Consider the following 42,630-nt stretch of genomic DNA (forward strand, 5'->3'; position numbering starts at 1 on the left):
CGGGGTGTTCATTGCCGGCTGTCGGGACGGGTTGGCTTCCCAGTCGAAGTTGCCGCCATCGATGACGATGCCGCCGATCGAGGTGCCGTGGCCGCCGATATACTTGGTGGTGGAATACATCACCACCGCCGCGCCGTGATCGAACGGGCGCACCAGCAGCGGCGCCGCGGTATTGTCCATGATCAGTGGCACCCCGAACGACCGCCCGATCGCCGCCACCTCGGCGATCGGAAACGCGATCAGCTTCGGGTTCGGCAGCGTCTCCGCGTAATACGCCCGGGTTCGGTCGTCGGTGGCGCGGGCAAAGCCTTCCGGATCGTTCGGATCGACAAAGCGCGCCTCGATACCCTGATCCTTCAGGGTGTTGGCGAACAGGTTCCAGGTGCCCCCGTAAAGGTCGGTGGAGCAGACGAAATTGTCGCCCACCTTGGCCAGGTTTTGCACCGAGAATGCCGACGCAGCTTGACCCGAACCCACCGCCAGCGCCGCTGTTCCGCCTTCGATCGCAGCCAGCCGCTGCTCCAGCACGTCGTTCGTCGGGTTCATGATGCGGGTGTAGATATTACCCAGTTGCTGCAGCCCGAACAACTTGGCCGCGTGTTCGGCGCTGTCGAACTGATACGACGTCGTCTGGTAGATCGGCACCGCGACCGAATTGGTCGCGCTGTCACGCCGCCAGCCGGCGTGCAGAGCCAGGGTCTCGGGGTGTTTCGGCTGATTACTCATGGCACTGTTTCCTCTGTGGGAAGCCGTTTGCACTATAGTCCGACTCAGGATCGGGTAAACGGCGGAAGGGGAAGCTGCCCAAAAACACTTTGTCCTGGCATCGACTGCCGGTTGCCGATTACCCGGGAAAGTCGATCGCACCTGTCTGACGGCAGTGATCGCTTCAGGCAAGACCTTGTGGGATTGCTCGTCCACGCCGCTGGATCAGCGCCTTTCCCACGGCAATACCCGGCAGTTCAATGCAGCGGTAGCTAAGCCACGATGCCGCCACTACGACCGCCACAACCCCAGTCATCACCGCACCGAAAGCCACGATGGAAAACCAGCCACTGCTGTGAAGGCAGCGCCAAAGAATGGGTTGATCCGAAACAATCTTCAGTGCCGCGAAATGCAGAAGATAAGCACTAAAGCTGACGCGGCCGATCAGCGCCATTGGCGGATTGACAAAGACCCCTGTCCGAGACCGCGCCAGGGCAAGCATAAAAACCGCGAACGCGAGGCTCGCGAGAAGAAACGTCGGGGGCAACGACAGCCGCAACGTCAGCCAGTGTGGCATCGGGATGAACCCGCAACTGGCAAACATCACGGCAGAGAGTGACGCGATCAAGTCAGGGTGCAATCGCGGCATGGACCCGCGGTCACGGATCCTCTCGAGGATGAAGAACAAACACAGGCCAAGTGCAAAAACACTCATCTGGTTGGGAAACCAGAAATATAGAAAATTGTCGGCTGGCGCCATGCCGAACGTTGCCGTTAAATGCGGCCACAGCATCGAATTCAGTGTCGCCCCGGCAAGCAGTGTGCCCAGAAACAGCAAGATAGCCCGCCTGAGTGACGTGATGACGCAGGCAAGAATGGGAAAAGCGCTATAGAACGTGAACTCGATGCCAATGCTCCAACCGCCCGGCACAACCGACCAAGCCCCCTTGGTCACTCCCATCAGGACTGGGTGCCAACCGTTGACGAAGACATAACTCGCAGCCGCCTGCAGCAGGTCGAATCCCCCGGCCGGCGGCTGCAGGAAAAAATACAATATGGAAGCCAAATAGTAGGCCGGTGCAATCCGGAAGAATCGACGCAAGAAGAACGCCCTGACATCGACCGAGCCATTGCGGATTTTTTCGAACTTCCACGACATCATCAGGGTGACGGTGCTGGCCAGAAAAAATAGCTGCACACCATGCCACCCCAGCACGCTAATCCGATGAACCGGGTACGGCAGATCAGGAAACAGATACGTCCCGTGGCAGATTATCACCAGTAGGATGGCGTAACCGCGGACACATTCGATATACGCGAAATGTGGTTTCCGCAGTTCGCCCACCGAGACCTCACATGGTTGAATCCTGTCGATTGCGCAATATACCACGTCCATGTCGAAACGCATCAGCAATTTTATCGGAGTCCATCGCACCGGAGAACAGGCCATACCCATCCAGGAAAAACGACGGCACCCCCGACACTCCCGCCTCCCGCGCCGCGCGATCCGCCGCCCGCATCTCCGCCTCGGCGACGTCGCCCGCCAGGAAGGTCACCACCCCCGGCCGCGGCAATCCCGCCTGCTCGGCGCAATCCACCAGCACCCCCTGCTCGCCGATATCGCGGCCCTCGATGAAGTACGCCCTGAACACCGCCTCCATCGCCGCGTCCTGGTCCCCGTTCTGTTCGGCGAACCAGATCAACCGATGCGCATCGATCGTGTTCGGCGTGCGCGTCATCAAGTCCGTGCGGAACCCAAGGCCCACCGACGCCGCCGCCTCGGTGATCCGGTGGTCCAGCGCGGCGGCCTTCTCGGCGCTGCCGAACTTCCACGCCCGATACGCCAAGCGGTCACGCCCCTCCTTTGGCATGTCCGGATTGAGTTGAAACGGATTCCAGTGGACCTGAAACTTCAACCCCTCTGGCGCCAGCTTTGCCAGCGCCCGCTCCAACTGCCGTTTGCCGACATAGCACCATGGACAAATCGCATCCGATACGATGTCGATTCGCGCCCCGATCGCCGCGGCATCGGCCCGGCGCGAGTCCGTCTCCGCCTCACCGCCGAGTAGCGCGTTGAAAGGTCCGTCATTTGCCATCACCGATCTCCTTTCCCAATACATGGTCCGACCGCGCCGGTCTTATACCTCGGCCGCCAACGCCCACTGGCAGTCTTGGTTTTCCCAGCCGACCAGCCTAATCTCGGCTCTGGTGCCGAACCGGGCCAACATAAGGAGCTCCAGCATGGCATTTCCCCCCAAATCGATGGCCGACTTCGGCGATTTCGGCAAGCTCTTCGCCGACATGAAGCTTCCCGCGGTCCCTGACATGGAGGCTTTCGTCAACGCCAGCCGGCGAAACATGGAAACCCTCACCGCCGCCAATAAAGTTGCGCTTGAGGGCGCCCAGGCGGTCGGCCGGCGGCATATGGAAATCCTGCAACAGAGCATGGCGGAACTGACCGAAGCGGTGCGCGCGATGTCCTCGGTCGAAGCGCCACAGGCCAAAGCCGCCAAGCAGGCCGAACTGCTGAAGCAGGCCTACGAACGGACCGTAGCCAACATGAAGGAACTCGGTGACCTGATCCAGCACTCCAACGCCGAGGCGGTCAACCTGCTGAACGCCCGCTTCGCCGAGGCGATGGATGAGGTCAAGGCGCTGGCCGACAAATCCGGCCGCTGAATTGTGCTCCCGATCTCCGATCCACATCGCAGGAGCGCCTCATAGTGCTCGAAAACCCACCGCCGCTCATTATCCACCGCGGCTTTCGCCGCCCCGAAAAGGCGCTGATCGAGGCATTCCGCGGTGCCCAAACCTCGCATCTGGCTGATGCGATGGATGGGCGCGGCGCGCTCGACTACCGCATCAAGCCGCTAGACCCGGCCAACGCATCATTCGTCGGGCCGGCACTGACCGCGTTCGCCTATCCTGCCGACATCGTCGCCATGTTCGGCGCCCTGTCCGAGGCCCAGCCCGGCGATGTCATCGTGCTGGCGAACGACGCCTACACCCGGACCGCCGTGCTCGGCGACATCGCCGCCGGGATGATGAAGAACAAGGGTGTCGCGGCTTTCGTCACCGACGGTCTGGCGCGCGACAAAGCAGGGATCGTGGCGACCGGATTGCCGGTGTTCTGCCAAGGCATCCAGCCGAACTCGCCGGCCATGAACGGTCCCGGCGTGGTCGGCGCCGCGGTGACGCTGGGCGATGTCCACGTCTCCCCGGGCGACGTCATCGTCGGCGACGCCGACGGCGTCGTGGTGATACCAGCGGGGCGGCTGCGCCGGGTGCTAGATCGCCTCGCCCAGGTCCGTTCGGCCGAGGCTCGGACGATCGCGCTGGTCCAGCAGGGTATGACGATGGCTGCGGGTGCGCAGCGATTTATTGAAAGCTCGGTCATCATCGAAGGCTGATCGGTCACCGAATCACCGCATCCCATATCGGCGCGAACGGCGGATTCAAGCAGCGCAGCGTCTTTGGCAGGGCGGCGATCGCGGCACGGTCGGCATCATCCAGACACAGCTGCATCGCCTGCAGATTGGCGACTTGACTCCCCGGCCGCGCCGCTTTCGGAATCACCGCCATGTCCGGCTGATCCAGCAGTCACGCCAGCGCGACCTGTGCGGCGTCCGCGTCATAACGCCGTCCAATCGCCGCCAGCACCTCGTGCTCCGCCAACCGCCCTTCGGCCAGCGGCACGTGCGCCACTGCCACGACGCCACGCGCCCGCGTCCAGCTTAACACCGGCGTTTGGTCGATCAGAACGTCATACTCGATCTGGTTGCAGATGATCGGCGCCTGGACCTCCTCCATCGCGGCTAACAACGTCCAGCGCTGCCTCCTTCCGCCACCACCTGCTCGGCCAGGCTGTTATCGACGCAGGACTCGAACGCCACCTCCCGGTTCAGCGCGCCTCCCGAACGCATCGCCGTGGCCAGCCGGTCAAAGCCCTCCCGCCGAGTGACCGGATCGGGCCCATAAAGCTGCAGCCCGCGATACCGATCGATCGCCGCCGCGAAGACCGCCGCCGACACGTCCGGAAAATACCCCGCCAGCACACGCTGAATCTCCTCGCCCGGAGTCGCCCGCATCCAGCGCAGCGTCCGATCCAGCGCCCGCACCATCCCCAACAATTCCGGTCGCTTCCGCGCCATCACGGATCGTCGCGTCACCAGTGTGGTATAGGCCGTCAGTCCGCGATCAGCCGCGGCGTACCACAGGTGCCCATCACCCGAGGCCAGCAGGTCCTCGGCGTAAGGTTGGAACACTTGCACCGCATCAAGCCTTCCTTCGCGGAGCGCCGCTGCATTCGCCGCCATCGTGGCATCGGTGACCCGGTCGACCGATGCGGGATCCGCGCCGTCGCGGCGAATGTCGTCCTGCAGACACAACCACGGCGTCGGCACTTCCGACACCGTCCCCAGCCGCACATCGATCAGATCGGCAGGACGGAACGACGCCCGCCTCTCGCGCCCGATCACCAGGAATGGATCCCTGGCCACCACGTCGCAGAAACACACCAGGTCCGACGACGGATCGGCGGCATGCGTCAGTAGAACCCGAAGCGGGCCGCCCCACATTACCTCGACTTCGCCGGAACGCAGGGCCGCAGCCGTGCGGTCTGGATGCGAAGATAGCCGGAAGTCTACTTCCACGCCCTGTTGCGCGTAGTGACCCGTCGCATACGCCGCGTAGAATGGCGCATAGAACAGCGCTCGGAAATTCTCGGACAGAGTGATCATCCGCCGCTCCCCTTGGCTTGTGTGAACCTGGACGATGCGCCAGGGAATGCTGTCACGAAAGGGGATGCATCGGGCGGGTGGTCCTGATCGGAGTGTCTCATTGGCACACGCTGTTCTTCCTCGACCCCTCCTGCGGCTTCCCCGACGTCACCATTGTCGGCGTAAGCGACCCGACCTTGGCCCGAGCCGAAACCGCCGCCGCCCAGGCCAGGTGCAGATCGTTCACCGACTACCGCGAGATGTGCGCCACCCCGCGACCCGATTCAGCCTTCGCCCTTGCTCGCCACTGCGACATGGCGAACCTGGCACGCTTCCTGATCGATCAGCGAATTCCGGTCGCCAGGAGAAACTCTGCGCCATTAACGCCGCCGAAGCAGCCGACATCGCCGACCGGTCCGCCGTCGCGGGTGTATTCGCGGCGGTAGCCTATTTAATCCGCTACAGCCCGATGATCGACATCATCCGGTCAAACAACGAACCGATCCAGTATGCCTACGTCATGTCACCGCTGGCACACTCATCGGCGACGAAACTTTAAAACAACGAATACCCGCCATCGATGACAAATGTATCGCCGGTATGATATTTCGACGCCGAACTCATAAGATAGACCGCGATGCCGCCGAAATCAGCACCCTCGCCCCATCGCCGCATCGGCACCCTCGGCAGCACCTTGGTCTTGAACCCATCCGTCCGCACCGCGTTCGCCGTCATGTCCGTCTCGATCCAGCCGGGCAGGATCGAGTGCGCCCGCACGCCATTCCTGGCAAACTCGACCGCCAGCGCCTTGACCATAGAGATCATGCCGCCTTTCGTCGCGGCGTAATGCTCGCTGCGCGGCGCCGCCTCGATCGCAGCCAGCGAGGCGGTGCCGACCAGCACGCCGCCGCCACCCCGCTGCACCATGTGCCGTGCCGCCGCTCGGAATGTGTGGAACGCCCCGTCCAGATTGACCCGGGTGACGCGGTGCCATTCGGCACTGGTCATCTCCAGGAAGCTGTGGCCGCCCCGGCCCGACACTCCGGCATTGGCAAAACAACCGTCCACCTGCCCAAGAGCCTCCACGGTGCGGGCGAACGCGACTTCCACCGCCGCCTCGTCGCCGACGTCGCATTCCAGCCCGACCACCTTTCGCCCGGTCTCCCGCAGCGTCGCGACCGCTGCCGCGTTTTTCGCCGGGTTGGTGCCCCAGATGGCAATGTCCGCGCCGGCCTGAGCCATCGCCGCCGCCATTCCCAGCCCGATCCCGCTGTTGCCGCCGGTGACCAGGGCGACCTTGCCGGTCAGGTCGAATGGCGAATACGTCATCGGCACGGTCTCCTTGCTGGGTCAAACCCGGTGCGCAGTATTGGAAAGTTGGCACCTGACAGGATCGCGGTTACGCTACTTCGCAGAAGGAGACCATAACATGGTTCTAACCGCGGACAGCTCGGTCGCCCACCAGACCAGCCGGCGACGGACACCGAATGGGTGGAATACCACCTTCATCGGCAAGAACCGTGGCACTTTGCAGGCTGGTGATCCAGTGCCGTCGTCGGACGCTCTCTACCCGATGGCCTTCCTGGTGGAAAAGGAAGCCGGAGCAGTGGTTCATCCGCACTTCCATCAGGCCGACCAATACCAGGTGATCGTCCAGGGCACTGGCCGGCTCGGCGTACACGATGTCGCCAGCGTTGCCGTGCATTATACCGATGCATACTCCGCCTACGGCCCGATCGTCGCGGCCCAGGATGGCGTGTCCTGGTTCACCCTGCGCAATGCCTGGGATCCCGGCGCCCGCTACATGCCCGCGCATCGCCGGCAACTCCGCGAGGCCCGCGCCAGATATCAGCACCGTGAGGCCACCTGTGGCCCGCTGCCGCCGTTGACCACGCGGGCACTCGCTGCTCTGTCCGCTTCGGCCGGTGCTGCCGTCATCGCCGAGGCCGCTGACGGTCTGGGTAGCTGGCGTTATACCGTGCCCGCCAGTGGGTCGGTCAGCGGCCCCGATCCATCCACCGGCGGTGGCCAATTCTGGCTGGTGACGGCCGGATCCGCGGCGGTGGGCGGAAGCGCGCTGCTGCCCGTGCAGTCCTGTGTTTTCGTGGCGCCGGATGAAACCGCCGCCCGTCTGACCGCTGGTCCCGGCGGTGCCGATCTGATCTGCATGCAGTTTCCGAAGCGCGCACGCGACTGATCAAGGCGCTACGCGAGACCTCCAAGCTCATCGCCGAGTTCGGCGGTCTCGTCCGCTTCGGCAGCGACCTTTTCGGTTCCTTGCTGCGGCCGGGTCACGCGGTGTTCCGCATCGGTATCGTTTGCCGCCGGGGTGTCGGCATCTACCGGTTTGACGTTCGGTTGCTTGTCGTCGACCATCTGCTGTCGCTCCGGCGGGACCCCGCCTGTCATATCCCACGCTCGATCCGGCTTCAACTTCATCGTACAACCGGCCTGGACGTGCTGCCAGGATTTGTGCTTCTTGCTATATGCAGGATTTAGTGTCGTTGCCCCAAAAGTTCGCCGCCGCGAGACTAATGTTCGCCTAATCATGGCGAACTCCAGACTCGAGACACTATTTCGCCGCTGACTCAATCCACGCGAATTGCCGGCGGCGCAATGCCGCGCTCTAATCCGCCAACCGCTTCGCGACCAATGCCGAAGCGTTGCGTTTCATTTGTTGCAGGAGTGGCAATGGGGTTCCTTAAATATCTGGCCGTGTTGCCTTTCCTCGGTATCCTGGTCGGCGTGCCCCTGCTCAATCGGGTCGAGCCGCTGGTGCTGGGCATGCCGCTGATCCTGACGTGGATCGTCTACTGGATTGTCCTTACCTCCGTCATTATGGCTATCATCTATTTGTTTGACCCCGCCAACCGGGACCGCACGGAGCACCGCCAGTGAGCGCCGCGCTGATCATCATCGCGGCGACCATCGCCAGTGTGCTGTGCCTCGGTTTGCTCGCCCGCCGCGGCAAGGACATGGACCTCGAGCAGTGGTCCGTCGGTGGCCGTGGTTTCGGCACCATTCTGGTCTTCGTGTTGATGGCGGGCGAGATCTACACCACCTTCACCTTCCTCGGCGGCAGCGGCTATGCCTACGGCCACGGCGGCCCGGTGTTGTATATCCTGTGCTACGGCTGCCTGGCCTACGTGATCTCCTATTGGCTGCTGCCGGTGCTCTGGCGCTACGCCAAGCAACACCGGCTGATCACGCAGCCCGACTTCTTCGCCCACAAATATGACAGTCCGGCACTAGGCGTTCTGGTCGCCTCGGTCGGCATCGTCGCGCTCATCCCTTATCTTGTGCTGCAATTCAAGGGCCTCGGGATCATCGTCGATGCGGCCGCTTACGGGGCGATTTCCCCGACCTTGGCGATCTGGATCGGCGCCGCTGTCGTCACCGCCTATGTCATGGTCTCCGGCGTCCGCGGATCGGCCTGGACCGCGGTGGTGAAGGACACGCTGATCCTGGCGGTCGTGCTGTTCCTCGGCATCTATCTGCCGCTGCACTATTACGGCACCTACGAGGCGATGTTCGGCGCCATTCAGGCGGCCAAACCCAATTTCCTGGCATTGCCGGCAAAGGGTGAGAGCGTCGCCTGGTTCGACTCGACCGTCCTGCTCACCGCGCTGGGTTTCTACATGTGGCCGCACTCGTTCGGTGCGTTGTTCACCGCCAAAGAAGAAGGCGTGTTCCGCCGCAACGCCATCATGATGCCGTTATACCAGTTGATCCTTCTGTTCGTTTTCTTTGTCGGCTTCGCTGCGATCCTTAAAGTGCCGGGGCTGAAGGGGCCCCAGATCGACCTGTCACTGCTTCGCCTTTCGGTGCAGACCTTTGATCCCTGGTTCGTCGGTGTGATCGGCGCGGCCGGTGTGCTGACCGCGCTGGTGCCGGGCTCGATGATCCTGATCTCGGCCGCGACGCTGCTGGCAAACAACATCTTCCGGTTTGCCCGCCCGCACGCCACCGAGCAGACCGTCTCGCGTCTGGCCAAGCTAATGGTGCCGGCCGTCGCCCTGGTCTCGGTAATCTTCACCCTGCGCGGCGGCAGCACGATCGTTTCGTTGCTGCTGATGGGCTACAGCTTCGTCACTCAACTGTTTCCGACTTTGATCGCCAGCCTGCTGCCGCGCAATCCGGTTACTCGTGAGGGGGCATTCGCCGGTATCTGTACTGGAGTCGCCACCGTCGCGATCACATCACTCACTCATACCAGTGTCGCTGCGCTGTTCCCCGCGCTGCCCGAAGCGTTGCAAGACCTCAACATCGGCGTCGTCGCACTGATCCTCAACCTGATCGCGCTCGCGGTCGTCAGCGCATTGACCCGTCAGCGCACCGCTTACGCCTGACCAAGTTACGACCGCCCCTCAAAGGCTGAAACGTCATCGAAGCCACACTTGGAAAATCGTTCGGCCCGGCGTAAATCCCAGTGTACCGACAATGTCGGGGGCCGCTGCCTGATCTTTCGCACGCATGGGCAAGGGTCACGATAGGCGGAGGCCAATAATCGGCGGCCGTTCGAGGCAACCGCCGGCCGGATTCAGCGCTCTACTTAAGATCACGAATAGGGGAACGGTAATGAGCATATTCGGTTCAATCATGCAGAAAATCTTCCATTCGGCAGAGGCAGCGACGCCAGGCGGTTCGCCAGCCGCCGCTCCAGCCACATCCGCCGCCGCGCCTGCCGGGGCCTCGGCGGCTGCGGGCTCGCCGTCGCCGTCCGCGGTCGATGTCGCGGACGTGCTTACGCAGAAAGCCACCCAGGCGGGCGGCGGCGGCAACTGGCAGACCTCGATCGTCGATCTGCTGAAGCTGCTCAACCTCGATTCTAGCCTCACCGCCCGCAAGGAACTGGGCAGCGAACTGAACGTCCACGCTGGTGCCGACGGCACGGCCGAGCAGAACATCGCGCTACACAAGGCCGTCATGCAGAAACTGGCGGAAAACGGCGGAAAAGTGCCGGACAGCATGAAGGGCTGACAGCCGGGGGGCAGCATTCTGCTGCCCTTCGCCTGATTTGAAAAAGTCGCTCACCCCGGCCGAATCAGGCTCGCCGGGACGCGATTGGGTGCCATGTGAATTTTCTGAACACGACCCCCTGGCGTGGCAGATTGACTAGTTTTCTTGCCACCAAGGACGATTGTTACGCGCGCTACGCGTTCATCGAAAGTGCGGGCCGAAGCGGCAGCCGCCAAACCTGACCCATGGCCCGCACGCCCACCAACGAGATCCTGCTCAATTCAGGCGGAGAAGTTGATCCCGCTCGATCTGACGACCTCGATCTGAAGACATGGGCGAAGGTGGTTGAATTGATCGGTGAGCGGCTGGTGCAGCTAGACCTTCGAGCCGATACAGCGAGAACTATCGAAGACCCGACCCGATGATCGACCCCCGATGATCAAATCCAGTTCGGCTGGCGCCTACGTGACCCCGATCAGCGTCAAGGAGTTCGAAAAGCTGGGTCCCAATGGCAGAAACCAGTGGTTCTGGACGGCCGGCGCATCGAGCTGCGCAATAACTTCGACCTGACACGGGTGCAGAAGATGTTCGCCATCGTCGTCTCCGTCGCCGCGGTTCGCCAGCTTCATGACCGGCTTTGAACAACGCCTCGATGTTCCTCTGCTCACGCGGCATTGGCTGGCTACATTGCACGCTGCAGGGGGCTGACCGAGGCAAATGACCCAGGAGAGCTAAACGATGAAGGTCTCAATTCTGGGCGGCGGTGGCTTTCTCGGCCGCAAAATCGCGGCGAGGCTTGCCCGCGATGGCGCGCTCGCAGGCAAAACGGTCGACGCGCTGACTCTGTTCGACGTGGTGGATCCGCCAAAGCCCGACGCGCGGTTCCCGATCCACGCGGTGGCCGGCGACCTTGTCGCCTTGCCCGACAGCGCAATACCGCAAGGCACCGATGTGGTGTTCCATCTCGCCGCCGTGGTCAGCGCGCAGGCCGAGGCGGATTACGACCTTGGCCGACGGGTCAACATCCGCGGCACCGACGCAGTAATCGATCGCTGCCGCGCGCTCGGCACCCGGCCCAGGGTGGTATTCACCAGTTCAGTGGCAAGCTTCAGCGCCAACCAGAACACAACCTTGCCCGACAACACCCGCCAGATCCCCGCCAACAGCTACGGCGCGCAGAAGGCGGCGGCCGAGTTGATCCTGGCGGACGCTTCGCGCCGCGGCTTTCTCGATGTCGTCACGGTGCGGCTGCCGACCGTGATCGTGCGTCCGGGTCGGCCTAACAAAGCCGCGAGTTCGTTCTTCTCCGCCATCGTGCGGGAGCCGCTGCTGGGCCTCGATACCGAACTGCCGGTCGGCACCGACTTCGGCGTCTGGGTCTGCAGCCCACGACGAGCCGTGGACTGGCTGCTGCACGCCGCGGCGATGGACACCGGACAGATGGGGCTGGACCGCAGCATCGATCCGCCCGGCATCAGCACCACCGTTGCGCATCTGTTACAGGCGCTCGACCAGGTCGCGCCGGGCGCGTCATCGCACGTCAGGCAGGTCGGCGATCAGACCATCGCCGCCATCGTTTCCACCTGGCCGCCGGCGTTCGAGGCGCTGCGTGCCCGGACCCTCGGCTTCTCTGCGCATGAGCCCGTGCTCGACGTAATCCGCGCCTTCGTCGAGGACGACCTTGCAGCCACCAAAGCCGATCGCGAAGAATGACGATACGACTGACCGATAATTTTACCACAGTGATGCTCTAATCGGAGGATGAATTGTTGCGCCGCGGCGGGTCCGGTTCCAAAACCGTCTCCGGTTTCCTCCTCTATCCCGGCTGGGCGCTGCCAATGCCGACACTGCACGGCGATTCTACCTTAGCGGACGCGGATGGTGTCCGCCTCGCCGGAGAAACCGCGTCCACCAGCCCAGACGAGACACCCGCTCAGTCGCGCCGCCCGCGCCGTCCGATCGGGTCCGCGGTCATGCATGCGCCGCAGGTGCTCCGGGCGCTGGTTCGTGCCGATGAAATCTGGCTGGTCGTGCTGGCGGCGTTCGTCGGCTGCGCCACCGGTATCATGGTGTGGCTGATGACGGCGACGACCCAACTCGTGCACCAGGCCTTGTTTGGCATTTCCCAAACCGAACGCCTCAGCGCGATGGCTTCGCTTGACCCGCTGCGAGAAGTGCTGGTGCCCGCGATCGGCGGATTGGTGCTCGGGCTATTGACGCTTGGGATCACCCGGGTGCGACCCCGCCGCACTGTCGACCCGATCGAGGCCAACGCCCTGTTCGGCGGCCGGATGTCGATGAACGGCAGCCTGATCGTCGTACTGCAGACCATCGTATCGAACGGCGTCGGCGCCTCGGTCGGACTCGAGGCCGGCTATACCCAGATCGGCTCCGCCATCGCGTCGCGCTGGGGGCACGCGTTCCGGGTCCGGCGCAACGACCTGCGCCTGCTGGTGGGATGCGGCGCGGCGGCGGCGATCAGCGGCGCATTCAACGCGCCGCTGACCGGTTCGTTCTACGCCTTCGAGCTGGTGATCGGCACCTATACCCTGGCCTCCTTCGCCCCGGTCGCGGTCGCCGCGCTGGTCTCGCAGGCGGTGGTGCGCGCGCTCGGCGGCACGATCTTCGATCTGACGCCGCAGGTTCCGGCGCATATCGATCCGCTCGACTACATCCCGATCCTGGCGCTTGGCATGCTCTGCGCGCTGCTGGGCATCTCGATCATGCGTGGTGTCACCGTCACCGAGGAACTGTTCCGCAAGAGCCGCGTCCCGGTCTGGCTGCGGCCCGCGATCGGGGGACTGGCGCTTGGTACCTTGGCGCTGGTCACGCCGTCGGTGCTGTCATCGGGCCACGGCGCGATAGCACAGACCTTTGAGGTGCATGATCCGCTGCGCTGGGTGGTGCTGCTGGTCGTGCTGAAAGCGACCGCCTCGGCAATCTCGATCGGTTCGGGGTTTCGCGGCGGCCTGTTCTTCGCCTCGCTGTTCCTCGGCGCGTTGCTGGGCAAGGCGTTCGCTACCGCGCTGGCACTGGTCAGCGCCGCCCATGCGATCCCGCAAGAGGTCTGCGCCCTGGTCGGCATGAGCGGCCTGGCGGTGGCGATCATCGGCGGACCGCTGACCATGGGATTCCTGGCGCTGGAGGCAACCGGCAGCCTGCCGATGACCGTCGCGGTGCTGGCGGCGTGCGTGGTGTCCTCGCTGACGGTGCGGCGGACCTTCGGCTACTCCTTCGCCACCTGGCGCTTCCACCTGCGCGGCGAGGCCATTCGCAGTGCGGTCGATATCGGCTGGATGCGCAACTTGACCGTCGGTCGGATGATGCGGCGGGAAATGCGCACGGTTCGCGCCGAAACCCCGCTCGCCGCATTCAAACGCGATTTTCCGCTGGGCGTCGCGCAACGTGTGATCGTGCTGGACGACGACGACCGCTACGCCGGCATTGTCCTGCTACCGGAAGTGCATGCCGATGAGGATGACGACCACACCGTTGGCGACCTGGTGCACTACGCCGACACCGTGCTGCTGCCGCAGATGACGATCAAGGAAGCTGTTGCGATGTTCGAGAACGCCGAAAGCGACGCGCTGGTCGTCGTTGACAGCGCCCAGGATCGCCACGTTATCGGTCTGCTAACGGAACAATATGCCCTGCGCCGCTATAGCGACGAACTCGACCGCCGCCGGCGTGAGTTGTCTGGCGAGTGAGGTAGGCCAGGGCGCCCCCCTGGACCCGCGAAGGGCCGGCGGCCCTTCGATCCCATCAATGGGTTCCAAGGGGCGTCGCCCCTTGGCGGGCCGGGGCAGCGCCCCGCGCTTGCTTTGCTGCCAATCAGAACTCGATGTCCAGCTCATCGATATGTTCGGGTTCCTTCTGCGCCGCGGCGAACCACGCCTTCATTTCCGGCCAGGCGAGGACCTGCTGACAATAGCGTTCGCAGGCACCCTGCATCTTCACGTCATAGCTTCGGAACCGGGTCGCGACCGGGGCATACATAGCATCGGCGATGGTGGGATCGGCGCCGAACAGCCATGGTCCCTTCCAGGTGGCCAGGCATTCGCGCCAAATCTCGGTAATGCGGTCGATGTCCGCCTGCACCGCCGACCACACCGCAAATCCAGGCCGAAATAGCTTCAGGTTCATCGGCAACGCCTCCCGCAACGCGGCGAAGCCCGAGTGCATCTCGCCTGAGATCGACCGGCAGCGCGCTCGGGCCGCATGGTCGGGAGGCAGCATCCCAGCTTTGGGAAACATTTCGTTGAGATACTCAGCTATGGCAAGCGTGTCCCAAATCACCACATCATTGTGCATGAGCGCCGGCACCCGAATCGAGGACGACTGCCCCAATAGTTCCCGCCGATTTACCGGATCATCCGGGTCAACCAGTTTTTCCTCGAACTTCAGTCCAGCCAGGCGGCACAGCAGGTATCCTCTCAATGACCAAGAGGAATAATTCTTGCTGCTTATCAGAAGCGTGGCCCCTGCCATGGTGACAATCCCCGAGCGTGCTGGCATGCTGCGCCGCAATATAGCAACCTGTCCCTCGGTGTGGCGAGCCTTTGTGATAGCGAGATAACGATCCGATGACAGGGGCTGCGTGACTCAACAGGCGATGATCTACAAACTCTACCAGGCGCAGGCCGATCTGATGTACCCGGCCCGCCAAATGGCTCGCTTCGGTGCTGGACTGGCACGCGCGATGGATATCGGCGAATTCACCCCCGCTCCGCTGCGCCAGTTCGGTGCGGCGTGTAGCATGCTGGCCGATAGCGGCCTGACCCACCAGCGCCCGGATTACGGCTTCAGCTCGACCAGGATGGGCAACGACGTGGTCGCGGTGACCGAGGAACCCCGCCTGGATACGCCGTTCGGCACCTTGCTGCGGTTCCGTAAGGACAGCGCCATCGTGCAGCCCCGTGTGCTGGTGGCGGCGCCGATGTCGGGCCACTTCGCCACCTTGCTGCGCGGCACCGTGGCCGTGCTTCTGCCCGACCACGACGTCTACATCACCGACTGGAAGAACGCGCGCGACACCCCCTTGTCCGACGGCGTGTTCGGCTTCGATGAATATGTCGATCACCTGATCCGCTTCATGGAGGTGATCGGCAATGGCAGCCACCTGATCGCCGTCTGCCAGCCCGCGGTCGCCGCGCTCGCTGCCACCGCGGTGATGGCCCAGACCGGAAACCGCGCCCAGCCGCGCAGCCTGACCTTGATGGCCGGGCCGATCGACACCAGGCAGAACCCGACCAAAGTGAACCAACTGGCCAAGGCGCACTCGATCGAGTGGTTCGAGAACAACCTGATCGACTCGGTCCCGTGGCGCTTCAAAGGCGCGTTTCGCAGGGTCTATCCCGGCTTCCTGCAACTGTCGGCGTTCGTGTCGATGAACCTGGATCGCCATATCAACGCCCATCTGGCCCAGTTCCGCGCGCTGGCGTGCGGCGACGTGGTGGCCGCCGAGGCGCACCAAAAATTCTATCACGAGTATGGCGCGGTGATGGACCTGCCCGCCGAGTTCTACCTGGAAACGGTCAAGCGGATATTTCAGGATCACGACCTGCCGCTGGGCAGGCTGACCTGGCACGGTCAGAAAGTGCGCCCCGAGGCGATCCGGCGCACCGCTCTGCTGACGGTGGAGGGGGAACGTGACGACATCTGCGCCATCGGCCAGACGATGGCGGCGCTCGATCTGTGCAGCGGGGTCCGGCAGAAGCGCCACCACCTGCAAACTGGGGTCGGGCATTACGGGGTGTTCAGTGGATCACGCTGGGCGCGCGAGGTTTATCCCAAGGTTCGCGCGATGATCGAGGTCACGAATCAGTAGGCGGTTTCGCGGACGTTCCGCTCAGCGCAATCCCGCGCTACACCTCGCCCATGTCGCTTCTGCTGATCTCCGGTGCCGTCATCCGCATGGGCGGGCGAACCTTGCTCAACGGTGCCGACCTGACGATCGATCCAGGCCGGCGCATCGGTCTGGTCGGGCGCAATGGAGCCGGGAAGTCGACGCTGTTGCGCGCGATCGCCGGCGATCTGGCGGTCGACGGCGGTGACATCCGATTGGCGCCGCGTGCGCGGCTGGCGACGGTGCGGCAAGAGGCTCCGGACGGCCCGATGTCGTTGCTCAACACTGTATTGCAGGGCGATCCCGAACGACTGACGCTGCTGGCCGAGGCGGACACCTCGGACCCGCATCGGTTGGCCGAGGTTCACGACCGGCTGGTCGCCATCGCCGCCGACTCGGCACCGGCCCGAGCCGCCACCATCCTGGCAGGTCTGGGTTTCGATGAAGCAGGCCAACGTCGGCCGGTAGCGGAATTCTCAGGCGGCTGGCGCATGCGCGTGGCGCTGGCAACGGCGCTGTTCGCCAATCCCGATCTGTTGCTGCTGGATGAGCCGACCAACCACCTGGATCTGGAGGCGACGCTGTGGCTGGAGACCTGGCTTGCCCGGTTTCCCGGTGCCGCGCTGGTGGTCTCGCATGATCGCGGCTTGCTGGACCGAGCGGTGCAAGCGATCGCGCATCTGGACAAGGGCAAAATCTCGGTGACTCCCGGCGGATTTGATGAATTCGTTCGCATCCGCACGGAACGGGCGATGCAGCAGACCCGAGCAGCCGAACGGGTGGCGGCGGAACGGGCGCACATCCAGTCGTTCGTCGATCGTTTCCGCTACAAGGCGTCCAAGGCGCGCCAGGCGCAGGCTCGGATCAAGGCGCTGGAACGGCTGCCGCGGATCGAATCGGTGATCGAGGATGCCCCGACCCGCTTCAACTTTCCTGAACCATCGCGCATCGCCCCACCCATCTTGGCGCTGGACCGCGTCGATATCGGCTACGGCACCAGCAGAATCCTGCGTAACGTCTCGCTGACGGTCGATATGGACGACCGGATCGCGTTGCTGGGGGCGAACGGCAACGGCAAATCCACTCTTGCGAAACTGCTGGCGGAGCGTCTTGCGCCGCTGTCAGGCGAGGTGCGGCGCGGGCCGAAGCTGAAGGTCGGCTATTTCGCCCAGCACCAGACCGACGAACTGATCACCGAGGAAAACCCGATCGAGCACATGGCTCGTCTCGCCCCCAACGCCCCGCCAGCCAAGCTGCGGGCGCAGTTGGCCCGATTCGGTTTGGACGCCGACCGCGCCGAAACCGCCGTCGCCGATCTGTCCGGCGGCGAAAAGGCGCGGCTTTTGTTGGCTCTGGCGACGCGCGACGCGCCGCAGTTGTTGATCCTGGACGAACCGACCAACCATCTGGATATCGACGCGCGCGACGCACTGGTGAAGGCACTTTCGGACTTCCAGGGTGCGGTGCTGCTGATCACCCATGATCCGCACCTTGTCGAATTGGTGGCGGACCGGCTGTGGCTGGTGGCCGATGGCTCCGTGCAACCATTCGACGGCGACCTCGACGACTATCGCGGCTTGCTGGTCGAGCGCGCGCGTCCGGCCGTCCGCGCCAATGCGATTACCCGCAAGGACGACCGGCGGGAGCGCGCCGAGGCCCGCGCGGTATTGGCGCCGATCCGCAAGAAGGCGCAGGACGCCGAGAAGCGCTTGGGTGTGCTGGCCGCCGAACGCTGCCGCATCGAGGCCAAGCTGGCTGATCCGGCGCTTTATGCGCCCGGCCGGACGGCGGAGATAACCGCCTCCAACGCTCGGCTGGCCGCGATCACCAGGGAGACTGCCGCGGCGGAGACGGAATGGTTGATCGCCGAGGAAGAACTGGAGGCCGCCTCGTAACATGGCTACGCAGAAACGATCTTTGCCGATCAGCGTGGGTCAGACCCAGTTAGGTGCAACTTGCACGCTGCTGCGACGGATGGGTGCCCGCTATATACATCCGCGGTTTGCCGGTTAGGTCAGCCGACCGAGATCGAGATAAACCGCAAAAGCTCGTGATGGGACATGGGTTTTTCCAGCACCGTCATGACGCCGAGGTTGGCCGCCTTGCGCTCGACTTCGGCATCATGGATGCCGGTGATCAGCAGGGCGGGGATGTTGATGCCGCGATCGGACAAATTTTCGATCATCTCCAAGCCGGTCATTCTCGGCATATTCTGATCGACAACTAAGCAGGCCAAGCGATCGAACTTGGCTTTGGAGAGAAAATCCATACCCGAACGGTAGGTCTCAAACTGATATCCCATCGTCTCCAACAGGCCGCCGAGCACGTCACCGACGTCATCGTCGTCATCGATGACCGCAACGATGCTCGCATTGTCCCTGTCCATGAAATCTTCCCCGAAATGGTCGCCGCCGGTGCACGATATCCCAACTTAGTGCGATGCTAGTCGCCTGTAGCAACCTTAATAAGCCCTAAAGCAGCGGATCACTTGCTATTTATAGTTCCAGTCTATACATAACCTGTGTCAGACAGCGCGAATCGGGTGGATTCGTGCCGGGTTGGTTTCCGACTCGGCTTTCTACTGCCCCGCGTTTAGCCAACGACTTGAAACCTATGCCAATCCGCTTAAGCTCCAATGATAACTCGACCTAGTGGCGACGACACGCTACCAGCCTCGCGGGGTCAGGATCGAAGTGAGTCCTGATGTGAGGAGGAAGACGGTGTTGTCGACTATCTTTCCCAGGTGATGGAATTGTCTGAAAATTTGAAATTGAACCTCGATTCCGCATCCGGCGGGACATCGCCCGACCCGGACCGACGCCCGCTTGGCGCAGAGTCGCCTACCGTCTCGGAAGCTGCCGATGCGCACGCGCAGGATTCCGGCCCAAGCGACGATGCCGAATCGCAGATGCGTAAGGCGTTGGGGTTGATTGGCGAATCGCAGCGAAACCGCCTCGAACCGGAACGAATGGACCAGACCGCCCGCATGGGTGACCGTTTCAATGGCGGATTGCATCGACGTCGGTTCGTACAGGATGGCGATGTTCCGGTGACCGTCCTGCGAAGGGAACCGGGACACGAAGCACCGGCGCATCGCGGGGTGGCTCCCCCGACCGGTCCAACGAGCAGCCGGTTGCAACGAACCGAGGCCGCGCTCGGAGCTGAAACCGCGGCCCGCGACAGAGCCGAGCGATCGTTGGCTGAAACCCAGGGCATAGTCCGCGATCTGCAGACCAAGATTGGCCACGCCGAGTTGGCCAAGAACGAAGCGATCGAGGCGTTACGCCGGGAACGTGAAACGCTCGGCCTCCTGCGCGCCGAAGTCGCATCTCACCAAGGGCAGCTAAGGGAGGCTCTAGAGCAGCTACGCTCCGCGGAACGCGACGCGAACCTGCACCAGGACCATCTGGTAGAGGAACGCAATGCCCGTCGGATCGCCGAGAAGGCACTTCGGATGGCTGAAACGGCGCGCGATTCCTCGGAGCAACTTGTGCGCGCGCTTTCCGAGGAATCGCCGAGTACGGACGGGGCGGCAGAAACCGCCCAGGCAGATGCCGGATCGGAATCGTTGGTCTTCGGTACTTCCCAACGGCGCGGCCGCCAAGCCGAGACGGCCGGGATGGAGCCTGAACCAGTGAAGTGGTGGTTGAACACCAAGCCGTCCGGGAAAAAGCGCTAGGGGCAACATTAGCCTGACTAAACAGTCAGACTAATAAAGTTGCGCGCTCAAACAAAGTGCTAGAGCGCGGTGACCGTCTACGGTCACCCTTAAGGCGCTCAGTAACAGGACGGGAAGACCACGTGCGGCCGGCTCAGAGACGCCGCCATGGTCAGCCGTTTTTTTGCCAGCCGGTCTCAGTCTGTTGCCAATAGGTCTTGGGAAGGCCAGCGTCCTGGAGCGCCTGCCATCGCTTGCGCGCGGCGGCCACCGCGTCCGGGGCGTTGCCATCGAACAGGTCGAAGATCCGCTCGTAGCGCTTAATGCGATCGGTCTCGGCGCCCTCAATTAGAAACAGGTATCGCGCTCCGTTCGGCGGTTCGGCGTCGGTACTGAGCCAGATCGGTTGCAGGTCGGGATCGCCGTCCGCAACCGTGCCATGCGGAAGCCAAGCCGGCTGCGCCCAAAGAGCCGTACTCAGCGCATCAAGCGCCGCGGCGCTGGGCCCAAGCACCTGCGCGCGCCGCCCAGCGGCCAGCGTGCGGGTCAGAAGCTGCGGCAGAGCCTGCGCCAGGGTCGATCGGGTCAGGTGGTAGAACCCGATCTCGGTCAACGGGCAGCCTTGATAGCGACCCAAAGCGGATCACCCATTGTTTGATCGCATGCGCCGGACCCATCGGCGTGGACAGTCATCGCTTAACTTTCGTAGTGGTCGGCGACCAGACGATCCAGCAGCCGCACACCAAACGCCGTCGCTCCCTTTGGCGTCACGGCAGTGTCTTTCGTGCTCCAGGCCATGCCGGCGATATCCAGGTGCGCCCACGGCTTGGCGTTGACGAAACGCTGGATGAACTGCGCCGCGGTGATCGAGCCGCCAGGCCGGCCGCCGACATTCTTCATGTCGGCGATGTCAGAGCGGATCTGCTTGTCGTATGCGTCGTCGAGCGGCATCCGCCAGACCCGCTCGCCGGTTGCCTGGCCGGCCGCGGTCAGCTTCCGCGACAGGGCATCGTCATTACTGAACAGGCCGGCGTATTCGTGCCCAAGCCCAATTATGATGGCACCAGTCAAGGTAGCCAGATCGATCATGAATTTCGGGTCGTATTTCTGCTGTGCGTACCAGATGACGTCGGCCAGCACCAGACGGCCCTCAGCGTCGGTGTTAATTACCTCTATGGTCTGGCCGGAATAGCTGGTGACCACGTCGCCGGGCCGCTGGGCGGTTGCCGACGGCATGTTCTCAACCAGCCCGACCAGTCCGATGGCATCGACCTTGGCGCGGCGCCCGGCCAGCGCGGCCATCAGCCCGATGACGGTACCGGCGCCGGCCATGTCCCACTTCATGTCCTCCATGCCACCAGCCGGCTTGATGCTGATGCCGCCGGTATCGAAGGTCACTCCCTTGCCGACGAACACCACCGGCTTGTCCTTCGATTTGCGCCCATTGCCGCCGGCGCCGTTCCAGTGCAGCACGACCATTCGCGGCTCTTTCGCGCTACCCTGCGAAACCCCGAGCAGCGCGCCGAAACCCAGCTTGCCCATCTCTTTCGGGCCGAAGATCTCGACCTTCAGGCCCAGTTCGGAAAGCCTGCGACAGCGTTCGGCCATTTCCGGCGGGTCGAGCACGTTGGGCGGTTCGGTGACCAGGTCGCGGGTCAGGAACACGCCCTTTGCGGTCGCGTTCAGTGGCTCCCATTCCGCTTTCGCCTTGGCTACTTCCGCGGTCAGCACTGTGACCCTGGACAGCTTCGGCTTGTCGTCGGGCTTTTCCTTGGTGCGATAGCGGTCGAAGCGATAGCTGCGCAGGATTGCACCAAGCGCCACCTCGGCGGATTGTTGCGGGGTCAGTGCACAACTGGCGACGGCGACCGCGGCTTCATGCGACAGGTTGGCAACGATCGTGCCCCCGGCTTCCTCAAGGATGGTCTGGCTGATCTCGGCCGGTTTGCCCAGACCGATCGCCAGCACCCGGGTGATCCCGGCGCAGGGCGCCAGGATCGAACAGGTCTTGCCCTTGCCGCCCTTGAATTCGGCAACCCTGAAGGCTCGCTCGATGGCACCCCCGGCGGCCTCGTCCAGTTGCGCCCACAGGCCGGACGGCTTCTCGCCCTCATGAATCAGCAACGCGAGCGCACCGGACTTCGGCAGGGCCGGCTTGGCGAAGGCGATATCGGGCATGTTGCGGACGTCTCCGATCATTCGTCCGGTCAGGCTAGCCCGCTTCGGCGCGCTTTGCCATGCGGAGCGGGCTTTGCCTCGACCGGACAGAGTGATTATGGGCTTCCTGCATGACGCAGATTTTGCCCGCCGACAAGGCTGGCGTAACCCAGGCGGCGACCCTGCTGCGCGCTGGGGCCGTGGTCGCATTCGGCACCGAGACGGTCTACGGCCTGGGCGCGGACGCGACCAACGCCGAGGCGGTGGCGGCGATTTTTCACGCCAAGCAACGGCCGCGCTTAAACCCCCTGATCTGCCACTACGGCTCCGCACGGCAGGCGTTCGAGCAGGTGGTCGCGGATGCGCGTGCGCTGCGGGCAGCGGCGGCGTTCTGGCCAGGTCCGCTGACGTTGGTGCTGCCACGGCGGCCGCAATGTTCGGTGGCGCTGCTGACCGGGGCAGGGCTCGACACCCTTGCGGTGCGGGTGCCCCGGCACCCGGTCGCGTTGGCCCTGCTCCAGGCGGTCGACCGGCCGATCGCGGCGCCGTCCGCCAACCGGTCAGGGCAGGTCAGTCCGACCTCGGCTCGCCACGTGATGGATGGGCTGGCCGGGCGCATCGCCGCGGTGCTGGATAGCGGCCCGTGCGAGGTCGGGATCGAGTCGACGGTGCTGGACCTGAGCGGGACGACGCCCGTGCTGCTGCGTCCCGGCGGGATCACGCCCGAGGCTCTGGAGGCGTGCCTCGGCCCGATCGGACCCGCCGCCGTTTCCGGCGCTGCGCCCCGATCACCAGGCCTGATGCTGTCGCACTACGCGCCGCGACTGCCGGTCCGGCTGAATGCGGATGCAGTGGCCGACGACGAGGCGGTGCTGGCGTTCGGGCCGCCACTGCCAGGCGGATGCTGCCGATTTCAGCTCAGTGCCTCGGGCGACAGCATCGAAGCCGCCGCCCGGCTGTTCGAAGGATTGCGCCGTCTGGATGCCGACGGTGCCCGGCTGGGCGCGAGCAGGATCGCGGTGATGTCGATCCCGGAAGCCGGGCTTGGGCTGGCGATCAACGATCGGCTGCAACGGGCGGCGGCGCCAAGAACTGGATAGGCTGACCGGCGGTACGGGGTTTGCCCAGCATTCGCCAGGCCCCCAGATGAATCCCGTGACCGAAATCTCGCTGATCCTGTTCGACCTCAATGGTGTGCTTTACCTCTACGACCGCGCGGCGCGGATCGGCCAACTGTCACTGGCGACGAAACGATCGCCCGACCACGTGAAGGCCGCGATCTGGGATTCGGGGTTCGAGGACACCGGTGATACCGGCGCGCTCGATGCCGCCGGATATCTGCGTGGTTTCGGCGCATGCCTCGGCTGCGATCTGTCCGAGTCTGATTGGGTCACTGCCCAGCAGGCCGCCGTCACGCCGATCGCTCCGACCTTGGCGCTGCTTTCGCGCATTCGTCCAGGTGTGAAATGTGCCGTGCTGACCAACAACAATCTTTTGGTGCTGAAGCATTTTTCGATCCTATACCCGGAGGTTTCCGGGCTGGTCGGCGACCGCGCCTGCGTTTCCGCTGAGTTCGGCGCCCGCAAACCCGACGCTGATGTGTATCGAAAATGCCTGGTCCAGCTTGGTGTAGCACCGGCGGCGGCGCTGTTCATCGATGACAGCCCCGCCAACGTCGCCGGCGCCCGAACGGCTGGCCTGTCCGGCTACGAATATGCAGGGGCTGAGGCGCTGGCGATCAAGCTCGAAAGAGGCGGACTGCTGAACGGCTGAGCCGATTGGTGCCGCGGTCGAGCCGCTTATGTTTCCATAATGGAACAAAAGCTCGGCTTTCCCGCATCTACTTTTCAAAGGTGCCCGCATTATAAACCCGCATTATAAAGGTGACGGGCGCGAGAGACCGGCTTCGGGTTTTGGCTTTGCCGAGGCCGGCCGGAACAGCCGCTCGATCGCCACGGCGCTCAGGCGCAGGTACATCCGAGCCAACAACAGGTTGTCGCGCAAGTATTGGAAATGCGAGACGCCGCCATCGCCGCGGCTGGGATAGCGGACCGGGGTCGGTAGATGAATAAGCGGTGTGGCGTCCCAGGCGAGACGAACGACGGCCTCGGGGTCGAAGTCGAAGCGTTGCATTCCGCGGCTCGCCCGCATCACCCTGAGCAAGGCGTCGATCGGATAGACCCGGAAGCCGAACAGCGTGTCGCCAACGCGGCGTCCGGTGAGCAGCGCGGCGCTGGCGTCGCTAAGACGCCTGGACATGACACGGATCCAGGGCGCGTCGGTGCCGAACGTCGGGCGTCCCATGACCACCGCCCCAGGCGCGGCCACCGAAGTCGCCATGAAGGCGCCGATGCGATCGGGCGGATGCTGGCCGTCGGCGTCCATGATCAGCGTGTGGCTGAAACCAGCCGCTTGCGCCGCCAGCAATCCGTGCCGCACCGCGGCGCCCTTGCCCTGATTGCTAGGCAACCGCAGCACGCGCAGCGCCGGGTCGGTTCGCGCCATCGCATCGACCGCCTGAGCCGAGTCATCGCTGCTGCCGTCGATCACGACCCAGACCGGCGCCCAGCAGGCCCGGGCCGCGACCACTGTGTCCGCCAGCAACCGTCCGCTGTTGAAGCTTGGGATAACAACCAGATGGCTGTCGGAGCAGGTCGCGTGAGGCATGCGGCAGACTTCGCCGGCATCGGTCATCCCGACGTGCCGGTCTCCGGCGCCCAGCGATGCCGAATTGGTGAAAACGCAGTTGTCCGGTTGCATACAGATCGATACGATAACATCCTGCTCAGCTTGATCGCAAGCCAAGAACTGTTGCCTGGAGTTACTCGCCACAGCCAATTCAGGCGGCTTGGTCCTGGATCGCACCGAGACCACCACCGGTATAAAAAGTTATTTCAATTCAAGCAGTTTCTGCTATGAGGCATGGGTGATGAAGATGACCGACCAACCTCTATCCTCGGCGCTCACGCCGCAAATGTTGGACCTTGCGCAGTTGATCGTTGGGACATTGAATCTGGATGTGGCGGCGTCATCGATTGACCCGCACGCGCCGCTGTTCGGCGAAGGTCTGGGGCTGGATTCGATCGACATGCTCGAAATCGCGCTCGCGGTGTCGCAAACCTACGGCGTCAAGCTGCGCGCCGACGACAGCGAAAATCATCGCATCTTCGGTTCCCTGGCCAGCCTGAGCGAACACATCCAGCAACATCGCGGTTGACCGATGCCGGCGGGACGCAGCGGCTTGCCGGGCGGCCTGTTTGTGATCCTGGTCTGCATCACGCCCACCCTGATCTACCGCGCCGCGCCGGGCTGGATCATCAGCGCCGTCGTGGCGGGTCAAGTGACGGCGGTGGTCTGGTGGCTCGCCGCCAATTTAGCGGTTCGATACAGGGTGATGCTGGCTGCTTTGGCGGTGGGTGGGGTAACCGTAGTGGCGCTGGCACTTGGGTTGTCGGCGCGCTCCGTCGGGCTGGTGCTGGGCGGTGTTTGTCATGCCGTCGCCTATGCCTGCCTGCTGACCTGGTTTGCAACGTCATTGCGATCCAGCCACGACTCGGTGGTGACGGGGCTGGCCCGCCTGATGCGCCGGACCATGCCCGATAAGGTTGTGCGTTATACCCGTTTTGTGACCTTTGCCTGGTGTATCTTCTTCACCGCCCAGCTTGCCACGTCGGCGATGTTGCTGATCGCGACGCCGGTTTCGGTCTGGTCGCGTTTCGTCACCGTGTGGAACCTGCCGCTGGTGGTGGCGATGGGGCTGTCAGAATATGCCTGCCGCTGGCTGCTGTTTCGACGTGAGCCGCGCACTGGCCTGGTCGCCACGCTGATCGGCCTGCGTCACATCGGCGATTTGTCCGGCAACGGCCGATGACGCGCTCAGACCTTGCCGTGCTCAAGGATGGCGATGGCGCGGTCGCCCGGCAGGGCGCCCGGATCATCTCCCGAACCAGATTTCTCGCCGAAACGGCAGAGCTCGCCGAGTTCCTGCCGGATCGGCCATATGTGGTCAATTTCTGCTCCGATCGTTATCGCTTCGTTGTTGCCTGGACCGCCGCCATGCTGCGCGGCCAGGTCACCTTGCTGCCAAGCAGTCGGGATGCGGCGGCGGTGGCGGCACTGCGGCCGGACTACTCGGCGCTTTATGTCTTGACCGACGATGAGGTCGCCGCCGACTGGCCCGCCAGCCTGCAGTTCAGTTATCCGGCGCTGGGTGCGGCAGGCCCCCCAAGCGCCGCGCACCGCATTGCAGCGTTCCCCGCCGAACAGGTCGCCGCGATGCTGTTCACCTCCGGGTCCACCGGGCGCCCCAACCCCAGTCCACGGCTGTGGGGACGCCTGGTCGCGGGCAGCCTCGCCGCCGGCGCGGCGCTTGCGGTCGAGCGTTTCCCAGACGCGGCGGTCATCGCGACGGTACCGCACGCCCATAGTTATGGCTTGGAGTCGGCGGTCATGCTGCCCCTGCAGCACGGACTTCTGCTCACCGCCGAACGCCCGTTCTTCCCGGCTGATGTCGCCGCCGCGCTGGAGGCTGAACCAGGCATCCTGGTGACCACACCGGTGCATCTGCGCGCGCTGGTGGGTGATGCCTCGGGGCCCGGTTTTGCCGATCCGGGCGTCGCCACGTCGCTCCGCGTCGGCTTCGTGCTCTCCGCCACGGCGCCGCTTTCGGCCGAGTTGGCCGCACAAGCCGAGGCGGCGTTCCGCGCGCCGGTGCTGGAAATCTATGGTTGCTCCGAGGCCGGCCAATTGGCCACCCGCCGCACGATCGACGGACCGATCTGGCGTTGCCTCAAAGGCTTCCGGCTGTTCAACGATGCGGCCGGCTGCTGGGCCGCCGGTCCGGTCGAACCCGACATGCTGCTGGCCGACCAGATCGATCCGGTCGGACCGGACGGCTTCATCCTGCGAGGCCGCATCGCGGATCTGGTCAACGTCGCCGGCAAGCGCAGTTCGCTCAGCTACCTGACGGCCCAGTTACTGGCCATCGAGGGTGTAAAGGATGGCGTATTTGTCATGCCCGACGATGCCGGGATCGGCGCGACCCCGCGGCTGGTCGCTGTCGCCTTGGCGCCGGGCCTGACGGCGGCGTCAATCCTTGGCGAGCTCCGAGACCGCATCGACGCTGCGTTCCTGCCGCGTCCGCTGCACGTCGTCGACAGCTTGCCGCGCAACGACCTGGGTAAGCTGGCACGCGCGGATCTGCTGCGTCTGATCGGGCTGCCACCGACCCAAGCCGCACAAGCCGAATCTTCGGCGGCAAAAGTTCCGGAACCGATAGTGTTGGGCTTCGCCGCCGACCATCCGGTCGGACCCGGTCATTTTCCCGGCAACGCGATCATTCCGGGTGCGGTGCTGCTTGACGAACTCATCGCCGTCCTGTTCCCCTCGGGCTGGTCCGGCAAGCTCGAATCCGCCAAATTCCATCACCCGGTTCGCCCAGGCGACAGCGTGGCGGTCACCCGGCGAACCGAAGACGGTCTGACCCGTTTCGAATGTCGCCTGGCTGGAAACCAGCAACTGGTTCTGTCCGGTGTTCTGAGGACCCCATTTCCACCACAGTAAAACACCCGACCCGCGAAACCCACTGGAGCGACCGCCGCGAGATCGGCTCCATGGCGGTTCTGCGGATCGCGGTCTGGATCGCCCGCTTCCTTGGCCGGAGCCTGACCCGTGTGCTGCTGGGACCGGTCTGCCTGGGCTTCCTCATCCTCCACGCCGAAGCACGCATCGCCTCGAAGCGCTATCTGGCGCGCGTGCTCAGTCACCCGCCTCGAACGCGGGACGTGCTGCGGCACTTTTTCAGCTTCGCCAGTACGGTGCTGGATCGGGTCTATCTGCTGAATGACGAAGCGCATCGGTTCGACATCGCCATCCATGGCGGGGAGATCGTCGAAGAAATCCTGGCGCAGGGCGGCGGCTGCCTATTACTTGGTGCCCACCACGGCAGTTTCGAGGTGCTGCGCCTAGTCGGGCGCCAGCAGCCGAATTTGACCGTCAGCCTTGCCATGTATGAGGAAACCGGGCGCAAGATCGGCGCCGCGCTGAACGCGATCAACCCGCATCTGGCACCCAGCATCATCGGACTGGGCACGCCGGCGGCAATGATCGAGATCAGGGACTGCCTGGACCAAGGCGGCTTCGTCGGCATGCTGGCCGACCGGACATTGCAGACCGACTCACCTACCAGGGTCGCGTTCCTCGGTGACGAGGCGGCGTTTCCGACCGGTCCGGCCCGGCTCGCGTCGCTGCTGCGCCCGCCAGTGGTGCTGATGGTGGGCCTGTTCCAGGGCGGCAATCTCTACGAGATCCATTTCGAACGACTGGCTGCCGGGTCAGCCGCGAAGCCCGACCCGGCGGAAATCCATGCACTGATCGCCCGCTATGCCGCCCGGCTGGAGCATTATTGCCGGACCTCTCCGTATAACTGGTTCAACTTCTTCGATTTCTGGGCCTAGCATGATCGCGCTGGGCGGACCGTTCAAGGCGCGCCATTCATACGACAAAATAAAGTGCCAGACCATTTGCGGCATGCATGGTCATGCTGAAAGTGGTCTGGCATGAGGGCATTCGCCGGCATCGTCCTGCTCGGGCTTCTGGCGGCGCACCCGGTTCTGGCCGCCGGACCCGGCTCCGAAATCCCGCTCACCCTCGAGCAGATCATGGCGCAACTGCGCACCGTTCACCATGTCGATGCCCGCTATGTCGAGCATCGCTACCTGCATGTGCTGAACAAGCCCATAGAGACACGCGGCTCTTTGCGGTTCAGTGCGCCGGCACATCTGGAAAAGGTCACCGATGCGACCGCCGATGCCGCCGCGGAGCGGCTGACGATCGACCGGGACAGGCTGACGATCGACCGTGGCACCGGTGCCTCGCCGATCGTCCTGTCGCTGCGCGAGCATCCCGAAATCGGCGTCCTGGTGGAAAGCATCCGAGCCACGCTGTCCGGCGACGGCGACGCGCTGCGGCGGATCTTCGACGTCACCGCTTCGGGCACCATCGGCCACTGGCAACTCGTGCTACAGCCGCGCGATCCGGCACAGCAGGCGGTGCTGCAATGGATGCGGGTCAGCGGCTATGCGGAACGCATCACCGCGATCGACACCGCGAACGGTGAAGGCGACCGGACCGACATGGCGATCGTCGAGCAGACACCTTGAGGACGTTGCGAGCAAATGCCCGGATAGTTCGCCGAATCTCGATCGTGATCTGGATTGTCTTGATCGCTGCGTCGGCTTTGCTTGTCTCCCGCCTGCACGTCGATACCGACATGACCGCGTTCCTGCCCAGGGCGGCCTCGCCCGCGCAACGGGTGCTGGTCGATCAGTTTCGCGATGGCGTCGTCTCCCGCCTGGTCCTGGTTGCGATCGAAGGCGTCAGCGCCGACCGTTCAGCGGCAATCAGCAAGCGACTGGCGGAACGGCTGCGCGGCAACGGCGATTTCGTCGCGGTCGAGAACGGCGAGGACCGCGGCTTCGAGCGTGATCGCGCGTTCCTATGGTCCAATCGGTATCTGTTGAGCGACCGCATCGACGCCGATCGCTTCACCAGCGCCGGCTTGCGCGCTGCTCTGCAGCGCGACCTGACCGAGCTTGCATCCTCGGCTGGTGTGCTGGTCGAGCGCATGCTGCCCGCCGACCCGACTGGCGAGATGCTGCACATGATCGAGCAGCAGGCCGGTGGCGGCGATGGCCCGGCTCGGCATGACGGCGTCTGGCTCTCTCCCGATGGCAACCGCGCGCTTATGCTGGTCAGGCTGCGTGCGGCCGGGTCGGATATCGACGGCGCGCAACGCGCGCTCGCGGCGATCCGTTCGGCGTTCGCGGCCGCGACGAATGATCCGCCCGACACCGCGGCCCGCTTGGTGCTGACCGGACCCCCGGTGTTCGCGGTGCAGGCGCGGGACCGGATCAAGTCGGATGCGACACGGCTCTCCGTCGCGGCCGGACTGCTGGTGGCGACGGCGCTGCTGTTGGTCTACCGGTCGCTGCGTGTCCTGTTGCTGGCGTTCGTCCCGGTCGTCAGTGGTGCCCTGGTCGGCATCGCCGCGGTCGGCGTGGTGTTCCGCGGCGTGCACGGCATCACGCTGGGCTTTGGCGCGACACTGATCGGCGAGGCGGTCGATTACGCCGTCTACCTGTTCACCCAGACCGCGCCCGACAGTCCGGTCGAGGCAACGATGGCAACGATCTGGCCGACGCTTCGGCTGGGCGTGCTGACCTCGATCTGCGGCTTCTCCGCCATGTTGTTGTCGAGCTTCGAGGGCTTTGCCCAGCTCGGGCTGTTTACCATCACTGGCCTCGCGGTGGCGGTTTGCGTGACGCGGTGGGTGCTGCCGGTGCTGATTCCGGCGCGGTTCAAGGGCGTTCGGCAGTCTCGGACGATGATGCGGATCGCCACTTTGGCGATGCGCGGGCGCCGGCTTCGGATCGGCGTTCTTGCGCTGGTTGGCGTGGCCGCGGTCTCGCTTGCGGTGGACCGGGGCCGGTTCTGGGCGGACGATCTCGCCAGCCTAAGTCCGGTCTCACCGGCCGAGCAACGCTTGGACCAGTCATTGCGGCACGACATGCGGGCGCCGGACGCCGGCTTTCTGATCGTGATCCGACGCCCGGACCAGGAAGCCGCGCTGCAGGCGGCCCAGCACGTCGAGGCTGCGCTCGCGCCGCTGGTCGGCCGGGGTGCGCTGGCCGGGTTCGATAGCCCAACTCGTTACTTGCCCAGCCTGACGGCCCAGCGCGCTCGACAAGCCGCTTTGCCCGACGCGTCGGAGCTGCGCGGCGCCATGGATGCCGCGCTGCAGGGTCTGCCGTTCCAGCCAGGGTTATTCGCGCCCTTCCTCTCCGCGATGGACAAAGCGCGTTCCGCGCCGTCGATCCGGCGCAGCGACCTCGATGGCACGTCACTGTCGCTGAAGCTCGATCAGTTGCTGACGCGGCAGCGGGACGGCTGGGTCGCGATGCTGTCGTTGCGCGGTGTCGCCGTACCCGAGCTTGTAGCCCGATCGATCGCGGCTGAGCCGGGTGCGGCGCTGGTCGACCTGCACGCCGAATCGGATCGCCTGTTGGCGGTTTATCTGCGCGAAGGGGTCAGCCTGGCTTGCCTGGGAGCGGGGGCGATCGGCGTGTTGCTGGCAGTCAGTCTGCGATCGTTGCCGCGGTTGGCGGCGGTGACGGCACCGCTGGTCGCCGCGGTGCTGGTGACCCTCGCGGTTCTGAGGTTGGGCGGTCACGCGCTGTCGATCTTCAACCTGTTCGGTGTCCTGCTGGTGGTGGCGATCGGGTCGAACTATTGCCTTTTCTTCGACCGCCAGCGGGGTGATCCGGCCGGAATGCCGCGGGTACTCGCGTCACTGCTGCTAGCCAACGCCTGCACCGTCGCCGGCTTCGGGGTTCTGGCGCTGTCGCGGACACCGGTGCTGCACGATCTCGGATTGCCGGTGGCAATCGGCACGTTCCTGACCCTAATGTTCGCGACGATCATCATGTCACCCATGCAGCTCCCTTCGCCATCCGATGCCGCCGCGCACTGAGGTCGTCTTTTACACCGATGGCGATCGTGACAGGCTGCTGGTCATGGTGCCAGGCACCGGCATCCGCGGGACCGACTTCCAAGCCAAGGGCCTGATCGCCGCGGTTGACCAGCAAAACTGGCCGATGGCGATTGCCACTGTCGATCCGGGGCTGGACGCCTACCTGGATGGTTCAGTTGCCGCTCGCTTGCTTGATGGCATCAATCAGGCGAGGCACGCCGCCGGAGCCTCGCGGGTTTGGCTGGGTGGCATCAGTCTGGGCTGCCAGGGAATCCTGCGCTGCGTCCGTGCCCGTCCCGGCTTGGCCGACGGGCTGATGCTGCTGACGCCTTATCTGGCGAGCACCGGGCTGATCGCCGAGGTCGTGCGGGCAGGTGGCCTGCGCCGCTGGGCTGCGACGAACCCGGCGCAACAGCCCGATCGGGCGCTACTGATGTGGCTGGCAACGACGCCGCCCAGCGAGTTGCCACCGATCCTGTTAGGACATGCGCTGCAGGACCGGTTCGCCACAACGACTGCCGTCATGGCCGAAATGCTGCCCGACGGCCGGGTGGTCAGCGTGGCCGGGGCGCACGATTGGCAAAGTTGGCAGCTTCTTTGGCGGCTGATGCTACAGCGCAACCCGTTCGCAACGCCGGCGGCATACGTGCGCTGATGCGACGCTGCTGCCCGATCCTTTTCGCGTTATTGGTCTGCATCCTGGCAGGAGGCCCGACAGGGTGTGCCACATTGCCGCTGCCCTCACCCGAACCGCCGCACGACGAGGCCGCCTACACCGCAGTGGATCCATTCTATCTCGAGTTCTGTGCACTTTCGGAAATCCAGAAGAAGCCAGGCTACGGAGCCGACATCAGAGGCGGCGTCGGCGGTCATTCGACAATCTACCTGAACGGCGTCTGCCTGGCGGGAGGCGGTTATCCGGAAATCGCCGTTTGCCCGTCCGATCCGGCAGCCCATGGCGTGGGCTTGAGCGCGAACGGGCATTTCTCCAACGCCAACTGGGTCGCGATCCCGGGACGCGATTTCTTCTATCACGGCACCCTGCGGCCGGGCCAGGCGCTGACCCGTCAGGTCTACGACGCGACCAAGGCACACGCCAAACGACTCGGCATCTACGATGCCATCCGCTTCCATGACCGCGTGTTCGAGGACATGCCGACCGGCTACACGCGCGACGCCTTCAAATATGAGGTGTCGATCGGCACCGACTACGCGATCGGCTATGCGCGGGACCGCTATTGCGCGCGAGTACCGGTTTCGGCGGCGCAGATGGCGCGCATTCTCGATTACCTGAACGGTCTCAATCGGCCATATCGCGAGGGCAGGGCGAAGTATGAATGGAGCGTGCTGAACGACAACTGCATCCATGTCGCCCATAACGCCTTGTCCGCGATCGGCTTCTGGCCGCCATGGCCGACCAGACGATTGTTTCTGATTGCCGCGTTTGACTTCCCGGTGCCAAAGAACGAATTCGTAAATATCATGCGTCGCGCCAATGACATGCCCCTCGATCATCTGCTCACCGTCTGGGACGATGGGCCAACCCGGCGCGCGGTGCTGGCCGGCGAGGGACTGCCGACACGGCCGGGCGCAATCGCGACGTTCGCGCCTGTCACACGCGACAACGAGGTCTACGACACCGACCTGCAATTGATCTTCTATGATGACCCGGTCTTCGGGCCCTACGAAGGTTGGTACCGCCGGATCGCCGTGCAGCCGCGCTACACCGACCTTGCCGCCGACCTGCGCCATTTCCGGGCCCTTTACGGGCGAATCGAGGCCGATCGGCGACCTCTGAGCTGGTGGCTTTCACACCATCCGCGGCTGCGGTCGGCCCCGGATTTCCCGGCATTCTACGCCCGCTACTATGCAACGATCGAAACGTCGGCGGCCTCGATCGGGGCGGCGGGACCATCTCTTGTCACGGCGGGACACTAAGGCCGTGCGACCGCTTGCGATGACCGCCATGTGTATCGCCAGCAGCCTGGGGACCGGGTTGCCGGCGACCCTGGCGGCGCTGCGGAGTGGATCCAGCGGGTTGCTTCCCTGCCGGTTTGAAACCGTCGATCTGCCGACCTATCTCGGTGAGGTGCCGGGACTGGACGATTGGCGCCTCGATCCGGCGTTTGCCCGCTACGATTGCCGCAACAACCGCCTGGCTCGTCTGGCCCTCGCGCAGGACGGATTCGAGCCGGCGATCCACGCGGCGAAAGCACGTTACGGCGCTTCCCGGATCGGCGTTTTCCTGGGCACCAGCACATCGGGGATGCTGCAGACCGAGCAAGCCTGGCGCCGGCGCGACGCTGATGGGCGACTGCCGGATGACTTTGACTACGCTGGGACACAGAGCATTTTCTCCATCGCCGACTTCGTCACCGCGACGCTCGAAGTGAGCGGGCCCGCCCTGGTCGTGTCCTCGGCCTGCGCGTCCACCACCAAGGTGTTCGCAACGGCGGCGCGGATGATCGAGACCGGGATGTGCGACGCGGCGATCGTCGGGGGCGCCGACAGTCTCTGCCTGACCACGCTGTATGGCTTCAACGCCTTGCAGTTGCTGGCCACCGGTCCTTGCCGACCGTTCGACGCGGAGCGCGACGGGCTGTCGATCGGCGAGGCCGCCGGATTCGCATTGCTGGAGCGGGCGGACCAGAGGTCCCGAGCAGCCCTTCCGGCGGGAGTGCTAGTGCTGGGTGTAGGCGAAAGCAGCGACGCGCACCACATGTCGGCGCCACGGGCGGACGGGGCGGGCGCGAAGTTGTCGATGTCTCGCGCGCTGCTCGCCGCCGGCCTCGGACCGGCGCGGATCGATGCGATCAACCTGCATGGCACCGCGACCCGGATCGGCGACGCGGCCGAGGATCAGGCCGTGGTGTCGCTGTTCGGCGAGGCCACGCCGTGCAGTTCCACGAAAGGCCACACCGGGCACACACTTGGCGCATCCGGCATTGTCGAGGCGGTCATCGCCGCGCTGTCGATCAGCGAGAATTTCATCCCAGGCAGCCCGCACACCATGGCGCGTGATCCGGATTTGCGCTGCTGCTACGTCACCGCGCCGCGGCCGGCTCGGATCGACCGCGTGCTGTCGAATTCGTTCGGCTTCGGCGGCAGCAACGCCAGCCTGATCCTAGGGCGCACGGAATGAGCACGGGCGTGCTTCGGGTGGCGGTGGAAGCGGTTGCACTGTGCGGTCCCAGCCTGCCGGATTGGGTTTCGAGCCAGCAGGTGCTGAGCGGAATGGAGCCGTATTGCGCGGCGCCGATCGTTCTGCAAGCGCCGGCACAGCTTTCGGCAGCGGAACGGCGGCGAGCGGTACCCTCGGTCAAGCTGGCCTTGGTGGTCGGGGCGGCTGCGGTCGCGCAGTCCGGACGCGATGCCGGCCAGCTTGCCGCTGTGTTCGCCTCCTCCGGTGCCGACGGGGAAACCATAGCGGCCATTCTGGCGGCGCTGGCGACCACCCAGCGCGAGGTGTCGCCGACGCGGTTTCATAATTCGGTGCACAACGCCCCATCGGGCTATTGGGGCATCGCGGTTCAGTCCCGCGAGCCGGTCAGCAGCATCAGTTGCCACGACGCGAGCTTCGCGGCCGGCCTGCTTGAAGCCGCGGTGCAGGTGGTGGCGGCGGAGCGGGCGATCCTGCTGATTGGCTACGACCTGCCCTATCCGGAGCCGTTGAATCAGATGCGACACATCGCCACCGGTTTCGGAGTCGCGCTGGTCATGCGGCCGGCACCGCTGGATGCATCGTCGCATGTCGCGCTGGCGGAGCTGCGTCTCTCGATGTCCAGTGCTGGAGTTGCGAGCGGCTGCGCGGATTGTGGCCTCGAGCGGTTGCGTCGCGGCAACCCGACGGCTCGGTCGTTGCCGTTGCTGGTCATGCTGGCCAAGCAGTCGGGCGGCACCGTCCGGCTTGACCTGAGCCGCGGCGGCCTCGATGTCGAGGTGGTGCCATGCTGATCGACAAGGCGGGTATCGCCCGACTGATCCCCCATTCTGGAGCCATGTGCCTGCTCGATGGCGTGCTGTCCTGGGCAGCGACGCAGATCACCTGCGTCAGCACGACCCATTCATGGTTGGGGAATCCAATGCGTCGCGGCGGCCGCATCGGAATCCTGTGCGGAGTGGAGTACGCCGCTCAGGCGATGGCGCTGCATGCGGCCCTTGCTGGGGGCGCCGACGCAAAGCCGCGCCGCGGCTACCTGGCCAGCCTGCGATCGGTCTGCTGTCTGGCGGATCGACTCGACGCCATCCCGGGCAGGCTTGAAGTCGAGGCCGAACAGTTGCTGGGCGACGGCGACCGGGTGATCTACGGCTTCGCGGTTCGGTACGAAGGCGGCATTTTGTTGAGTGGGCAGGCGGCGGTTGCGCTTGAACAGAGGATGATTTGAAACGCGCACTGGTGACCGGCGGCAGCGGCTCGCTGGGACGGGCGATCGCGCTCCGCCTGGCTGTCGCGGGACATCATGTCATCATTCATGCGCATCGGGGATCGACATCGGCCGGCGCTGGCGGACGAACTGATTCAGCTTGGCGAGTCTGCGGAGGCCGTCCAGTTCAATAGCGTCGCAACCGAAGCGGCAGTGACGCGATTCTTGGCGGAGGTTCCGATCCAGGTCCTGGTAAACAATGCCGACCTGTACCACGAGGCGGTAATGTCCGGCATTGCGCGACAGCTAATGGTTGCGCGTGCTGGACGTTCCGCTGAACGGGTTCTTCAACGTGACCCAGCCGCTACTGCTGCCGATGATCCGCACTGCGATGGGGTCGAATTGTTCGCTATCCCCGGTATCGGCAATCGCGGGCAACCGGGGTCAGGTCAGTCACGCGACCAAAGCCGGGCTGCATGGTGCCACGCGATCGCTGGAACTGGCGGCCCGCGGCATCACCGTGAATGCCGTCGCCCCCGGCATCATCGCATCGCCGATGACCGAGCGGACGTTTCCGCGCGACGCGATCGAGCGGCTTGTGCCTATGAAGCGTGCCGGCCAACCGGAAGAGGTGGCCGAGCTGGTCGCATCCTTGGTGTCCGATTGTGCAGGATATATCCTGGGGCAGGTGACCTCGATCAACGGCGGCGTGATCAGATCCGGGCCCGCGCGTTGGCCCGGAGGATCGACGTCAAACTGCGGCCATCGGCTGGACGGTTCTTGGCACCGTTTTCGCGACCCCAGCAGGCCGACAGTGAAGCGTTTTCGCGTAGTAGAGGGCTTTGAACACGGCCAGCCTTCGATGCACCGGCGACGCTCCGAAGACGTCTCCGGACAACATCGATAGCATGGCTTCCCGCATGCGCAGGATGTTGCGCGGGTTCATGAACAGGTCTCGCAATGCCGGTTGGTTCATGCGGTAGATGAACCAAGCAAACCGGTCGATCCCGCGCCGCACTTCGGCGTCAAACCGAGTTAGGGCTGTCGCTGCGTGGTGCGGGGAGCTGATGACCGTAGCAACGGTGTCGGCCGCTCGGAAGGCGCTGTTCATCGCGAGATAGACCCCGGTCGAAAACACCGGGTCAATGAATGCGTAAGCGTCGCCGACCAGCAAATAGTTGCGCCCGACCATGCTGCGCGCCTGGTATGAGTAGTTCCCGGTGGCGGTCACCGGGCCTGTCATCACGGCTCCCGAAAGGCGTTCGGCGAGCGCCGGAGCAGTGGCGATGGTGTCGCGGAAGAAGCTGGTGACGTCGGTTTTGCGCGACTTCAGGTAGTCCGGTGGACAGACGGCGCCGACACTGGTCGTGCCATCGGCGAGCGGTATAAACCAGATCCAACCATGCTCGAACCAGAAGATGCTGATGTTGCCTTCGGCGCGACCCTGCTGTCGGCGGGCACCAGTGAAATGCCCATAGATTGCCGCACTGGCATGGCGCTGGTTGCGGTCCTTGAGGCCGAGCTTATTGGCAACCAGGGTGTCGCGGCCTGAAGCGTCGACCAAAAACCGCGCGCGCCAACGGCGTTGTTCGCCGGTGGCGGATTGCGCGGTTACCTGGACACCGGCGCCGGCAAGGTCGAGTTCGGTCGCGCGCCAGCCCTCGATCACCGTCGCGCCTTTGGCGACTGCGTTGTTCAGCAGTATGTGGTCGAGCTGCGAGCGCCGGACTTGGAAGGAATAAGGCAAGGCCTTGTTCCAGGCGTCGGCGAATTCGAAGGTGACACTGCGGCCATGGGTCGGGGACACAAAATCTACCCCCCATTTCGGCATGCCGATGCGTTCGATTTCGGCCGCAATGCCGAGGCGCTGGAACAGCGGCAGGTTAAGTGGAAGTAGGCTTTCACCGATATGAAACCGCGGATGATGGTCTTTTTCCAGCAGGGTGACCTCGAAGCCGCGTTCGGCGAGCAGGGCCGCTGCCGTTGATCCGGCCGGCCCGCCGCCGACCACCAAGACTCCACGATCGCCGCTCGTTTGGGGCGGCGACTCACCGGTGTTTGGGTACGATGGCTGGCCGGGCACGCTGCCTCCTCCTGTGCTGACTGCTGAATATTAGCAGGTGTGCCGGCCGTTGCGCTGGAGATTTTCGTGAGCCCAGGCTTGATGCTGACTTTCGCGGAGGCCGCGCGCACGTTCGCTAGCTCGGGGATCAGCGCAACCACATTCCGGTGATTCGGTTGACAATCTGGTGCCAAGCACGCGCTAAAGCGGTAGTTACGACCCCAGTCGGATCGTTGGCGACGGTCCAGCCGGGGTCGGATTTCGTCGGATCCGCAGTCCTTCAGATTTAACAATCGGGAAGTTTGACGCCATGGCGAGCACGGACATCACAGCCGGGAAACCCCAAGACCTTGAGGCGCGGGTTGCGCGGCTGCGTGGCCAAGTTGACACGTTGGCGGTGGATCGGGTCACGCCCGCCGTCAACAAGTTCACCGCGGATGTGGGACGGTTCTTTGCCGACACCAGCTCGGTGTTGCAGAGTAAGGTGGGAAGCCTGGGGCGGCATATTGAGCAAAGGCCGCTAACTTCGATGCTGATCGCGGTAGTCCTTGGCGTGGTGATCGGCCGCGCACGACGCTAAGGGTGCGGTGCGGCGATTTTGGTTTAGTGGACCTGCGAACCCAGGTTCGACCTGGGTAAGTTGCGTAAGGCGTAAGAGTTTAAGGTCGTGAGGTAAGTATCTGGTTGCGGGGACAGGATTTGAACCTGTGACCTTCAGGTTATGAGCCTGACGAGCTACCGGGCTGCTCCACCCCGCGGTAAAGCGTGTGTCTTGGCGATGTTGGCGTGCCGGACGGCGCGAGGCTCTTTTGACTGTGGCTGCCGACCGGGTTCTGCGGTATGTTTTCTCAGATGATTGCCGTTGAGCCAATTGACGTGGAGCTGATTGACGTGGGTTGAGCGGTCTGTTCAAGCCAGGATCGTGCGCGCCTGGACGGTGGCCCGAGAGGGGGGCCGGCCCTTGGATCAACGGCCCTGGATTTGATCTAGAGGCCCGGTCCATGGGCTGGACTGGAAGACCTGGCGGCGACCTACTCTCCCGTGCCTTGAGACACAGTACCATGGGCGCTGGGGACTTTCACGGCCGAGTTCGGGATGGGATCGGGTGTAGGCTCCCCGCCATAGCCACCAGGTCGTCCAGTCCAGCCCTGTTCAGTGGTCGGTCATCAGTCGTCCGTTATCGGGCCGGCGGGACGGATCGGTTCTGGGTGTGTGCCATGTGCGCTGTGCTCGCCGGCGCCGCCGATCGCCACCGGGACACCACCGGGGTTCGACCGCCGGCGGCTGTTCAAGCGAGCGTTCGACTGCGGATGTCTGAGGATGATTTCCATGCATGGTGTGTCGCGTCCGATCATCGGCGATCTGTTCTGACCGCTGACGACTGACCACTGATATCGAGCCTTCGGGCGATTAGGACCAGTTAGCTGAGGACGTTGCCGCCCGTATACATCTGGCCTATCGACGTGATGGTCTATCACGGCCCTCTCGGGGTTGCCCCCTGGGAGACCTGGTTTTGAGGTAAGTTTCCCGCTTAGATGCTTTCAGCGGTTATCTTGTCCAGACATAGCTACCCGGCGGTGCCACTGGCGTGACAACCGGTGCACCAGAGGTCTGTTCATCCCGGTCCTCTCGTACTAGGGACAAATCCTCTCAAGTCTCCTTCACCCACGGCAGATAGGGACCGAACTGTCTCACGACGTTCTAAACCCAGCTCACGTACCACTTTAATCGGCGAACAGCCGAACCCTTGGGACCTGCTCCAGCCCCAGGATGTGATGAGCCGACATCGAGGTGCCAAACCTCCCCGTCGATGTGGACTCTTGGGGGAGATCAGCCTGTTATCCCTAGAGTACCTTTTATCCGTTGAGCGATGGCCCTTCCACGCGGGACCACCGGATCACTATGGCCGACTTTCGTCTCTGCTCGAGCTGTCACTCTCGCAGTCAGGCGGGCTTGTGCCATTGCACTCAGCAGCCGATGTCCGACCGGCCTGAGCCCACCATCGCGCGCCTCCGTTACTTTTTAGGAGGCGACCGCCCCAGTCAAACTGCCCACCATGCAGGGTCCCGGACCGGGCTGACCGGTCGCGGTTAGACATCAGCAGAGCTCAGGGTGGTATTTCAAGGTTGGCTCCACCTGAGCTAGCGCCCAAGCTTCAAAGCCTCCCACCTATCCTACACAGCGCTCTTCTGAGGCCACTGCAAAGCTGCAGTAAAGGTTCATAGGGTCTTTCCGTCTGACCGCGGGTACCCCGCATCTTCACGGGGAATTCAATTTCGCTGAGCCGATGCTGGAGACAGTGGGGAAGTCGTTACGCCATTCGTGCAGGTCGGAACTTACCCGACAAGGAATTTCGCTACCTTAGGACCGTTATAGTTACGGCCGCCGTTTACCGGGGCTTCAATTCAATGCTTGCACATCTCCTCTTAACCTTCCGGCACCGGGCAGGCGTCAGACCCTATACGTCGTCTCTCGACTTCGCAGAGCCCTGTGTTTTTACTAAACAGTCGCTACCCCCTGCTTTGTGCCACCCACCCCTGGTTGCCCAAGGACGGGTCTCGCTTATCCCGAAGTTACGCGAGCAATTTGCCTAGTTCCTTCAGCATCGTTCTCTCAAGCGCCTGGGTATGCTCTACCAGTCCACCTGTGTCGGTTTCGGGTACGGTCTATACGCTGGGGCTATTTCCCGGAACAACTTCGCCGCAGGTCCAATCCGATAAGGACCCACAACTACCGTCATTCGTCACCACCAGCAGGCCGGGGAGTATTAACCCCGTTCCCATCGACTACGGCTTTCGCCCTCGCCTTAGGGGCCGGCTCACCCTGCGCGGATTAACCTTGCGCAGGAACCCTTGGACTTTCGGCGACAGAGTTTCTCACTCTGTTTGTCGCTACTCATGTCAGCATTCGCACTTCCGATACCTCCATCCCCCCTCACGGGTAGAACTTCGCAGGCTTACGGAACGCTCCGCTACCGAACAGTGGTCAGTTGTCAGTCGTCAGTTTTCAGACAGGCTGTCGCGCAATCCATGCAGCATGCGCGCGATCTGCGAGAGTTTGTCTTGCCACGCCAGCGCAGTGGCGCGGGGGACGTACTCCAGATCGGCGGCATAGTCGCACCACAACCTCGCTTCGTCCGCCGATCCCATCGCCATCGAGAGATAGCGGCGGAACTCGGCATTCGAACCCGGCTGGCGGCCGCCACCCTCGACCATGAGGGCACATACCGCCTTCGCGGATCGCCGCAACTGATCGGCGATCCCGCCATACTGCTCCACCCGAGGCCACTCCAGGCTGGCTCGGTGCAGCACCAACGATAATCGGTAGGCACGCTGAAACACCTTCAGATCGCGCACATTCCCCGCCATCGCGGCATTCCTGTCTGCAAACTGACGACTGACAACTGACCACTGTTCCCACAGCTTCGGTACGTGGCTTGAGCCCCGTTACATCTTCGGCGCGGGATTTCTTGACTAGACCAGTGAGCTATTACGCTTTCTTTAAAGGATGGCTGCTTCTAAGCCAACCTCCTGGTTGTTTTGGAATTCCCACATCCTTTCCCACTTAGCCACGATTTGGGGACCTTAGCTGGTGGTCTGGGCTGTTTCCCTCTCGACGACGGACCTTAGCACCCGCCGTCTGTCTGCCACGCTAGACGTCTCGGTATTCGGAGTTTGGTTAGGTTTGGTAAGACTTTGGGTCCCCCTAGCCCATCCAGTGCTCTACCCCCGAGGGTCAACACATGACGCTCTACCTCAATAGATTTCGCGGAGAACCAGCTATTTCCGAGTTTGATTGGCCTTTCACCCCTAGCCACAGCTCATCCCCGACTTTTTCAACAGGCGTGGGTTCGGCCCTCCAGTGCGTGTTACCGCACCTTCAGCCTGGCCATGGCTAGATCACTCGGTTTCGGGTCTTCCGCCCGCGACTGAACGCCCTGTTCAGACTCGCTTTCGCTGCGCCTTCGCCTACCGGCTTAAGCTCGCCGCGAACGGAAACTCGCTGACCCATTATACAAAAGGTACGCCGTCACGGCACCCAACGCTCGCGCGCCGGACCGCTCCGACTGCTTGTAGGCATCCGGTTTCAGGTCTCTTTCACTCCCCTTTCGGGGTGCTTTTCACCTTTCCCTCACGGTACTTGTTCGCTATCGGTCACCAGGGAGTATTTAGGCTTGGAGGGTGGTCCCCCCATGTTCAGACAGGATTTCACGTGTCCCGCCCTACTCAAGGATCGACTGGTCTTTACGCATACGGGGCTATCACCCGCTTTGGCCGGACTTTCCAGACCGTTCTGCTTATCCCCAGTCGACCACTGGCCTGTTCCGCGTTCGCTCGCCACTACTAGCGGAATCTCTGTTGATGTCTGTTCCTCCGGGTACTGAGATGTTTCAGTTCCCCGGGTTCGCCTCGTTGCACTATGAATTCATGCAACGATACCCTTGCGGGTGGGTTGCCCCATTCGGATATCCACGGATCAACGCCTGCTCGCGGCTCCCCGTGGCTTTTCGCAGCGTGCCACGTCCTTCATCGCCTCCTGGTGCCAAGGCATCCACCGAATGCCCTTGTCATACTCGATATCGCGGACCCAGCACCGAAGCGCCAGGTCACACCATGCACAGAAACCATCCCCA

40 protein-coding genes, 1 tRNA gene, 2 rRNA genes and 1 pseudogene (1 of these 44 only partly in view) are annotated in these 42,630 nt (G+C 63.9%); 27 read left to right on the forward strand and 17 right to left on the reverse strand.

Annotated features, from left to right (window positions below):
* The 3 genes from ACQY4T_RS02930 to ACQY4T_RS02940 form a co-directional block, all read right to left on the reverse strand.
* Positions 1–726 carry the 5' portion of an O-acetylhomoserine aminocarboxypropyltransferase/cysteine synthase family protein gene (locus ACQY4T_RS02930; RefSeq protein WP_428537429.1) on the reverse strand. It extends 573 nt beyond the left edge of the window, so only the first 726 of its 1,299 coding nucleotides appear in the window; the start codon lies at positions 724–726; its stop codon lies beyond the left edge, outside the window.
* Between the two features lie 163 nt (positions 727–889).
* The gene (locus ACQY4T_RS02935; RefSeq protein ID WP_428537432.1) at positions 890–2,050 is read right to left on the reverse strand and encodes an acyltransferase family protein; all 1,161 of its coding nucleotides are present in this window, start codon (positions 2,048–2,050) and stop codon (positions 890–892) included.
* Positions 2,051–2,057: 7 nt separating this feature from the next.
* Complete coding sequence (locus tag ACQY4T_RS02940) at positions 2,058–2,801, reverse strand: DsbA family oxidoreductase (protein ID WP_428537435.1); 744 nt, start codon at positions 2,799–2,801, stop codon at positions 2,058–2,060.
* Between the two features lie 145 nt (positions 2,802–2,946).
* Here ACQY4T_RS02940 and ACQY4T_RS02945 point away from each other — a divergent pair, with 145 nt between their 5' ends.
* The gene (locus ACQY4T_RS02945) at positions 2,947–3,384 is read left to right on the forward strand and encodes a phasin family protein (RefSeq protein ID WP_428537438.1); all 438 of its coding nucleotides are present in this window, start codon (positions 2,947–2,949) and stop codon (positions 3,382–3,384) included.
* A 44-nt stretch (positions 3,385–3,428) separates the two neighbouring features.
* A complete protein-coding gene (locus ACQY4T_RS02950) occupies positions 3,429–4,115 on the forward strand; it encodes an RraA family protein (RefSeq protein WP_428537441.1) in 687 nt (228 codons plus the stop codon).
* 4 nt (positions 4,116–4,119) lie between these two features.
* On the opposite strand, the gene ACQY4T_RS02955 is transcribed toward ACQY4T_RS02950, so the two are convergent.
* The 3 genes from ACQY4T_RS02955 to ACQY4T_RS02965 are packed head-to-tail and all read right to left on the reverse strand — an operon-like array spanning position 4,120 to position 5,444.
* Positions 4,120–4,287, reverse strand: a complete 168-nt coding sequence (locus ACQY4T_RS02955) for a hypothetical protein (protein WP_428537444.1) — start codon at positions 4,285–4,287, stop codon at positions 4,120–4,122.
* Positions 4,288–4,305: 18 nt separating this feature from the next.
* On the reverse strand, positions 4,306–4,515 hold the full coding sequence (locus ACQY4T_RS02960) for a hypothetical protein (RefSeq protein WP_428537447.1): 210 nt from the start codon (positions 4,513–4,515) through the stop codon (positions 4,306–4,308).
* 5 nt (positions 4,516–4,520) lie between these two features.
* Positions 4,521–5,444, reverse strand: a complete 924-nt coding sequence (locus tag ACQY4T_RS02965; protein ID WP_428537450.1) for an ABC transporter substrate-binding protein — start codon at positions 5,442–5,444, stop codon at positions 4,521–4,523.
* Positions 5,445–5,521: 77 nt separating this feature from the next.
* Here ACQY4T_RS02965 and ACQY4T_RS02970 point away from each other — a divergent pair, with 77 nt between their 5' ends.
* Positions 5,522–5,869, forward strand: coding sequence for a Gfo/Idh/MocA family oxidoreductase (locus ACQY4T_RS02970; RefSeq protein WP_428537453.1), 348 nt, complete (start codon positions 5,522–5,524; stop codon positions 5,867–5,869).
* Between the two features lie 109 nt (positions 5,870–5,978).
* On the opposite strand, the gene ACQY4T_RS02975 is transcribed toward ACQY4T_RS02970, so the two are convergent.
* Positions 5,979–6,752: an SDR family NAD(P)-dependent oxidoreductase gene (locus ACQY4T_RS02975; RefSeq protein WP_428537456.1), complete on the reverse strand. Its 774-nt coding sequence runs from the start codon at positions 6,750–6,752 to the stop codon at positions 5,979–5,981.
* A gap of 100 nt (positions 6,753–6,852) precedes the next feature.
* Here ACQY4T_RS02975 and ACQY4T_RS02980 point away from each other — a divergent pair, with 100 nt between their 5' ends.
* A complete protein-coding gene (locus tag ACQY4T_RS02980; protein WP_428537459.1) occupies positions 6,853–7,620 on the forward strand; it encodes a hypothetical protein in 768 nt (255 codons plus the stop codon).
* Positions 7,621–7,628: 8 nt separating this feature from the next.
* Here the strand turns inward: ACQY4T_RS02980 and ACQY4T_RS02985 are convergent, their stop codons facing one another.
* Positions 7,629–7,799 (reverse strand): hypothetical protein, encoded by a 171-nt coding sequence (locus tag ACQY4T_RS02985; RefSeq protein ID WP_428537462.1) that lies wholly within the window; start codon positions 7,797–7,799, stop codon positions 7,629–7,631.
* A gap of 315 nt (positions 7,800–8,114) precedes the next feature.
* On the opposite strand from ACQY4T_RS02985, the gene ACQY4T_RS02990 reads away from it, so the two are divergent.
* The 5 genes from ACQY4T_RS02990 to ACQY4T_RS03010 all read left to right on the forward strand — a co-directional run bounded on the left by ACQY4T_RS02990 (position 8,115) and on the right by ACQY4T_RS03010 (position 14,089).
* Complete coding sequence (locus ACQY4T_RS02990) at positions 8,115–8,321, forward strand: DUF3311 domain-containing protein (RefSeq protein ID WP_428537465.1); 207 nt, start codon at positions 8,115–8,117, stop codon at positions 8,319–8,321.
* Complete coding sequence (locus ACQY4T_RS02995; RefSeq protein WP_428537468.1) at positions 8,318–9,772, forward strand: sodium:solute symporter family protein; 1,455 nt, start codon at positions 8,318–8,320, stop codon at positions 9,770–9,772. Before ACQY4T_RS02990 ends, ACQY4T_RS02995 begins: the two co-directional genes overlap by 4 nt.
* Before the next feature lie 229 nt (positions 9,773–10,001).
* Complete coding sequence (locus tag ACQY4T_RS03000) at positions 10,002–10,403, forward strand: DUF3597 domain-containing protein (RefSeq protein WP_428537471.1); 402 nt, start codon at positions 10,002–10,004, stop codon at positions 10,401–10,403.
* Between the two features lie 717 nt (positions 10,404–11,120).
* Positions 11,121–12,095 (forward strand): D-erythronate dehydrogenase, encoded by a 975-nt coding sequence (gene denD, locus ACQY4T_RS03005; RefSeq protein WP_428537474.1) that lies wholly within the window; start codon positions 11,121–11,123, stop codon positions 12,093–12,095.
* 125 nt (positions 12,096–12,220) lie between these two features.
* Positions 12,221–14,089 (forward strand): chloride channel protein, encoded by a 1,869-nt coding sequence (locus ACQY4T_RS03010; protein ID WP_428537477.1) that lies wholly within the window; start codon positions 12,221–12,223, stop codon positions 14,087–14,089.
* Positions 14,090–14,213: 124 nt separating this feature from the next.
* Here the strand turns inward: ACQY4T_RS03010 and ACQY4T_RS03015 are convergent, their stop codons facing one another.
* A complete protein-coding gene (locus ACQY4T_RS03015; protein ID WP_428537480.1) occupies positions 14,214–14,897 on the reverse strand; it encodes a glutathione S-transferase family protein in 684 nt (227 codons plus the stop codon).
* 97 nt (positions 14,898–14,994) lie between these two features.
* Here ACQY4T_RS03015 and ACQY4T_RS03020 point away from each other — a divergent pair, with 97 nt between their 5' ends.
* Both ACQY4T_RS03020 and ACQY4T_RS03025 read left to right on the forward strand, forming a co-directional pair.
* Positions 14,995–16,209: a polyhydroxyalkanoate depolymerase gene (locus ACQY4T_RS03020; RefSeq protein ID WP_428537483.1), complete on the forward strand. Its 1,215-nt coding sequence runs from the start codon at positions 14,995–14,997 to the stop codon at positions 16,207–16,209.
* Positions 16,210–16,259: 50 nt separating this feature from the next.
* Entirely contained in the window at positions 16,260–18,122 is a 1,863-nt protein-coding gene (locus ACQY4T_RS03025; protein WP_428537486.1) for an ABC-F family ATP-binding cassette domain-containing protein, read from the forward strand.
* Positions 18,123–18,241: 119 nt separating this feature from the next.
* On the opposite strand, the gene ACQY4T_RS03030 is transcribed toward ACQY4T_RS03025, so the two are convergent.
* On the reverse strand, positions 18,242–18,613 hold the full coding sequence (locus ACQY4T_RS03030) for a response regulator (protein ID WP_428537489.1): 372 nt from the start codon (positions 18,611–18,613) through the stop codon (positions 18,242–18,244).
* A 360-nt stretch (positions 18,614–18,973) separates the two neighbouring features.
* Here ACQY4T_RS03030 and ACQY4T_RS03035 point away from each other — a divergent pair, with 360 nt between their 5' ends.
* Positions 18,974–19,906 (forward strand): hypothetical protein, encoded by a 933-nt coding sequence (locus ACQY4T_RS03035; RefSeq protein WP_428537491.1) that lies wholly within the window; start codon positions 18,974–18,976, stop codon positions 19,904–19,906.
* 151 nt (positions 19,907–20,057) lie between these two features.
* On the opposite strand, the gene ACQY4T_RS03040 is transcribed toward ACQY4T_RS03035, so the two are convergent.
* The gene (locus ACQY4T_RS03040) at positions 20,058–20,498 is read right to left on the reverse strand and encodes a DNA polymerase III subunit chi (protein WP_428537494.1); all 441 of its coding nucleotides are present in this window, start codon (positions 20,496–20,498) and stop codon (positions 20,058–20,060) included.
* A gap of 83 nt (positions 20,499–20,581) precedes the next feature.
* Positions 20,582–22,063, reverse strand: coding sequence for a leucyl aminopeptidase (locus tag ACQY4T_RS03045; protein WP_428542678.1), 1,482 nt, complete (start codon positions 22,061–22,063; stop codon positions 20,582–20,584).
* 110 nt (positions 22,064–22,173) lie between these two features.
* Here ACQY4T_RS03045 and ACQY4T_RS03050 point away from each other — a divergent pair, with 110 nt between their 5' ends.
* Positions 22,174–23,142 carry an L-threonylcarbamoyladenylate synthase gene (locus ACQY4T_RS03050; protein ID WP_428537497.1) on the forward strand — a complete coding sequence of 323 codons (969 nt, stop codon included), beginning with the start codon at positions 22,174–22,176 and terminating at the stop codon, positions 23,140–23,142.
* A gap of 55 nt (positions 23,143–23,197) precedes the next feature.
* Entirely contained in the window at positions 23,198–23,815 is a 618-nt protein-coding gene (locus tag ACQY4T_RS03055) for an HAD family hydrolase (protein ID WP_428537500.1), read from the forward strand.
* A 102-nt stretch (positions 23,816–23,917) separates the two neighbouring features.
* Here ACQY4T_RS03055 and ACQY4T_RS03060 read toward each other — a convergent pair whose 3' ends face one another.
* A complete protein-coding gene (locus tag ACQY4T_RS03060; RefSeq protein WP_428537503.1) occupies positions 23,918–24,736 on the reverse strand; it encodes a glycosyltransferase family 2 protein in 819 nt (272 codons plus the stop codon).
* Positions 24,737–24,971: 235 nt separating this feature from the next.
* Here ACQY4T_RS03060 and ACQY4T_RS03065 point away from each other — a divergent pair, with 235 nt between their 5' ends.
* The 12 genes and pseudogenes from ACQY4T_RS03065 to ACQY4T_RS03120 form a co-directional block, all read left to right on the forward strand.
* Positions 24,972–25,259, forward strand: coding sequence for a phosphopantetheine-binding protein (locus ACQY4T_RS03065; protein ID WP_428537506.1), 288 nt, complete (start codon positions 24,972–24,974; stop codon positions 25,257–25,259).
* A 3-nt stretch (positions 25,260–25,262) separates the two neighbouring features.
* Positions 25,263–25,913, forward strand: a complete 651-nt coding sequence (locus tag ACQY4T_RS03070) for a hypothetical protein (RefSeq protein ID WP_428537509.1) — start codon at positions 25,263–25,265, stop codon at positions 25,911–25,913.
* Positions 25,910–27,604: an AMP-binding protein gene (locus ACQY4T_RS03075; protein WP_428537511.1), complete on the forward strand. Its 1,695-nt coding sequence runs from the start codon at positions 25,910–25,912 to the stop codon at positions 27,602–27,604. The genes ACQY4T_RS03070 and ACQY4T_RS03075 overlap by 4 nt, the downstream gene beginning before the upstream one ends.
* Before the next feature lie 50 nt (positions 27,605–27,654).
* A complete protein-coding gene (locus ACQY4T_RS03080; RefSeq protein ID WP_428537513.1) occupies positions 27,655–28,497 on the forward strand; it encodes a hypothetical protein in 843 nt (280 codons plus the stop codon).
* Between the two features lie 102 nt (positions 28,498–28,599).
* Positions 28,600–29,202, forward strand: coding sequence for a LolA-related protein (locus ACQY4T_RS03085; protein WP_428537516.1), 603 nt, complete (start codon positions 28,600–28,602; stop codon positions 29,200–29,202).
* A 44-nt stretch (positions 29,203–29,246) separates the two neighbouring features.
* A complete protein-coding gene (locus ACQY4T_RS03090; protein ID WP_428537519.1) occupies positions 29,247–31,571 on the forward strand; it encodes an MMPL family transporter in 2,325 nt (774 codons plus the stop codon).
* Between the two features lie 43 nt (positions 31,572–31,614).
* Positions 31,615–32,226, forward strand: coding sequence for an alpha/beta fold hydrolase (locus ACQY4T_RS03095; protein WP_428537522.1), 612 nt, complete (start codon positions 31,615–31,617; stop codon positions 32,224–32,226).
* Positions 32,227–32,300: 74 nt separating this feature from the next.
* Positions 32,301–33,509, forward strand: a complete 1,209-nt coding sequence (locus ACQY4T_RS03100; RefSeq protein WP_428537525.1) for a hypothetical protein — start codon at positions 32,301–32,303, stop codon at positions 33,507–33,509.
* Between the two features lie 19 nt (positions 33,510–33,528).
* On the forward strand, positions 33,529–34,713 hold the full coding sequence (locus tag ACQY4T_RS03105; protein WP_428537527.1) for a beta-ketoacyl-[acyl-carrier-protein] synthase family protein: 1,185 nt from the start codon (positions 33,529–33,531) through the stop codon (positions 34,711–34,713).
* Positions 34,710–35,525 (forward strand): beta-ketoacyl synthase chain length factor, encoded by an 816-nt coding sequence (locus ACQY4T_RS03110; RefSeq protein WP_428537530.1) that lies wholly within the window; start codon positions 34,710–34,712, stop codon positions 35,523–35,525. Before ACQY4T_RS03105 ends, ACQY4T_RS03110 begins: the two co-directional genes overlap by 4 nt.
* Positions 35,519–35,956, forward strand: coding sequence for a phosphotransferase (locus ACQY4T_RS03115; protein ID WP_428537533.1), 438 nt, complete (start codon positions 35,519–35,521; stop codon positions 35,954–35,956). Before ACQY4T_RS03110 ends, ACQY4T_RS03115 begins: the two co-directional genes overlap by 7 nt.
* A gap of 331 nt (positions 35,957–36,287) precedes the next feature.
* Positions 36,288–36,587 (forward strand): annotated as a pseudogene (locus ACQY4T_RS03120) (SDR family oxidoreductase); the annotation flags it as partial.
* Between the two features lie 99 nt (positions 36,588–36,686).
* Here ACQY4T_RS03120 and ACQY4T_RS03125 read toward each other — a convergent pair.
* Complete coding sequence (locus tag ACQY4T_RS03125) at positions 36,687–38,018, reverse strand: NAD(P)/FAD-dependent oxidoreductase (protein WP_428537536.1); 1,332 nt, start codon at positions 38,016–38,018, stop codon at positions 36,687–36,689.
* A gap of 289 nt (positions 38,019–38,307) precedes the next feature.
* Here ACQY4T_RS03125 and ACQY4T_RS03130 point away from each other — a divergent pair, with 289 nt between their 5' ends.
* Positions 38,308–38,577 (forward strand): hypothetical protein, encoded by a 270-nt coding sequence (locus ACQY4T_RS03130; RefSeq protein ID WP_428537539.1) that lies wholly within the window; start codon positions 38,308–38,310, stop codon positions 38,575–38,577.
* 101 nt (positions 38,578–38,678) lie between these two features.
* Here ACQY4T_RS03130 and ACQY4T_RS03135 read toward each other — a convergent pair.
* From ACQY4T_RS03135 to ACQY4T_RS03145, 3 genes are all read right to left on the reverse strand, one after another.
* Positions 38,679–38,755 (reverse strand) — tRNA-Met (locus tag ACQY4T_RS03135).
* Between the two features lie 260 nt (positions 38,756–39,015).
* A 5S ribosomal RNA gene (rrf, locus tag ACQY4T_RS03140) occupies positions 39,016–39,130 on the reverse strand.
* A 257-nt stretch (positions 39,131–39,387) separates the two neighbouring features.
* A 23S ribosomal RNA gene (locus tag ACQY4T_RS03145) occupies positions 39,388–42,576 on the reverse strand.
* Positions 42,577–42,630: the final 54 nt, after the last annotated feature.

This window comes from Rhodopila sp., from assembly GCF_965277825.1.
Lineage (GTDB): Bacteria > Pseudomonadota > Alphaproteobacteria > Acetobacterales > Acetobacteraceae > Rhodopila.

Coding starts and splice junctions, on each gene's coding strand:
- ACQY4T_RS03065 (WP_428537506.1), top strand. CDS start 24,972: ATGAAGATGACCGACCAACCTCTATCCTCGGCGCTCACGCCGCAAATG.
- ACQY4T_RS02940 (WP_428537435.1), bottom strand. CDS start 2,801: ATGGCAAATGACGGACCTTTCAACGCGCTACTCGGCGGTGAGGCGGAG.
- ACQY4T_RS03130 (WP_428537539.1), top strand. CDS start 38,308: ATGGCGAGCACGGACATCACAGCCGGGAAACCCCAAGACCTTGAGGCG.
- ACQY4T_RS02955 (WP_428537444.1), bottom strand. CDS start 4,287: ATGGCGGTGATTCCGAAAGCGGCGCGGCCGGGGAGTCAAGTCGCCAAT.
- ACQY4T_RS03110 (WP_428537530.1), top strand. CDS start 34,710: ATGAGCACGGGCGTGCTTCGGGTGGCGGTGGAAGCGGTTGCACTGTGC.
- ACQY4T_RS02960 (WP_428537447.1), bottom strand. CDS start 4,515: ATGGAGGAGGTCCAGGCGCCGATCATCTGCAACCAGATCGAGTATGAC.
- ACQY4T_RS03070 (WP_428537509.1), top strand. CDS start 25,263: ATGCCGGCGGGACGCAGCGGCTTGCCGGGCGGCCTGTTTGTGATCCTG.
- ACQY4T_RS03095 (WP_428537522.1), top strand. CDS start 31,615: ATGGTGCCAGGCACCGGCATCCGCGGGACCGACTTCCAAGCCAAGGGC.
- denD (WP_428537474.1), top strand. CDS start 11,121: ATGAAGGTCTCAATTCTGGGCGGCGGTGGCTTTCTCGGCCGCAAAATC.
- ACQY4T_RS03025 (WP_428537486.1), top strand. CDS start 16,260: ATGTCGCTTCTGCTGATCTCCGGTGCCGTCATCCGCATGGGCGGGCGA.
- ACQY4T_RS03115 (WP_428537533.1), top strand. CDS start 35,519: ATGCTGATCGACAAGGCGGGTATCGCCCGACTGATCCCCCATTCTGGA.
- ACQY4T_RS03030 (WP_428537489.1), bottom strand. CDS start 18,613: ATGGACAGGGACAATGCGAGCATCGTTGCGGTCATCGATGACGACGAT.
- ACQY4T_RS02945 (WP_428537438.1), top strand. CDS start 2,947: ATGGCATTTCCCCCCAAATCGATGGCCGACTTCGGCGATTTCGGCAAG.
- ACQY4T_RS02975 (WP_428537456.1), bottom strand. CDS start 6,752: ATGACGTATTCGCCATTCGACCTGACCGGCAAGGTCGCCCTGGTCACC.
- ACQY4T_RS02985 (WP_428537462.1), bottom strand. CDS start 7,799: ATGGTCGACGACAAGCAACCGAACGTCAAACCGGTAGATGCCGACACC.
- ACQY4T_RS02990 (WP_428537465.1), top strand. CDS start 8,115: ATGGGGTTCCTTAAATATCTGGCCGTGTTGCCTTTCCTCGGTATCCTG.
- ACQY4T_RS03050 (WP_428537497.1), top strand. CDS start 22,174: ATGACGCAGATTTTGCCCGCCGACAAGGCTGGCGTAACCCAGGCGGCG.
- ACQY4T_RS02965 (WP_428537450.1), bottom strand. CDS start 5,444: ATGATCACTCTGTCCGAGAATTTCCGAGCGCTGTTCTATGCGCCATTC.
- ACQY4T_RS03015 (WP_428537480.1), bottom strand. CDS start 14,897: ATGCCAGCACGCTCGGGGATTGTCACCATGGCAGGGGCCACGCTTCTG.
- ACQY4T_RS03010 (WP_428537477.1), top strand. CDS start 12,221: ATGCCGACACTGCACGGCGATTCTACCTTAGCGGACGCGGATGGTGTC.
- ACQY4T_RS03060 (WP_428537503.1), bottom strand. CDS start 24,736: ATGACCGATGCCGGCGAAGTCTGCCGCATGCCTCACGCGACCTGCTCC.
- ACQY4T_RS03045 (WP_428542678.1), bottom strand. CDS start 22,063: ATGCCCGATATCGCCTTCGCCAAGCCGGCCCTGCCGAAGTCCGGTGCG.
- ACQY4T_RS03035 (WP_428537491.1), top strand. CDS start 18,974: ATGGAATTGTCTGAAAATTTGAAATTGAACCTCGATTCCGCATCCGGC.
- ACQY4T_RS03080 (WP_428537513.1), top strand. CDS start 27,655: ATGGCGGTTCTGCGGATCGCGGTCTGGATCGCCCGCTTCCTTGGCCGG.
- ACQY4T_RS03000 (WP_428537471.1), top strand. CDS start 10,002: ATGAGCATATTCGGTTCAATCATGCAGAAAATCTTCCATTCGGCAGAG.
- ACQY4T_RS02980 (WP_428537459.1), top strand. CDS start 6,853: ATGGTTCTAACCGCGGACAGCTCGGTCGCCCACCAGACCAGCCGGCGA.
- ACQY4T_RS03085 (WP_428537516.1), top strand. CDS start 28,600: ATGAGGGCATTCGCCGGCATCGTCCTGCTCGGGCTTCTGGCGGCGCAC.
- ACQY4T_RS03105 (WP_428537527.1), top strand. CDS start 33,529: ATGACCGCCATGTGTATCGCCAGCAGCCTGGGGACCGGGTTGCCGGCG.
- ACQY4T_RS03075 (WP_428537511.1), top strand. CDS start 25,910: ATGACGCGCTCAGACCTTGCCGTGCTCAAGGATGGCGATGGCGCGGTC.
- ACQY4T_RS03020 (WP_428537483.1), top strand. CDS start 14,995: ATGATCTACAAACTCTACCAGGCGCAGGCCGATCTGATGTACCCGGCC.